Here is a 57,671-nt window from a genome sequence, read left to right as displayed (position 1 = left end):
TATCATTGTTAATGTTTTACTTTCTGTATCGGTAAATAGGTTATAATTATTCGTATTTATACAATTTCTCTTTGAATGCATATAGGTAAAAAGTGATATTCTATTTATTCTAATCAATTATTATCTTTGATTGAAACTACACTTTGATTGAATTTAAATAAGAAATTTACAGATATTGATAAGTCTATAGTCGTTTTACCATTCAGAAATATGAGTGGTGATAATAGCTATGATTACTTTTCTGATGGAATTACCGAAGAAATTATCAATGCACTTTCAAAAGTTGAAGGACTTAAAGTAACCGCAAGAACATCTTCATTTGCATTCAAAGATAAGCCTGCTGATATTCGAATTATCGGTAATGAGCTGGGCGTTACAAATGCGGTTGAAGGGAGTATTCGAATTGCAAAAGATAGGATTCGTATATCAACACAATTAACACGTACCGATAACGGATTTCTTTTATGGTCCGAAAAGTTCGACAGGCAATTGGACGATGTATTTGCACTACAAGATGAAATAAGTCTGTTAATTGCGGATAAGATACGAGAGAACTTTGGACATATTGAAATAGATGAATCTCTATCAACCATTCATACTCAAAACTTAAAAGCTTATCAATGGTATCTCAAAGGCAGACACTATCAATTAACCTGGAATTTGGTTAATATGGAGAAAGCTATTGACTATTATAAAAAAAGTGCTAGTATTGATACCAATTATGCAGATCCTTTAGTGGCTATTGGTTGGTGCTATGCCATAATTGCCAGTTGGAGGCATATAGACAGAGTTGATGGTCTTAAAAAAGCTAATGAATATCTCGAAAAAGGCTACCAACTAAATTCAGGTTCATATATGGGACATTTCGCAAAGGCAACCATAAGTTTTTGGGGTAACTGGCAATTCAAAAAAGGGTATCAAGAACTTATACAATGTTTAAAAGTCAATCCGTATTTTGGAGAAGCTAATGAAGCCTTGGCAGAATTATATACAGCAAATGGCCTTTTCGATGAAGCTTTAAAAGAGACAGACCATATACTTAAAATAAATCCTCTATCACCAAATCACTACTATACAAGAGGAAATATTTTCTACCTAAAGGGTGATTTTGATGCAGCAATTAAATGTTTCGAAAGTTCCTTAAAGATTGACAAAACATTTGATTTAAGCAGACATTTAAAATTAGCGTGTCTAATATTTAAAAAGAATAAGAAAGAAGCCATAGCATTCGCAAAGACGTTTTTAAGCGATAAGTTCTTGGTTATGGTTGAAGAGTTATATAATGCTATTAATAATAAACAAAATATTGAGTATAACGAGTTACTCTCGACCGATGCAGAAAACTTGATGGTCTTTTGGGATTTATACTACTTAATACATTGTAATAAAATAGAAGAAGCTTTAAACCGTTTAGAAGTATTGGTAGACGAAAGAATCGGACAAGTAATCAACTTTCAGTTCGACCCATTTATAGAACCGTTAAGGCAAACGAGTAGATATAAAAAATTAGTAGAGAGTGTTTCTGCAAACGAAGAAATTAAGACCCTAATAGTTCCACAATTAACTAATGCATCAGTACTAACATTCTCCGATGCTGAATCCTCAAAGTTAAAAACACAATTAGAGGAGCTTTTAAGTAAGTCCAAACTATATTTAAATCCTGAAATATCGTTACGAGTATTAGCAAAAGAGTTAGACATCAACCCTAACAAACTATCAAAGTTCATTAACGATAACCTAAAAACCAATTTTAACGAGCTTATCAATACACATCGTTTAGTCCACTTTAAGGAAATAGCATTAAAACCAGAAAACAAGCATCTTACCTTATTAGGGTTAGCCTACGATAGTGGTTTCAACTCAAAGACAGTTTTTAATACTTACTTCAAAAAGGTAGAAGCACTAACACCAAAGCAGTGGTTAAATTCCCAACTGTAATTAGTTAGAGTATATCAATCAAATTTTATTTCTCTTCTATTTAGAATGTAATAAGTTCTAAATCTCACTTCTTACGTTCTGAATTTCATTTCAGAACGACTGACTTTGTATTTCGCGACACCTTTGTATCATTAAAATTTATGAACCAGCTCATTAGAGCAAAAAAACGAACAGTTATGTTACACAAAGCAAAAAACACAATCAAAACAGCTTTATTCATTCTATTAACAACATTTACAATGGCTTGCTCAAATGATGATGATGTAGTTTCAGAAATCCCTTCACCAACAGAAATTCTTACGCAAGCAGACTTGACAGCATATTTGCAAGACGTATTAGATATAAAGGAGGTAGCTGGTTTTGCAATTAATATTGTACAAAACGACAATGTTACTTTTAATAAAGCCTTTGGATTTCAAAGTATTGAACAAAGCCAGTTCTTTAGCAATCAAACAGTAATAAATGTCGCTTCAATGAGTAAAACCTTTGTTGCAGCGGCTACGGCAAAGACCATTGAACAAGGTTACTTTACTTTAGATACACCTATCAATGAATTGCTTCCTGTAGATATTATTAATCTTAGAAAACCTGAAGCAGTAATAACTGTAAGACACTTAGTAACACATACATCAGGAATAGTTGATGATCCAAATACGTATCTAACGACGAATTATTTTGTTCTACCAGGACAAGATATGTCCACTACTGGAGCAGACATTTTGGTTAATCAATTGGGTATTTCTGTTAGTAACCCAGTCTCATTAGAAGATTATTTAACTGAGTACTTTGTAGAAGATGGAGCACTGTATGGAGAAAACAATTTTATCGATGCTGAGCCAGGAAGTACGTGGTCATACTCAAATGTTGCGACATCATTAATGGGCTATGTAATTGAATCTGCCACCGATATAAACTTTGCATTCTATGTAGACACTTACATTTTACAGCCCTTGCAAATGAATACGTCAACTTTTGATATGACGCAATTAGACTGGCAAAAATGGGCAATTCCTTATTTGGATAAGAACACACCATTACCTTTTTATGGAAATCACGGTTATCCTGAGGGTGGCATTCATACCACAAATGATGATTTGCTCAATTATCTTTTAGATATGATCAAAGGTATTAAAGGGCAATCCAATACACTTTTTGCAACTACTTTCTATGAATTGATGTTTACTCCACAATTGGATTTGGGTATTGTACCCAATGGTTTTGCAGAAAACCACGGATTGTATTGGTATAAAACAGACGATAGTTGGTCGCATGGTGGCAACAGTTTAGGAGTATCAAGTTATATGGAAATAGAAGAAAATGGTAGCTACGGATTCTCAATTATTGCAAATATGGATGCCACCTTTTCTGATAACTCACCAAAATGGGAAGACGTGTTGGCACTTGTTAAAGAAGGTATTCAACAATACATTCAAAATAATTAATCAAGACATCTTGAAAATGTTACCAAAACAAAAAAACGGAATAGTTCTTCTGGCAGGAGCAACGGGCTACTTAGGTCGCTATATCGTAGAAGAAATGGAAAAGAGAAAGCTCTTCGGAAGGTTGATTGTGCGTAGCCCAGAGAGACTTCAATATATTGAGTCATCGAGATTGCAAATAGTAAAAGTGCAAGTAACAGATCAACAGTCATTAAAGGGTATCTGCAAAAATGTTGACACAGTAATCTCAACCGTAGGTATTACACGCCAAAAAGATGGATTAACCTACATGGATGTAGACTATCAAGCAAATCTAAATTTATTGCGTGAAGCTCAAAAAGGAGGCGTTAGAAAATTTATTTATGTATCTGTTATTAATGGTGATAAACATCGAGACTTGAAAATTACAGAGGCTAAGGAAGCTTTCGTCGATGAATTGAGAAAGTCCGGTTTAGAATACACTGTTGTGCGTCCAAACGGATTCTTTTCAGATATGAAAGATTTCTTAGACATGTCTCAAAAAGGAAAAGTCTTCTTATTTGGAAATGGTGAACAATTGATGAACCCAATTCATGGTGCAGATCTGGCTGAATTATGCATCAATCTAATTGACGATCCAGTAAAGGAAATTTCGATAGGTGGACCAGATGTACTTACTCATAATGAAATTGCCGAAATGGCATTTGAGGCACATCATAGAAAAGTACAAATCCTCCATTTACCAAATTGGCTACGTACACTGACTATTTGGGTATTGAAAAAGTTTACCTCTGTAAATACATATGGACCTATTGAATTCTTTTTAACACTTATGAAAGAAGATTCAGTAGCACAACGATATGGTAATCGTAGACTTCGGGATTTTTATATCGCTGAAGTTACAAATGCAAAATAAACTATGAAAACGATAAAAAGAATATTGACAAACAAATGTCCAAATTGTCATGAAGGGCATATTTATACGGATAAGAATATTTATTTCAATTTTTTTAGAAATAAGATGCATAAAACTTGTAATAAGTGCGGCTATAAGTTCGAAAAAGAGCCAGGATTTTTTTTCGGTGCTATGTATATAAGTTATACCATTGGTGTTGCCCAAGCTTTATTTACAGCAGGAATTGGTTCATACTTCTACGATACACCCTTAAACCTAAAAGTATTTCTATGGATAATGTTGGTATTAGCACTTATGTCATCATTTAATATGCGGATTTCAAGAATTATATGGATTTATCTGTTTAAGAATAATCAGTAAAGTCAACTATTAAAACAATTAAAAATGAAAAAAATACTCATAATAAATGGGCATCCCGATAAGGAAAGCTTTAACTGGGCATTGGCTAAAGGATATGAAAAAGGCGCAATTATGGTTGAAGCTAATGTGGAAAAAATCAATCTCATTGATTTGGATTTTGATCCTATCCTAAAATATGGTTATCGTATACCTCACATATTAGAGCCTGATTTAGAAGATGCTGTTGAAAAACTAAAAGATGCGGATCATATTGTTTGGTTTTTTCCAATGTGGTGGTATGGTACTCCAGCGCTATTAAAAGGTTTTATCGATAGAACTTTTTTGCCAGGGATCACTTTTAAGTATCAAAAAGGTAAAGTGTTTCCAAAGAAGCTGTTGAAAGGTAAAACATCAAGAATGGTGATTACATCGGATACAGTAAGTTGGTATCATAGCTTATTTATGAAGAAGCCAATCATTAATCAAATGAAAAAAGGAGTGCTTGAGTTTTGTGGCATAAAACCTGTAAAAATCACATATTTAGCTCCAGTAAAGGATTCATCTATAGAACAACGTCAAAAATGGCTTCACAATGTCAGCAAACTTGGTGAAGCTTTAAAATAATATCAAACAAATAAAACATAATAATCATGAAGAATATATTAGCTTTTTTTGGAAGTAACAATCCAGATTCAATAAATGAAAAATTAGTTCAATCTGTAATTCAGAAGTACTCTGATTATGACATTCGATTTATAGATTTAAAGAATTTTGATATTCCTATTTATTCACAACGAATTCATTCCGAATGCATACCGCAATCCATACAAGACTTATATGAGATGTTTAGAGAGAGTGAAGGGTTTATAATTGCCTCACCAGAACATAATGGGTTACCTACAGCATTTTTAAAAAATATTATAGATTGGTTATCGGTAATAACTCAAAAATTCTTTGACAATAAACCAGTTTTATTATTGAGTACTTCACCTGGTTTCACTGGTGCCAGAACACATTTGGGCTTGTTGGCGAATTTAGTTCCACTCTGGGGAGGAAAATTAAAAGCAACTTATTCTTTAGGTAGTTTCGAAAGCAATTTTGATGTCAATACTAAAAGAATTAAAAACGATTTAGAGATAGAAAAGCTTGATAAAGCATTTAATACTTTTATTAACAAAGACACGAAAGCCGTTAAAAATAATAGAGAAGTTGTAAAATCTTATTTCAAAGCATTTACTAATGGCAATTTAGACGAAGTACTTAATATTTTTCATCCAAACACCTATATCGTTAGTGTTAAAGAAGAAGAGCGTCCTATCGAGCAATTACACGGTATATATCGCACACGTCAAGAAGCAAAGCAATTCTTGAAAAATATAGTAGCGCTTTTTGAAACTAAAGAATTTACAGTAGATACTGTAGTTGAGGCTGAAGGTAATTTGGTTATTGCTAAAGGCAAGTTTTCACACCTTGTAAAAAGTTCAGGAAAGTTATTTAATAGTGATTGGGTTCAGCTCTGCATAGTGGAAGATGAGATGATTAAGGAATATCGTTTTTATGAGGATTCTGCAGCGTTGATTGAAGCTTCATCTATTGAATTTGCATGATTATGAAATCAAGATCAATAGAACATCAATTTGAGTTTTGGACAAATTTAGGTAAGGTAGGTGGCTATATTCATCAATATAATGGATATACCACACTCTTACCGTGCCAAGGTACTTGGCCTTCAAAAACATTTAATATTCAGAACAACAGTATTATAAAACTGAAAACAGAAATTTTGAAAAATAATATACCCAATACTGTTGCTTTAGACGCAGATGATGTTATCAATCAAATACTAATTGAAAATCACTTCAATATGACATCTGTAGTAGAAGGCATGTCAGTTAATGTATCTTCTAAAATGGTATTTGAAGATAGTCCTAACATAATCAAGATAGAAGATGAAACTGGAATTGATATATTTTCAAGTATTGCATCAAACGCTTTTGGTTATAATATTCATCCAACAGTTTTAGTTCATTTATTACAAGACACAAATACTCAATTATTTATAGGGCAGTACAAATCACAATTTGTAAGTTGCGGTATACTATACTTAGATAAAAAGGGTGATTCTGGATTACATATGATTGGAGCTAAAAAGCAAACGAGAGGTTTAGGCCTTGGTAAGGAAATGACGCAACATTTGTTAGCAAATGCACTCAAAAATCATAGTAATGAAATCCATTTAGTAGCTTCTAAATTTGGTGCACCAATTTACCGAAAATATGGTTTTACAAACAGAGGCTATTTAAATTCTTATTCCTTATAAAATAATGAACGGTAAGATATTTTTTATGTATTTAATTTGATCATTTTTGATGTACCAAATTTGTCCCTTTTACTGAGAAAGTCTATGAATACTGATAAGTTACTTTCTGTATTGAAAAGTAACTAGCGCAAACCACATCAAACTATATCAATAGAAATACTTGAATAGGCAGCTTCTAAATATTTACTATCATTAATTATGTTAGATAAAACTATAATATGTTGTATATAATTGGTGGAACATCTAGGTCTGGAAAAACCATATTGGCTGAGAGATTATCTGTTGAAATGAAAACCCCTTACTTATCCCTAGATTGGATTATGATCGGATTTAGAAATGGCATTCCGGAATATGGCATACATGATAAGTTGTTTCCTGATGAAATAGCCGAAAGATTATGGAGTTTTTTAAAGGCTATTCTCTAAATGCTCATAAACAGGTTAAAGGTATTTTATGTATCCAAATTATTTTAGACATTATTTTTAGAATACCTGAATGTACTGAGTGTAATAGTAAACATTTTGCTAATAGTGTTGAAAATATAAGAAGTACTTTAGTTATTACTCATATCCTATTTTGATTATCCAAGTTATTTCATTAATTTTATTTACTTCATACGGTTATATACGTGTTCTCCCTTAAAAGAAATAATGAAGCATTTTTAGTTTAATTAAAGCTTGTTGACCCATAACTTTAATTCGATTGACCTTTTTTGCTATTAAGGGATCTCATCAATTTATGCGTAATAAGACTATTTTAGTAGGCTGTGATGAAACAGATGTTTTATTAACATTAGTAGATAGTCTAAGTACTATTTCAAATTATAGTTGTGTCACATCAGTCAGGACTTCAGATTTAATACGAATTATAAAATCGATTGAACCAGCTATTATTATTATAAGCTTCAGAAATAACCAATTAGCTATCAATAATGTTTCTTCATTTATAAATAATCTTAGCATACCAATTCTATGTTTAACAAGACGGAACGAGCGTAATTTCTTGAAATGGAATCCTAAGAATATTGTACTAACACATCCTATTGAGAATGCTATAAAGCCAAATTATTTGGTTTCTAGAGTGAATTCTATTCTATTATTACTAAAACAGAATTCTTATAATACAGAACAATCTTTTGCAGAACAATCTATAGGCAAACATTTTGGGCGTCAAAACAAAAGTTTAAGTCGGTATGTAATGGAGTTAGACCAAAAAACTGGAGCTCTTAATAGGATAAAGAAGCGAATAAAAGAATTATATTCAGATGTAAATGAGCCTATTAGGCATAAGTTAATCTCTATTGTTAATTCTATTCAGGTAAATACAAAGGACGAAAAACATTGGGAAGATTTCAAAATGTATTTTGAAAGAATAAGCCCAAACTTTTTGAAACATTTAAATCAAAAACACCCAGAGCTCACTCCAAAGGATATTAAGTATTGCTGTTATCTAAAAATGAACATGTCCAACAATGACATTGGACATGTCCTAGGGATTAATCTAGAAAGTGTTAGAACTCATAAGTACCGATTAAAAAGGAAATTACAGATTGCTAAGTCTCAAAATCTTCAAACATATATAAAGTCAATTGTTTCTTAACACTTTAGGACTTAGCTTTTAATATAAATATTGTTCTGTATACTATTTGTCTACGGTTTTATATCTTTTTTTAAACCTGTATATGATTTGTATACTGTATAAATTCTAAGTGATTCAAATTCTAGATAGCTTTACAGAAGATAAATTGTAACTATATTATTTGATAGTCCTAAAATGATTGATAAAGCATTAAAATTTTCAAAAGACATCTTAGATCAGTTTCTTAAAAATGAAATGGGCTTAGAAGAAAGTAAGGTCTTAATTAATAATATTATTGATGGAGATGGTACAATACCCCAGATAAACCAAAATAAGGTTGTTATCTCATTGATTAATCTAGAAAAAGAAACCTTAAGACCATTTTATACAAGAAACAATAAGTTGCCAGATGGAAATTATTCATTGTCAGCTCCAGTCGAAAGATATAATTTAGATGTATTAATCACTTCTAATTTTGATGATTATAATGAAACTCTAAAATTTTTGAATGCATCTATCCTGTTTTTTCAAACAAATCCATGCATAAGTGCTTCTTCTAATTCAAATATTCCTGATGGGTTAGGAAAGTTAGAATTTGAACTTGAAAATGTAAGTTATCATCAAATGCACAGCCTATGGAGTGCTATGGGTGCTAAATACCAGCCATCGGTTATTTACAAAACAAGATTAGTAACATTAGATGCCAATGAAATTGATGCATTTGATCCGTCTATTTCTCAAAACTCAAATTCTGCAAGTGCATGACCTTAAGTAATTTTAAAATAATATTCGGCATTCAGTTTTTACACTCTTATTTCAATAAAAGTATTTGCGATTGCTTAGCCTATAGTCCAAGTGAAGAGACAAAGAAATTAATGGAGCGTTATAGAATGGGGATTGACAAGAATATTAATGGATTTAAGTTATTTGTTAACACCCAATTTTCACTAATAGATATTCTGACTTATATAAAAGATAAAGCAAATACAACTTATCTAGACTTTGACATAAGAACTAATAATTCTAAGTTTTATTTTTTCACAGATTTTCCAATTGATTGGACAGGTTACGTATTATATAATAGCCAAATAATATCTAACCAAGATCAAGATGGAACTATAAAATTACAAGGTGAGCTATCAGAAAATACTGATACTTCAATTCTAGCCAAATTAAGGATTTATATTGATGATATCATTACGCTCAAAAAATCTAGAGATATTATTGAGTATGATATTATTTTTCAATCTAGAGCAACACAATGGCAATATTATATAATCAATAAAAGTAAGATTGTCTTTAATGATCCAAGCATCTTTGGAAAATCAGATATACAATTTGAAGTAGCAAAAAATGTCACCATTCAAAATGGGCAAGATGCTTTATTGTTTTCATCTGGTAAAAACCTTCTCCCTTTAAGCCAAAAACCTAAATATAAATTTGATTTGGTAAACTCTAAGAGCATGCCAAATAATAGCAAAAAAAAATCAACTTATAAACCAATTTTTTCAGGATTACCAAATCCAGATCCAGCAAGAATTGGAACTGAAAGAGTGAATGATAAAAATTTGGTGATATCACCAATGTATGTCTATGTATAATAAAATAATAATGTAAATCTTATGAATTTATCAACTATCAAATCTCCAGGTGTTTATATCAACGAGATAAATGCTTTCCCCAATTCGGTTGTCGCTGTAGAAACAGCCATTCCAGCATTTATTGGATATACACCACAAGCTTCGTACGAAGGGAAATCGTATACTAATGTCGCAACGAAAATTAGCTCATTTGCAGAATTTAAAGCCATTTATTGCTTTCCGGATCCAGATCCACCAAGCCCTCCAGCAAAGCAATATAAACCAGAGTATTATCTCATTGAGCAAAAAGAACAGCCAGAAAAAGGCAATTATGTAATGGTAAACAATAAATACTATTCTCTAGTTCCAGACCCTAGTACAATTTACTATTTATATAATAGCGTTAAACTATTCTATGATAATGGAGGAGGTACTGCTTATATTGTTTCTGTAGGAAGCTATGGAACCCCGGGAAAGAAAGCAATGGATGACCCAGGAGAACAGATTATTAACCCAAATGTCTCCTTAGGAGATCTGCAAGGAGGGTTAGAATTATTAAAGAATGAGATAGAGCCAACTATGTATATCTGTCCAGAAGCTACACTGCTTTCAGTTGACAATAATGGAACATTGATGAAGGCAATGTTACAACAAGCCTCTGAAATGCAAACAGCTATTAGCATCTTTGATGTTATAGGAGGAAATGATCCAGATCCTTTATTTTATGAGAAGGATATAGAAACTTTCAGAAGCAATACAGGAACAGAAGGTTTAGATTTTGGTACTGCTTACTACCCATTTATAGGGACAACAATAATGCAGTCAACAGATATGGATTATACCAATTTATTTGGCGGAGACATAAAATCTTTAGAGCCTATTCTAAACCCTCCAACGAATCCAGATGAAACTGTTGCAACGATTATAGCAGATATAGAAAACAACACAAGCGGACTCACCACTACACAGTATAATAATGCATTAATTACTGCAAGTACAACCTATTCATCGATTATGAATAATGTCCTTATGGGAGCCAACATTTTGCCTCCAAGTGGAGCTATGGCTGGCGTAATTACTAGAACAGATAATAATGAAGGACCTTGGTTTGCACCTGCCAACACATCAATTACTGGAGCAGTTTCTTTACCAATAAAATTATCAGAAACTCAGCAAGGCTATCTTAACGTTGATGCTGTCTCTGGAAAATCAGTTAATGCCATTAGGTTTTTTAATGGAGGACTGGGGATTCTAGTTTGGGGAGCAAGAACATTAGATGGAAACAGTCTGGACTGGAAATATATTTCCGTGAGAAGAACCGTAACCATGATAGAGCAATCTTGTAAGCTTGCTGCCCAATCCTATGTTTTTGCACCAAATGTTAAAAATACATGGGAATCAGTAAAATCTATGATTAGCAGTTTTTTAACCACTATTTGGAAGCAAGGAGGACTAATGGGTGCAACAGAATCTGATGCGTTTTTAGTAGAATGTGGCCTAGGAACAACAATGACCCAGCAAGATATTTTGGAGGGTTATATGAGGGTAACTGTTCAAGTAGCACTAGTGAGACCTGCTGAGTTTATTGTATTAACGTTCCAGCAGCTTATGCCTCAATCAAGCTAATTCAAGTAAAGTAAAACAAATTATTAATTAATATTTAAAAAAATAATATTATGGCTGTAGAAGACGGAAGTACAGAAGGGGCTGTCTGGCCCATGCCAAAGTTTAGGTTCGAAGTAGATCTAGGAACAGATATGACTGGAGTGGCATTTCAAGAAGTTTCAGGAATGGACGTAGAAAATCAGATTATAGAATATCGCAAAAGCAATAGCCCAGAATTTTCTACCGAAAAAATGCCAGGAATTGTAAAGTACGGAAACATAACTATGAAAAGAGGCGTGTTTGTAAATGACAATATTTTTTGGGATTGGCATGCACAAATTACTATGAATACTATAGAAAGACGTACTGTACTAATTAAGCTTTTAGATGAAGGAGGAGATGTTACGATGCAATGGAAATTAGATAATGCTTGGCCAACAAAAATCTCTAGTACAGATTTGAAATCAGACGGAAACGAGGTTGCAATAGATACTATAGAAATTGCACACGAAAAGTTAACTATAACAAATGGCGGCTAGTAATTATCCTGTTAGTTTCTATTTTCAACTTTCTTTTAAAGGTGAAGATGCTGCATTTCAAGAGGTATCAGGGATTACTAAAGAGCAAAGTATTGAAGAGGTCGTGTGTGGTGGGGAGAATCGATTTAAATACCGCCTCCCTACACTTTCCTCAAGTCAAAATTTAGTATTGAAAAGAGCTTTAGTACTCAAAAATTCAAAATTAGCGAGTTGGTGTAAACATACTCTAGAAGATGGATTAGCATTTAAAATTAACACGCAAGATGTAACAGTTAGCTTAATGAAATCTGAAGAGGAACCACTTGCATCATGGACATTTCATAAAGCTTACCCGATTAAATATTCTGTTTCAGATTTTAGATCTGATGAAAACAAGTTGGTGATAGAAACTATGGAATTAGCCTATACATATTTCGAGATTCCTAAAACAAAATGATTCAAAACCTATTAAAAAAATGCCAATAGAAATTAGAGAATTAATAATTAAGACGGAAGTTAACACAAATGACAAGTATAATCAAAATGGTATAAGTAAGGACGATATAACCAATTTAAAAAGACAACTCCTAGAGGAGTGTAAACGGATAATCACAAAAAGTAAAAGGCGAAATAATTATAAAAGATAAAGATTATGGATGCGAGCTTAGAACTAATGAAAATAACAGGATATACTGATGAAGAGTTTCAATCAGCTCTTCCAGGTAAGCCATATACTGTTATGATTAATCCTGAGTCAATAAAATGGCAACGTAATATTGAGTATAATGAACAGCAAGCACTAGATACTTGTTCAACTTCGCAAAAGTATAAAAGTACACCAAGTGACAAACTTAGTTTTGATATTGTTATTGATTGCACAGGAATAGTAGATTCTAAGAGAACTAATATGGCTAAAGAAATAGCTGCTCTCGAAAAAATAATATTTACATATAACGGAAAAATTCACCGCCCAAATTATGTTAAGATTCAATGGGGTAAGAATATTACTTTTAAAAGTGTACTTAAAAGTTTTGATACATCATACACTTTATTTAAACCAGATGGAAGTCCTTTAAGGGCAAAGATTTCATTAAGTTTTGGTCAATATATATCTCCTAAATCAGCAAAGAAAAAAGCTAAACAACAATCTCCAGATTTATCTCATATAGTAACAGTCATAGAAGGTGATAATTTACCTCAGTTATGTAGAAAAGTATGGGGCAATGAATCTTTTTATGTACAAGTAGCTAAGTTTAATAACCTAAATAAGTTTAGACATCTATCATCTGGTGAAAAGTTGATTTTTCCACCAATAATACAACCAGCTTCATGAGTGCTTCATCGAACATAAATTGTGGAGGCTTAGTTAGTTTTCAGGTAAAAGTTGCTGGAAAAGTTATTCCTGATGAAAAAAGGGTGTATTCTATTCATATAGAGAAATTTGTTAATAAAATTCCACTAGCAAAGGTTACCATTTTAGATGGAAATGCTGCTGATGGGACATTCTTAGGAAGTTCTTCAAAAACATTTGTACCTGGTCAAGAAATAACAATTGAGGCTGGTTACGATACTGAGAATAAAACAATATTTAAAGGGATTATTACAGGGCAAAACATTAAAGTAAATGATACTGTTGGATCAGCTTTAGAGGTAGAGTGTAGAGATGATGCTATAAAAATGATTGTAGGCCGAAAATGTAAAACTTATACCAAAAAGAAGGATAGTGATATAATGTCTTCTATTATTAAATCATATTCTGGCTTAAAAGCCAATGTTAGTGCTACTTCAGGTACTTGGCCAGAACAAATACAATACTATGTTACAGACTGGGATTTCATTCTTACAAGATCCGAAGCAAACGGTCTTATTGTAACAACCCTAGATGGAAAAATATCTATTAAAAAACCAGATGCGGATAAATCACCTGTATTGAAGGTATTATATGGAAACAATCTGCTAGAGTTTAATGCTGATCTTAATTCAATAACTCAATTAACAGCAGTAAAAGCAAATGCTTGGGATTATAAAACACAAAAACTTATTTCTAGTGAAACCAAGAACAATTACTCTGGGCCTGGAAACTTAGCCTCTAAAAAATTGGCAGATGTTGTTAAACTACCAGACTATGAACTTCAAACTACGGCTCCTTTAGAAAAGAATGATTTGACTAATTGGACAAAAGCTCAATTAGTTAAAAGTGATTATTCAAAAATTCAGGGAGAGGTTAAATTTCAAGGAAAACAAATAAATCCTGGTAGTTATTTAACGTTAGAAGGGCTAGGAGATCGTTTCAATGGAGATCATTTAATTTCTGGTATTGTTCATGATATTTCCGAAGGTAATTGGATTACCGAAGCAACTATTGGTTTATCACCAGTATGGTTTACAGAAGAGCCTGATGTTATGGCTCCGCCTACCTCAGGCCTTATTCCTGGAGCAAGTGGATTATTTAATGGAACTGTAAAAAAGATGAATGAAGATCCAGATAATCAATTTAGGGTTTTAGTCGATATCCCTGTGTTTGATGAAAAAGGACAAGGTATTTGGGCAAGATTATCCAATTTCTATTCCACTAATGGTGCAGGAGCTTTTTTTCTACCTGAGATAGGAGATGAGGTCGTCGTAGGTTTTTTAAATGAAGACCCTAGATTTCCAATAATTCTAGGAAGTATTTATAGCTCATCAAAGAACAAACCTTATAAGACATTAAAACCAGAAAAAGATAATCCATTAAAAGCTATAGTTTCTAAATCTGGAATGTTTATAGAATTTAATGATAAGGACAAAATACTTACTCTAGAAACACCAAAGAAAAACACAATCATATTTAGCGATAAAGATGGAAAGATCACCTTAAAAGATAATAATAGTAATAGTATAGAAATGTCTAGTAATGGTATAAAGATGAAAAGTTCAAAGAACATAGATGTAGACGCTGGACAAAAGTTAACATTAAAAGGGAAAATGGGAGTGAAGGTAGAATCGGCCTCAGGAGATGTTTCTATTGATGGGGTAAATATTAAAGAAAATGCAAAGATGCAGTATACCGCTAAAGGAGGAATGACTGCAAAAATAAATAGTGGAGCTCAACTAGCATTAAAGAGTGCAATGATAATGATAAACTAAAAAATATGCCACCAGCAGCCAGATTAACAGATTTACATACATGCCCAATGCAAACACCAGCTTTAGTGCCTATACCTCATGTTGGAGGACCAGTAATTGGGCCAGGTATGCCAAATGTTTTAATAGGAATGTTACCAGCAGCAAGAGTTGGTGATATGCTTATATGTGTAGGACCACCAGATGCTATTGTTAAAGGTTCGGCCACAGTTATGATCGGAGGAATGCCAGCGGCTAGAATGGGAGATACTACTGCACATGGAGGACAGATAGTTTTAGGAGCAATGAACGTAATTATAGGAGGTTGAAAAGATGAATTATAAGGAAAAAGAATTTTTGGGTTCTGGTTGGTCTTTTCCAGTTACATTTTCTGCAGGAAACTATAGCTTAAACCTTACAAAATACGAAGAGAACATTAACGAATCTATAGACATTATACTTCTTACAGCTATGGGTGAACGTTATATGCAACCTGAATTTGGTTCTGGTCTGCATCAATTTTTTTTTAAGAAAATGGATGAAACCTTAAAAGGAGAAATTAAAGATACTGTGATGGAGTCATTATTAAATAACGAACCACGAATTGAGGTCTTGGAGGTTGAGGTTAGCTTTTCAGATTTACTAAATGGTTTAATAGAAATCCTCATCACTTATGTATTTAACCAGACCAATACAAGACATAATTACGTATTCCCATTTTATATAAATGAGGGTACAAATTTAAAAGTATCGTAAGTGAACAAGATTAATCAAGATAATGCTTTAAAATCTCAGCGTAATTACCTGACTCCTAAATCTACTCTTATAGATGGAAGGACAGAACAAGATATGCTTGGTTTTATGGCCAATTTTGCTTCTCTCATTAATTTTTACGATCGCGACAACAATAAATATGGAGATTGGACACCATTTTTGCTTAAAGACCCAATTTTCTTACTAGCGTTAATTTCAGCGACCAATTTTAAAAACATACACAGCCTATATCTAAGTACATGTTCTAAATTAAAGCAAAATTTATATAAAAAAACCAAGAAGAATAAAGAGAGATGTAATAATAAAATTAATGATTATAGTGCAACAAATTCTGTAAATCAGCTTTTTGGTCAATTAACGGGTATTTATTTAAGTATCCAAAAATGGGCATATTACATGGAACGCTCTAGTAATTACTATGAGTTAAAAACATATTTATTTGACGAAATAAAAGATAATTATGGCACTTATTTGTGGGCTTTATTAACATTTCAGAAACAGCTCAGTATAGTACCTATAATAAAAAATGTAGAGCCAGTAGATAGTAATGTAAGAGATGTCTTTAAAGGTAAATTATGGGAGCAAGGCAAAAACAAAGGACCTTATTGGGAAATCTTAGGATTAAATAAAAATATGGCTAAGGATAAGCCCTTTGATTTGTCTAAAATTTCGGCTTGTAATGTATTTGAAGGCATACAGGTGGTTGGTGATCAATTATTTCCTTTCCTCAGAAAAATTATTGATTATGCCCTTGTTGAATTTGATAGTCAAAAGGTAAGAAAGAGTAAGTATCCAGATACAATATTGTTAAGGACATTTATTAATCTCTTAAAAATTCAGCAAAACCAACTAAATAAAATCTCGCAAAAGCATTTAGAGTTTTACTATAATAATATCTTAAAACAAACACAAGAGAAGGCAATACCAGACCAAGTATATGCTTGTGCTGAATTATCAGGTACAGAAGCAATATATAAATTGCCAAAAAAAATATTGTTTGATGCTGGTACTGATACAAGTCAAAACCCAATAGTATTTAAATCTAATACAGATGTAACACTAAATCCTGCAAAAATAACTACAACATTAAACCTCTTTAAAGCAGAAAATAAAACTGAAAATACTGAATCTCTTTATTTAAAAGAAATTCAATCACCAACAGAAGTACATCGTAAAGAAAATGGCGAAATCGAAACATGGAGCACCTTTGGAGAAAAAGAGCCAAAAAAGGAGAAACCAGTTACCTTAGGATTTGCATTTGCATCGCCAATTTTGTTTTTAAGAGAAGGACAACGATCTATTAATATAACTTTTACTTTCAGTAGTTATGTTGATTTAAGTACATTTTGTAAGGCAAATATCTACTTAAGTACAAAGGATGTTTGGTTAAAAATAGATAATTCGTTTATATCATATGTGTATACAAAAGCAATGATGAATGAAGAATCTAATGAGTCTAAAATAAAATTGACAATAGAATTAGATGCAAACTTGCCTGCTATAGAATCTTTTGAAGAAAATCCAGATGGACTTTCTAGCGAATGGCCATTATTTAAAGTTGAATTTAACGAGTTTAAAGATTTAGACTCTCCTCCAATAATGACATCCTTGGAAATTGATGTAAATGTTAAAGAATTAAGGACCTTTCAATTATACAATGACTTTGGTGCTTTAAGTACTGAAGCACCTTTTCAACTTTTTGGACCAACTCCAAATCTTAACAGCAACTTTATTATTGGTAATTCTGAAATCTTTAGCAAACCTTTAAAATATTTAGAAATAAAATTAGACTGGGATAATTTGCCACAAGATTTTAAGGAGTATTATGATGCTTATAATAAGTACATTGCTAAAATTTCTAATGTTGAAAATGAGGAAACTACTACCGACTCATTATTTACAAGAATTGCTAGGTTTATCATTAATCTTTTCACGCCTAATACAACTTCAAAATGTACAATTCCTGATAGTCCAGATTGTGATTATTATAATAATAAATCCTTTCAGGTAGAATTTAAATGGTTGAAAAATAGAGTTTGGGCGCAATTTTCCATGCCTAAATTTGGTTGTAATGAAGAAGTTGAAACTGAAAATTCTGAGCTAAACTCAGATACAAATACTGAAGGTGACGAAATTACACCACAAGAGCTATTTTGTGTTGTTGATGAAGTGATTGAGTCAGATAGTAATAGTAAGTTTCGATATGAATATAATTCCTCGAAGTCATCAAATATAAAACCATACCCTAACCTTCAAAAAACAGAGTTAGAGTATACCGAGGCAAGTACTTCTGGTTTTATGAAGATACAACTAGTAGAACCTGAATATGGATTTGGAAACGATATATATGCTCAAGTAGTTTCTTTTATAGCTATTAAGAATGCTGCTTACATTGCCGATGAATGTTACGAAAAGCTATTACTAGCACCTAACCCACCATTTATCCCTGAAGTTACAATTTTTACAGCAAATTATAGTGCTACTCATACCTATAAATTCAATGAGCAAGATGAAGAAATGTATCCTTATCAATGCTATTACTATACACCGTTTAAAAACTTTTTAGTGTGCAATCAATCTATGTCTATTCCAGATTATACGTATCAGCTTGCCACACCTATAATAACTAAGGATATTCCAAAAAACAGGGGCATATCCTTGTATCCAGCTTATAAAGGAGAAGGAACGTTGCTTTTAGGATTAGAAGGTTTGATTACTCCAGAAGAGTTGAATATGTATTTTGAACTTGTACGAAACTATACCAAATCCATGACTTTAGAGGATGCAGAAGTTGGTTATGCCTATATGGAAGAAAAAAATTGGAACAACTTACCAGTACTCTATGATGGAACTAAGAATTTTAGTTGCTCAGGTATTATTCAGCTAAATGTGCCAGAAAATATTTCTACTGCTAGTTATTACATGCCAGAAGATAAATATTGGTTGTCTATTACTGTTAGTGGAGATCTAGATTTATATTCACAAACCGCATACTTAAATACCAACGGTTTTAGATTAACACGAAGTGGTGACGATTATTTAGAAAATACTGAGATACCAAAATTAGAAAGTGATTCGATTTTGGGGCCACTAGAAGGAATTCCAGAAATAGCATCTATTATTCAACCCTTTCCTTCTTTTGGTGGTAAGCCAGCAGAGAACGAAACAGTAGCCAATCAAAGAATAAGTGCAAGGCTCAAAACAAAAAACCGAGTAGTAAGTACATCAGATTTTTTCAATGTAATCAAGGAGAATTTCAATGACATTTACTATTCCAAAACCTCATACTCAAAAACAACCAATACAACTAATGTATATCTGGTAAAGAAGGTAGATAATTATAAATCATCTAATGCGTTTATGCCACTAGTTGATGTATGTAGAGAAACTTCAATAAAAAACTTTTTGGTAGAGCGAGCCTCAGGACTATCTAATATAGAAGTCTCCAACTTTCTATTAGAATTTGTTACTGTAATTGCAATGATTTCGGTAAAACAAGGATTTGAATTTGAAGGTGTTATGAAAGCAGTTAATCAAGGCTTGATGCTTTATTTATCACCTTGGATTTCAACAGACAGTGCACAGGTTCAAATAGATCAAGGTTTAAGTACTTCAGAAATTGCTAAAATTATTAATGAATTTGATGGTGTAGATAGTGTAGATAATATTCAATTAGAAACGGTTTTTAATGGTAATAATACCATGCATAATGCAAGCTTTATAGTTCCAGTAGGTTCAACAACATTGTTTGTGCCATCTGCACAACATAATATTAAGGAAACTTCAAATATTCTAAAACTTATAACAGATGATCGAAGTGACTACTAGCTATATTGTAAATAAAGAGCTCCCAATCACTCAAAACTTTAAGTTGTTGAGAGAAGAAGGGTTAGCACTGATTCAAGATGTAAGTGATTACGAATGGACTAATTTAAATCCAAGTGATCCAGGTGTTACTATACTAGACCAGATATGCTATGCACTAACCGAATTAGGATACTGTAATGATTTTCCTGTAAAAGATATTCTAACAACAGTAAATGGTGATCTCGTTATAGAGAATCAATATTATTTACCAGAAAATATCCTTACTACCTCACCAATTTCTATTGAAGATTATATTAAGTACCTTATTGATAGAGTTGATTATGTTACAAATGCAGTTATAGTTCCTATAAAATCTAGTATATCTAGTTATATGGTTTATCTGCATATTGATAAATCTATAACCAATATAGAAATTATTAAGTCTATATGTAAAACTGCATATTATACTTTAAATAATTCTCGAAACCTTTGTGAAACATTTGTTGTTAATCCTCTAGAAAAGATAGAGGTTTTGTTAAGTGGACAAATTGATATAGGTAAGGACATAGATGTAAAGAGCCTCCTATCTGAGATACAGGTAAAACTAGATAACTATATCTTTTCAAATGTTCAGCAAAAAGGATATGATAAATTAAAAGAAGAGGGTATACCTACTAATACTATTTTTAATGGGCCAATACTTCAAAATGGATGGATACTTTCACAAGATATTAAGCCTAAAAAAAACAAAGTTTTTCTTACTGAAGTAAATGCATTGATGACTTCGGTAAATGGTGTTGAGGTTATATCTCAACTAAAGTTTTATAACACAAAGGATTCTACAGTAATTAATAGCCTAGATAACCAAGTCGTTAATATTGATATTATAGAATCAGTAAATGCCAATAGACTAAAGATTTCTAGAAATGGAAAAGATATAAAAGACCAGGTCACAGAAGAACTGATAGAGACAGCTAAAAAAACATATCAGTTAGAAACTAATGTAGAGCTTAAATCTGTAAGCGCAATTTGTTTAGGACCAGACTTACCTAAAGGAACTTATAGAGATATTAATAATTATTATTCTATACAAAACACGTTGCCAGAAATCTATAGAGTAGGTGTTAATGCAATAGATTCTGGTGCTTCTAATTATCAAATTGCACAATCAAGGCAATTAATGGGTTATTTAACCTTGGTAGATCAGGTTTTAGCCAATCAATTTTCTCAATTAGCAAATATTAGTAAGCTCTTTTCATTTAAAAATACAATGACTGGAGACCCTTCAGATAGTAATACCTTTTATAATACAAATAATGATCCTCAAAAGATGAAAGGCTCTTATCCCGTACCATTTGAGTCATTTTCTCCTACGTATTTTTATCAATCTTTATATGATATTCCACAAATAAAACCATTACTTAAGAGCAATGATATTTTTAATTTTTCTGTAAAATATATTTCAAAGAAAGACCTAGATAAGAGAAGTTGGAAAGATTACATCAAGGATCCGTATAATTCATATATATGGGGAATCAAAAATTATATAGAAGATGATGAAATAAGTTTTTCGAGACGAAATGAAATACTAAATCATCTTTTGGCAAGACATGGAGAATCTCCTTTGGTTATCGACGCAATTATAGATGGGTCAAAATACACAGGAGATAAGACACAAGATCAAGTAATATTTAAAAGTCTATTATTACAAAATTTAGGACTGCTATCGTATTACAGACAAAAAGCATATAATTTTAAAGGAGCCGATAAGATTACCTTACCTGAAAAAGAAGAATTTGAAGAAATAGAACTTACAAATGATTTTATTTTCAACTCAGAACAAGTAGACAACCTTGAAAAGTTATCCTCTAATGACTTTCTTAATTACTCTGCTATTGAATTAAAGTTAAGCCTATTGTTTGGTTTAAAAAGTTTGTATAGTGATTTTATAACAAATCCAAAATATGGTATTTCTAATAAGACAAAAAATAGCATAGAAGCTTCAGATTTAGAGATAGAGCAAGCAAAATGGCTTATACAAAAACGTAAAGGATGCATTCTTATCGAAACTAATTTATTGTTTCAGGTTGCTAAATTTCGTGCCACAATTATTCAAAACGTTGAAGATAGAAAATGTTATTGGACAACAGCAAAAGATCTAAAGTATGAAGATGCCATGCGAATTCATAATTGGCTCAATACGAGTAATACCAAAACAATTAAAAATCAATTAAATGATTCAGTTCTAAAAATTGATGGAAAGCTTTATCAATTAAAGCAGATAGAAGCATATCCTTGGGATGAAAATTGGATTCAGCAGCCATTAAATACATCTGAGTATTTGCATGCAATAAAAGCAGATTGGGGAAAGGATATATGCACGTATTTAGAAAACCCTCATTTTAATAATGTAGTAGATATATATTTTCCCGATTATATAGAAACTATTAATAATGACAATTTTAAAGACCGTCTTGGACTTTTTCTTGAAAGCTCTGGTCCTGTACAAATTGAATTTAGACGTCATTATTTGCCAGCAATTGAGTTATGGGTTGTGATTTTGCTCTTTAATGCATGGCATAATAGATTAATCTACCAAGACCCTGCATCTACTAAAGAAAAGGCTAAAAAAATAAAACAAAAGATATTGGTTAAGAACGCACGAAAATTAGTCAAGCAAATTATTAAAAACAACTCTAAAAGCAAATGACCCAAAGCTATACACATATAATTTCTAGGCTAAAATGGGATACCTCTTTTGATAAGAAGGAAACTGCCTATGAGTTTCAGGGTCAATTGAGTTCATGGAGCAAAAACTATATGCCAAGGGAAATTAATAGCATTTTTGATAAGGCTTGTACACAAGAACAAACGTGGGAAATAGATTCTTTGGAATTGGACTTGGGTGTTGTAAATTATAAAAACCTTAACTACAGTTTATCAAAAAAACTCAAAGAAGCTTTACAAGAAAAGTTAGGGAATCTATTGTTAGAATCTAATAGAGGTTCTAGAAAGCTCAAAATACTTTATGCAAACACTTCTAAAATTGAGCTAATTAAAACCTTTTTGATACAAGGTTATATGCCATGGAATTATGAGTCTAAAAATGGATCTGTGAACCAAATTCTTTCTTCATTGTTAAAGAATGATAAGAAAGAAATTGATAGAATGATAAAAGAAATAGGAGTAAATGAAAATGTAAGAAAGCGAATCGCATGGCAGATTAAGGAGGAAAACTTATTAATGATTATTGAAGGTCTAGAGCCAAGTAATTATGTACAGATTTTTGACTTTGCAAATGAGCTCACAAAAATTCAACAAAAAAAACCAATAGTTCAGGCGAGTTCGGATGGATTTAGAAAAAACTTATGGCTTTGGGTTCTAGATTATCTCCTAGTTGAGAGAGGTACATTATTTAATAAAAAGACTTTTATAAAGAGCAGTATAGTTAAGGTAGCAAACCATTATAACATTGATTACAAAACGCTCATAAAATCTATAGATAGTGCTGTTAAAAGTATAAAGGACATGTCTTTTATAAAGCCAGATTTTGTTATTGTATTAAAAGAATTGGTAAAAGAGAATGCGCTATTAAGGCAAAAGCAAGGTAAAAGTACTGATGTTACTAACTATTGGGAGATTCTTACACGAATGCTCAGAAGCAACAAGAAAAAAACAAAACCCGAAAAAGAAAAATTTAATGAACTAATAATTGCATTATCTAAAGAAAACAAAGTAAAATTAGCTGATTCACTAAGATTAGTATACAATTCTAAGAGTTCTTGGCAACGTATAGTAAATGATTTGAGCCCCTCAGCTTTAGAGGAAGTATTAAAATCCATTACTCATAACGAATCTAATATTATAATAGAAAGCATCAATTTTATTAATGAAGTTGGGCAAGAAGGAAAAATTAAAATTAACCAAAAAAAACTCTTGCAGATTGGTCTAGAATATTCTTTAAAGCATAAGTCAACTTCATTTAATGTAAAAGAGTTTTTAAAATATTTTCTAACAGAATTTAGAAAAAGAGATAAAAGCTCCGAAAAGCAATTTTATAAAGCCTTTAATGCAGTTAATGTGTCTTCATCATTATTAAAGAGCGATTCTACAGTAAGCATTTATTGCACTATGAAAGCTTTTCTTGATGATAGACCTCACAAAAGAGGGTTTAAATCTTCTGACTTACAATTAAAAAGCTTACTAGAACATTTTGGTAAAGCAAAACAAAAAGTAGTAGATAATACCTTTGTAATGTCTATACAGCAAGCTTTTATTGATTGGGTAGTAGCTAATCCTACAAAGGCATATAAGGCGTTGTTACAATGGTCAGATAAAACACAATTACACCAATTTCTATCATTAGTTCTAGATTCTTATACAACAGATATACTATTAAATTCTTCTGAAGGGTCGATAAGAGATTTAATATTTAACCTAAAAAATGCCATAAAAGAGACTGGTAATGATACTTTGATTTTTGTGGTAACTCAGAGTATAAAGGCATTTATACTTAATCCAGAATTAGATGCGACAAGGCTACTGAATCTACTTTATAAGGAACACATTTTTGATATGGAAAAAATTCATCAAGATGAATTTTTAAATCTATTCCAAGAGGCATCAGAAAATGCAAAAAGACCAGAATTAGAAATTAGTAAAACTGTTTTCTCTCAATTAAGAAGTAGAATAGATAGCAATAAACTACCAGTTTTCGAAGCCATTTTAAAATTAATGAACAATGTTGGTAATAGAAAGGTGGAAGTATCAGAAAAGCTTTTGACTAATATAAGAAATGGGAGACTTACTTATGCAGAATTAATAGATACTAATAGGAATAAAGAGGTATTAAACTATTTGGTTAAGGATGGAGAATTGGTAATGAATAATCAAGTAGAAAGATATTTTGAATATTTAAAAGATGATTATAAATACTTAGCAAAAGAAGAAATAAAACAAAAGCTTATAGAGCTATTTTGGGTTTGTGTTATAGATTATAGTAGCTATTTAGGAAACACTACTCAATTGATACATCTGTTTAATAAAGCAATTATGTATGCATTTCCAAAAAGCCTTTCAATTGAGGATTTGCATCAAGAAGCTTTAATAAAAGGAAGGTCCTATAAACTTAGTAATGGTAATACATTAACTCAATCACAATTAACTTCAGAAATAAATGCATTTTTTCATTCTTCTAGTAAAAAGTCGAAGGACTATTCTGAAAAAGAACTATTAAGTCTTGCATTTGAGGTAACCCCAAATGAGGTGGTAAAAATTATAGAAGCTAATAAAACTACCGATAAGCAATTAAATAACCTAATGCAATCAATTTCATTTCAGCAATTTGTTAAAGCAATTATATATGGAGCTCAATCAAAATCAAAATCAAAAGAAGTAATAAAAAGCATAGCAATACTAGAAAATCTTAGTAATCAATTAGTTGATGGAGAGTTAAGAGAAGTTGAACAATTTAATTATTGGAAAGCCTGTGTAAAGGCTTTAAAGTCAGATGTTAATGCCAAAGTATACCTAGAAGAAATTGTGGACAAAACCTTAGTTAATATTAATAAAGAGGCAGAAATAGTTTATGCCGAAATGGAGACATTACTTATTAAAATACCGCATGTTTTAAAGAATATTTTGGTTGCAAAGAATAGTGTTTTTAGACAAGCACAGACAAAAAATGCTAAGAATGAGTTAGAAAACTTTCTAGGATGTAATAGCTACTATAATTTAGAAGAATTATGCTACTCATTGATTGTTAATGAAAAAATTCCTTCATGGTATATTTCCATTAATAAATATGGAATAAATGATTTGCTAAAGAAGCTTGTTAAAACTTATCCTTTAGTACTATTTTCTGTATTAAAACATAGGTCAGTTTCTGATTCCAAATTTTTCAGGTTAATAGATATAATTGAAACTCAAAATCTATTCAGTCTTATAATAAAACTAAACCCAACTCAAAAGCACAGTATAAAACAATTTGAACACTTTTATAAAGCTATAAGTTTAGTGTCTATAAGTGGAATAACTTCTAACCAAATACAGAATATAATCTTTAAGATATTTATTGAAGCATGGCTTTCTGGGCATTGGGGCAAAGTTATGCCCAATGCAGTTTGGACTAGGTTGATATTGGAGTTAAATGTAAAAAGAAGAATTTCAATGGTAGATTTTGAGAAAAGTATTGTTTCAACCATTGTAAGTTTCCCAATGGCTTATCAAGCAGAATTTTATTTAATTACCAAAGCAGAGCAAACAAAATTATATGAGAAAGAAGACTATAAGTTAAGCCAAGATAAGATAATACCATTAACACATGTTAAAAAGTTTGAAGAACCGAAAAATGCTATTCCGATTACCAATGCTGGGTTGGTTTTAATAAACACATACTTTCCATTGCTTTTTGAACGACTAGGGCTTATAGAAGCCGGAAAATTTTTAAGTACAGCTTCTCAATTAGAAGCCGTACACTACTTACAATACGTAGCAACAGGAATTAGCAAAACAGAAGAACAGTACTTAATACTCAATAAAGTCCTTAGTGGGCTAAGTGTTGAAACACCAGTATTAGACAAAATAGATATACCTAATGATAAAAGAAAATTGATCGATGGATTAGTAATTGCTGTCACAAAACATTGGTCAGCAATTGGAAACTCATCTATAGAAGGTTTTAGGGGGAATTGGATAATTAGAACAGGATTGTTGTTAGAAAGAGAAGATGCTTGGGAACTAACAGTAGAAAAGAGAGCATATGATATTCTTATAAATAAATCCCCTTTTTCATTTTCAATAATAAAATTCCCATGGATGGATAAACCATTACATGTTGTATGGCCATATTAAAATATAAAACCAATGAGAAATTAATATCAAGAATTAAAAATGATAGAAGTTAACGATTAACTACAAACCAGAAAAACAAAAATCTATTAATAATTTAAAAAAACAGTTTTATGAGTTCTTATAACGAAAATTTACATTCCACAGTTGTTGCCTCGTTGGGCGATCAGGAATCAGAAGTACAGAGCATAGAAGCCAAAAAAGATGCTTCAATGTTCACTCTATATTATGCTCAAGGAGCAAGAATAACAGCTTCCGAACAGCTTAATTTAGCTTTAGAGAAATACGACAAAAAAGAGAGGGTAAAGCATGCTAATATTGTAGACAGCAATATATCTACCAATGTTGTAGCTTCAGCAGAAGTAGAAAATACACTTGTTACACAATCAGTTACAAATTCAGCTGTTTCTGCTGCAAATATCGAAGTAGCTGCTAATGCCATAACTAAACTAGCAAGTGATACTGGTAGTATTTTTAGCATTGTTAATGCTGCCGATTATAATTCGCAAATATTTGATGAAGCACAGTATGCAAAATGCTTAATGGACGATACAGCATATTTAGCTGAGAAAGTTTCACAACATGCTATGGAAGCTTCTGCACTCTCTGCTGAGATATCTGCATCATCTATAGAAGAAAAAGCTGTAAGCACAGATACATCAATTAAGACATTGCTAGACGTTGTTACAAGTGAGTTTAATGAAATTTCCGAAGCTGTAGATAAGGATAATGAAGTTTTAGCAGAAGCCCATGTAATAGAAAAGAAAGCAGAAGGAGAGTTAGAAGATGTTACTGGAGAAGCTATTGCTACTACTGAAGCTTATCAACTAAATAACGAAGAACTCAATCTAGACTTACAAGTGTCTAACTTAACCAATATAAGTTATAATGTGTTGTTTAATAGATACAAATCTGCGTTCACCCAGTTTGATTGTGTAGATGTTAAAAAATCTTCAGATACTGATGAGGATACAGATGTGGTTTTAAACCCATACCCAGTTAAAAATTATTACATAATGCTGGTTAAGGATAATAAGAAATCTACATTTACTGTTAATACTGCACAGGCAAATTATAAAAAGGATAATCGTAGTGTACCAGCAGGGTTGCCTATTATTCCTCCACCTAATCCTCAAACCACAACTTTTGATATCCCTATATCTATAACTGAGCTATATGATTCTGATGGGGAAGAATTAAAGCTAGGAGAGGAGTATGTAGTATTCGTCTATGCAATTCTTGACGATGACTATAAAAAAACAATAAATAATTTTGATGATTATATAACTGCACCTTCGGCTACTTTTAAGCTTACAACAGTATTAGAGAAGGCATTTGATATAGATGTACCAAAAGATTCTACTCCTCAAGAGTTAAAATTCAATGTAAAGCAAGAATCTTTTGTTAACGTAGAAGATATAGAGTATCGCTGTATGTTTTTGCCAAGTGACGAGAAGCTTACTAAAGGGCTTCTTACTCAGGCATGGCTCAATAACTTGGAAGGATATGCTGAATATTTAGAGAAAATGGCAAGTGACCATGACAAGCAATATGCTAAAAAACAATCTCAAATGACATTATTGAAAGTTCAGATGAAAGCAAGAAAGCAATATCTAGCTAATAACCCAATTGAAGTTGGAGAGGATGCACCTAGTGGCTCTAAGGGTGAGGATAAATATTTATTAAGTATAAGAGAAAAAATAACCAATTGTCAAGCAGAAATAGATAGTCTTAATCAAATTAAAGGGGGATTCGGAACAGAAGTTTTTCCACCTATAATTGATTCTACAGATAGATTTTTATTTAATCTCTGTGTGGCAGAACAAGTCCCAGCCGGAAGCTATAAAGCAGCGGATATAGAGTATGATGTTATAAATGAAGAAAACGAATTTATTACAGGTAGTGCCACAGTTAAAATACTACCAGATATTACTGATAATTTTGGTAACCGATTAATGGATGGGCATAAGTATATCCCAGTAATACTTTCAATTAATGTTGGAGATAATAAAAAAGAGTACACCAATGCTTTAACAGATTACGGAGAACAGCCCTTTTTTGTTTATAAAAACGATACTTCTGACGGAACAATTTTAAGTCAATTAAATCATGCTTTAGAAGATATTGAAGAAGTAAAGGAAGAGCTGGAAGCGAAGAAAAAAAACAAAAAAGACAAAAAAGATAAAAAGTAAATTAAAAACAATAATATTATGGGAACTACAATAAGAATATATGATAAATACGGTGTAACTGAAGAAAAGAAAGCAGAATTAGATGCTTTGAAAATAGCAGTTACAAATCAAAAAGATTACGTAGAACAACTAAAAGCAATTACAACTTCTTTAAATACTAAATTAACTAAGTTTCAAGCTTTTTTATCTACGGCAGAAAATGATAGAACTAAGGCACTCAAAAATAAAGAAGCACTAGATGACATCATTCAAAAAGCATTTGATCTTATGGATAATTCAGAAATAGCTTTTGAAGAGATTGTAGATGCAGATGCTAAATTAAAGACAGTAGCTTGCGAGATAAAAACTGTAATTGAAAAATTGATTTACTCGGCAGAAGTAGTAAATAAATTATCAAATTTAGTAGTTCGTCAAAAAGCCTTAAACCCTTTAATTTCGGATGAGTTGATTACTATGATTACAACAGCTGGCGAAGATGCTAATAATGCTGTTGCTTTAACTTTAATAGCCCTAAAATCAGCATTTGCATCTCAAGCAACCAGTTTTGAATGTGAGTCTGTTTCTGCAACAGAGTTCATTCAATCACAGAGGTTATACTATACCATTATCGGAAAAAAACTTGATGGTTCTAAAGCGGACGATACAGTAGATACTTGTCTTAAAGATTTAATTTATCAAGCATATGAAGATGCTAAAGATGATTATGAACAAGCTTTAACTGCTAGTGTTGACACCACACTTCAACTAAATGAGACGACGGCTAAATTAGAAAGAGGTCAGATAAAACTAGCATCTTTAGAAGCTGGTTTAGCTGCAGCTAAGGCAGCAGCATTAGCGTCTTGATATTAATTGGTATTTACCATTACTATAAACAAATAGCAATGGGTAATACGTAAGTAGAATGCTTATGGATACAGTTTATAGAAAATTTTATAGAGGCATGTATTTAAATACAGGAGGCTTTATACCCTCTAAGCCAATTAATCAGAGTATTTACCCAGGTGATTTTTTTCAAATTAAGAATGGAGAAATAATTGTACTTGGCAATATTTTTAGGAAGTGTATAGTAGATCCAGAAGCTGTAGAAATAGAATATGATGTAAAACTAAACCCAGCTAATTGGCGTTTTGGTGAAGGCGTTACAAAACCCTATTCTGGTAGAGGTACTGGAAATAATCCAATAGAAGGAGATTTTGAGTTTAGCAAACAAATATTGGCATTTAAAAAGCAAGGAAGCTACTTCTTTAAAGGAACTGAACCAAGAGCCGTTAAAATTTTAAATTGGACAGACATTTGGCAACAGCTTATTATTAAGCTTACACAAACTTTTTATTCGTTTCGAGATATATATGTTGTAACAGAATGTGCAACTATGGATAGCTGGACATTAGCGATTTCTAGTTCTAAAAAAGCAGAGCTAGAAATTGCAACCGATTCTGAGAACTTTGGACTAGTAGATATATTTGGGCATGCGTCAGCAAGAACAGTACAATCAAAAGATATAGAATACTATCATAGACAAAGTACCAGAAAGCCAACATTTTTTAAGGCAAAAAAGCTAGCGGTTCAGAATGAAAAATTGGATGTTTTTATAAGCGAGCTAATCAACGAAAGGCTATGTCAAAGTGAATGGGCTAATGATTTCTTTCAATGTGATTTTGATAACGAACCTTATAGTTTCGCACCTCGTATGTCCAGAAATGCACAAGTTGGCGTATTAGATATGTTACAAGCCAATGAGTTAAATCCAAACACAGCATTGCTTTACTTTAGATGGGAGGATACCAATTTAGATGATGTAGAAAAACTTTTCCTTTCCTATGGAAGTTAAATCAGCCATAAAAACCTTATATGATGAAATAGATTGGCTTCAAAAAGTTATTAATCAGGTAATATGTAGTTATTTATTGCAAGAAGGTCATGAGAAGCGTTGGCAAGATATACCTGTTCCAGATTTATCAAATTCAGACAGTCCATATGCTAGCATTGTAGATTTATGGGAGCTAGATATCTATCATAGATTGGCTATTATCTTAGCTATTGCTCCAAGTTTAAGACCAGAAGTGTTAGATGTGTTTTTTGGAAGAAATCAAATTTACGACAGAGGTTTTACAGAGTTTGGAGGTGTAATAGATAAAAGTCATAGTGGGTTTTTACCAACAGGCCAGACGTTATGTTTTTTAATAAGTGCTACTGAAATTGAGCTTAAGGGAGTTGTTCACGATATTTTAGATAAGAATGATATACTCATTAAGGAACAAGTAATAAATCTAGGGCAAACTGACGAATATATTCCAAACTTTAATGGTGTTCTAAGTTTAAGTAATCAATGGCTTCATTTTTTCTTAACAGGTAAGAAGCTAAAAATTGAACAAAGTGCTGAGTTTCCTGCAAGAAAGATTACTACAAATATGGAATGGGAGGATGCAGTTTTAGATGATTTAATCTTGGAGCAAGTAATGGAAATAAATACATGGTTAAATCATAGAAAAACATTAATGAAAGATTGGAATCTAGAGAAGATGATTAAACCGGGCTATAGAACATTATTTTACGGTCCACCGGGTACAGGTAAAACACTTACAGCTACCTTATTAGGGAAAGCTTCTGGAAAAGATGTTTATAAGGTAGACCTATCTATGATTGTATCTAAATATATAGGTGAGACTGAAAAAAACCTCGCAAAAATATTTGATATAGCTCAGCATAAGGATTGGATATTATTCTTTGATGAAGCCGATGCTTTATTTGGAAAACGTACTATTGCCAACTCCTCAAATGATAGACATGCTAATCAGCAAACAGCTTATTTATTGCAGCGCATAGAGGATTTTCCTGGTACAGTAATTCTGGCATCAAACCTTAAGGCAAATATGGATGATGCCTTCACAAGAAGATTTCAATCGATGATACATTTTACAATGCCTAGTCCAGAAGAGCGCTATCAAATTTGGAAAAACGCGTTTTCAGGTAAGTGCAAATTACATCCAGATATTGATCTGTGGAAAATTGCTGAAGATTATGAATTGGCTGGTGGTGCAATAATTAATGTTCTTAGGTTTTGCGCTTTAGCCGCAATAAAAAGAGATGATACTATTGTAACTAAGCAAGAACTTTTAACAGGCCTTAGAAGGGAATTTAAAAAAGAAAATAAGACACTTAGTGTAAATATTTAAATACTTTAAAATGGCAGACCATAAAGAAAAATATAAGCATCATAAAGTGACACATGGACATTATTCGCCAACGTATAATCTATTATTTCATATAGGTAAATGGAGAAAATTAATTCCAGACGAGAGGCGTAAAATTATCATTGCTCAAGCTCTTAACAAGTGTGTTTGTAGGAAAAGATTTAAAATAGTAGGATACCTAATTACAGAGAGAAGGGTTTGTCTAATATTAGATAAAAAGAAAACTAAGCTTAAGAAAGGACTTAAATCATTTGATAAATATGTAGAAAAAGAGGTGAAGCACTATCTTAATAGACATGGATATATACATCATGAAACTCATAGAAAGCATAAAGGGCAACGGTTTATACTCGGAGATTTATTTAAGTGTTGTACACTATATAATCAAAATTTAATAAAGCTAATTACAGGAAGAAAAGCTAAACTACCTTATTACAGTTCGCATTTAAAGAGGTTAAAAGACTTGATTCATGACTATAATTTTTGTTCAGCTATAAATTATGATGGCGGCATAAGTCCAGTAGATGTAAAAGTAAAACCAAAATCTTATTGGAAGAAACATCACAAACATAAGCACAAGCACAACCACCATCACGATCATCACCATCATGATCATCACCATCATGATAAGCATCATCATGATAAAAACCATGAAGATAAAAAGGATAAAAAGTAAGTAAATAAATCGTTATGGAGAATTGTATTTCAGTTACTGTTAAAAATCAATCAGGATTAACAATGTATCTAGCGGTACAGTATGGAGACAAAGACCTTTGGTTGTCCATAGCAGATATTAATGCATTAGCTTGGCAGCCTTTTAATAAAGATACTTGTGTTAAAAAAATTGATAAAGGCACTTTCGATACTCCAACTACATTCGATTGGAATTTAATTCAATACTGCAATCAACAAGAAGAAAAAGTTCGTATGTATGTTGCAAATATGCCATTAACAGGAGAGTCATTTGACCCAATGGCTACTACTTTTCTTTATGATATAGTTGAAATGGGATGGAATACTACCTGGAATATTACTAATGTCGATTTTTTCTGTTTTCCTATGCAATTAGAGGGAAATAACGAAAAAGTAGGATATAAAGATAAGCTTACAAGAGCAGATATTTTTAATGATTTGGCTCAAATGCCAGAGCCTTTTAGGAACCTATTTGTAATTGAAATGTTAGATGATGAAGAATTAGCTATCATTCTTCGTTATTTAAGCCCCTCACTTTATATCAATGCTCCTTTTAGTGATGAATTAAACAGTTGCTTTCAAGAAGCAATTACTACTGGAATGCCTTTGTTAGCTAATTATGATGGCAATTTTACTTATGGTGATTACACCTTGAGCAATTTTAGAATTACTGCTGAGAATGACATTATTGTAGATATAAAAACAAAATCGACAAATGTAGAGGCAACTTATACGCTAAGTAACATTAATACGATTGGTGTAGCAGGTAACATTATTATTTCTAGCCCAGATGATTCTGCAGGAAAAACAGCTGCGGTACTAATTGCTGCTGCTGTTGAGAGAGGTGTATTATACAATCCAGAACTATGGGGGCAAAGTGGTGGCTCTAACCAAGGTCTTCCTAAAGACTATTATCAAAACAATCTAAGTAACTGTAATCAGTATAATTATTATGCAAAGGTACTACATGATAATTCGTTTTGTGGTCTAAGTTATACATTTCCGTATGACGATATCTTTCTACAAGCACCAAAAATACAGTTTAATGAAGGCGACCATGCAATAATAACTATTATGCCATTTTAACTAAAAAAGGAATTTTATGGGAACTAAATATTCTAAAGATTATAGAAAAAATCCTAAAGCCTCTAATAAAGGAGATAATAATACGCGTAATAAAAAATCGAGTTCAGCTTTTTTAGATAATCGTCCAGAGGCACTTATACAAAGAAAACAGATTAATGTCATGACCCAGTTTAAGGGCAATATTAAAATCAATGATGACAAAACTTTGGAAAAAGAAGCGGATATCATGGGTAAGAGAGCAATGAAACCAAAAAACAAATACTTTGAAGTAAATAAAACTAAATCGAATATAAGTAATTCAACAACACAGCTTGTTAGTAAGTATGTTACTTTAAGTGGTCATTTTAAAGGAGCTATAAAAAAGGATTCTAGTTTATTGGGATTGTCTTATGAGCGTCTTAAAAATCTACCAGATGATGAATTGTCAAAAATTGGACCAGAAGATGATTTAATACTAGATGGGGCACATGGTGATGAAAGTTCTTTCCGTTATTATAGTCCAGAAAAATTGGCAAGTAAACTCGTTGCAAAGGGGCTGAAAGAGGTAAAGTTTATTGAGTTGAGAGGCTGTGAAACAGGTAAGGGTTTTAGTCAAAAATTAAAAGATAGCCTCATACTAAAAAGAGTGAAAATAACCGGCGGAATAGATGCACCAATTACAAGTGGTACAAATGCAGCCAAAGATGGAGCTCAGACAGCCTACAGACCTGAAGCGCAAAAAAAGATTGATGAGTATGAGATGTTAGAAGAGAATAAAGAAAAGCTAAAAAAATATCAAAAAAAGAAAGACAAGATGCCTGAAAATGAGAGGAAAAAGCTCAAGTATAAAGAAAGATTGGATAAAAATACTGATTCAGATAAGTACAAAAACAAAATAAAAAAATATGAGGGGAAACTGGCAAAATCAGATAAATACGATAAAAAAATTAAAAAGTACACAAGATCTGTTCAAAGGCTAGGCACTAATTTTGAAGATTCTTTTAATATTAGCAATTTTAAAGATGATCCAAAGAATGAAGAATTATCCCCTGCGCATCAAAGGTTACAAATCACAAAGCAATTAGAAGAGATTGAGACTAAATTATTATCTAAAAAAGAAGAAGAAAAAGTATCTGGAAGCCAAGAAGCTGCAACAGAGGAAATTCGCCTTTTGGAAGAACAAAAAGTGTTGCTTAAATCTCAATTGGATAATATGAAACCAGATAGTAACTCGCCTTGGAAGAGAGTATAGATTTAGTGTACAATATTTTAGAGTATTACTAATTTAATGTTGTGCGTAGCTATAACTAAAAAAAAGAGGATCATGCTAACATATATAGATAGAAGGGAGAGTAATTCTAGTCGGTCAACTGCAAATGCTATACCTAAAGAAGGCAGCACTAATTATCCCACTTTTCAGTTAGTAGACAATCGTCCTGAAGCTTCCGTCCAGAGAAAACAAGTCGAAGCTATGGCTGACCATACTACTGAGTTTACCGTTCAAAAAAAGCCTAATAATACAGGCTTACCAGATAACCTAAAATCCGGTATTGAGAATTTGTCAGGCTTAGATATGAGTGACACAAAAGTGCATTATAATTCTAATAAACCAGCGCAACTTAATGCGCATGCCTATGCACAAGGGACAAATATTCATTTAGCATCCGGACAAGAAAAGCATTTACCACATGAAGCTTGGCATGTAGTACAGCAAAAGCAAGGTCGGGTAAAACCAACTCTTCAGATGAAGGGTAAAGCTTATATTAATGACGATGCAGGTTTAGAAAGAGAAGCTGATGTAATGGGTGCTAAATCATTGCAAATGAGTTCCGATAGTAGTAATACCGATTTAAAATATAATACAATTAGTAGTAGCCAAACGAGTTTACCAGTACAGCGAGCAATTGGTTTTGAATTTCAAGCTTATAATAGTGTTACCTATAGAAATGCTCCAGCAATTACACCTATTCCTCTTGGAGCAGGTCATGATGTTGGTAATGGTGCAGGTTTTACAGTTGAAGAAGACTCAGGAGCTACAAATAATGAAGTAGAAATTGTAACTGACCCAGTACCAGAAACTCCAGCTGGAAGATTAGCATTAATAGGAGTGATGGCAGACATAACTGCTTTAGCTGGTGCTATTGCTAATGGAGTAGTTGTTAATGGAGTAGCAGCTGGAGGTGTCGCTTGGTTACCAAGAATAGCTGGGTTTCATTTTCACGTACCAGGTGCGGTTCACTTTCATCCGCAAGCTACGGTTGGTGTCAAATTTGAGAAGATAGGAGAGTTAATAGATTATTTAACTGCTGCTCCCAATTTAACAGGAGGAGCGGTTTTACCAGGAGCTCCAGCTTTGGGAGCTCCAGCAGATGCTAAAGCTGGATTTGCTCAGCAAATAGGATGGAGTGGACAGGCTGACCAAATTCCTTTCCAAGCTTCTTATACACAGGGATTAGCAGATGCAAGGAATAATTTGGCTGGAGCTTCTGATGAGGCAATAGGCTTTGCTGCGATGTTGTATGGTTTGGCAGATTATACAAATTCAGGTAACCACCCTGCTGATGCTGGTTTTATGAAATACTTTATGCCTTTTATGCCTAGACTAGGTTTATTACAAATGTACAATAATCTGCAACCTGCAGATATTCTTGCTTTAGCAAATATTCCTGCAGCTGTAAGAGGAACTATGATTATACCAGATGATGCAGAGATGATGATGTTTGGAAACAATCCTACTATAGATGATCTTTTAAATGCCTTTGCAGGAGGTCAAGATATTCAGCATATAGTAAATTGGGCTCCTCAAAGTTATGCACAAGGTAATGTTGTAGGCATGGCCGGACCAAACGATATAGGTCCTGCGGCTGGTGAGCCAGCAAGAAATGGAGCAATTCTAGAATTAAGAAAACTTGGAAATGATGTTACTCCAGCTCAATTAGGTCCATTTGCTCTTGCGGTTTTTGATCTTGTTAGAGCGATTAACGCACCACCAGTTGCTCCCGTTGGTGGAGGAGTTGCTGCTGGGGGACCACCACCTGGCGGGCCTCCTCCTGGTGGTGGCGGTGGAGCACCTGCTGGAGGAGGTGGAAATAATAATAGATGCTGTTTTCTTACTACAGCATGTTGCGAGTATATGGGACTAGCTGATGACTGCGAAGAACTAACTACTTTAAGATGGTTTAGAGATAACTATTTGTTAAAGAAAGCTGATGGAAAAGAGCTGGTATCTACGTATTATAAAGTAGCACCAGTTATTGTGGATGGTATGAATAAGCATCCCTTTAAGGATAAAATCTTAAAATCATTATATACAATTATCAAAAAATGTGTGGATGATATTAAGAAAGGAGATTTTGAAGAAGCGCAATTATGCTATACTACAGTAACATTATTATTGTCTAAAAGTTTCTTTGAGGAACACTAATATTTATGACTATAGTCATTTGAAATATAGTAATTTGAAAGATTGACATGCAATATGTACCAAAAAATAAAGAACTAAATAATAGTGAAGCAGTTTCATTTAAAGGGAGAACGAAGAATCGTTCTATTATTCTAGAAGACAATCGTCCTAATAATAAAGCGATATTTCAGCGTAAAAAGAATGACACTAACTTACCAGACAATTTAAAATCTGGTATTGAAAACTTATCAGGTATTGATATGAGTGATACCAAAGTACATTACAATTCTAATAAACCAGCTCAACTTAATGCACATGCTTATGCACAAGGTACAGATATTCATCTAGCATCTGGGCAAGAAAAACATTTACCACATGAAGCTTGGCACGTAGTGCAACAAAAACAGGGAAGGGTAAAACCAACCAACCAACTAAAAGAAAAAGTAAATATTAATGATGACGAAAGCTTAGAAAAAGAGGCTGATGTAATGGGTGAAAAATTAATGGAAGCTGAAGTGAATCAACCTAAAAGATCAATCTTGAAAATGACCGGATTACAATCTGATGTACCAATACAGGGTAATTTTTATGTGAGGGACTCTAAAGGTTTAGGCTCGAGTAGGAGTCCTGATCTACGGCATATGCAAGTTAACCAGACATCACATGCTCACGTTATTCAAAGGGTTAGTATTGGTGACGCCATTCCCCTCCCAGATGGTGCACATTATGTAAGTGAGAACGGTAGTATTTTTTATGTCTACATCCTCAACGGAACGGTTACGGGTGTATTTGTACCTGAAGGTGGACAAGCACCAGAAAATGCCATCGTCAATGCTTTACCTATCGCTCAAGGGCTTCCCGTGGCTCCTATCAATGCTGGTCCTCAGATGCAAGATGTAATGCCTCAACAACAGGTGAATTATGATAATCTGCAAATTAATCAACGGCAAGGAGCTTATTATATAAATCTTCCAAATGGTGCTGAGGCCTGTTTAACCTATACTGTGAATGGCTCAATTACACTTAGTTCGAATAAAACTATCTATGGAACTGAGTTGGATATGGTCAGTGTTCCTGAAGAGCACCGAAGACACAAACTAGGCCAAAGATTGTTAGATCACTTTATACAGTCGGAAGAAGAGCCACTAATTCTAGAATGTGACCAGGATGGACCAGTTTCTGAAATTGAACTAAGAAATTGGTATCGAGAAAATGGCTTTGAGGTTGTAGGTATATCTAGAAGTGGTCTAATAGCTATGATTAAAGGTGAGGCTGAAGAGGAAGAGGAGGAAAGTGATCCTATAAAGAGATTGATTCTTGAATTTGACAAAGAAAAAAAGAATAAAAAATATAAAGATAACAGTTCTTCAGGTGAAGATATGGACGAGTATAATTATTAAATAAAAGTAATTCTTGAAAATATTTGACAGTTAATGAGTGTCTTATTTTGATCGATAAGTTGATTTTATCCCTATCAATTTGAGACAATCCATATCAAAACCTAAAAGCCATTAAAAGGTTTTTTAGCCTAATTGTTATAGGCAATTGACCAATGCCAAAAAAGTGAAAATATGAACACATACACTGACAAAAAAAATGAGAATAAAAGCCGTAAGGGCGCTAATATTATTTCTCAAAATAAGAACAGTGGTGTGTCTACATTTCAATTTGTAGACAATCGACCTGAAGCTATTGTACAACAAAAGCAAATAGATGCGATTCAAAATACTTCAAAATCGCAGACCATTCAAAAAAAAGAAAATAAAACAGGTTTGCCAGATAACTTAAAATCTGGTATTGAGAATTTATCAGGTATTGATATGAGCGACACAAAAGTGCATTACAATTCTAATAAACCAGCTCAGCTCAATGCCCATGCTTATGCCCAAGGTACAGATATTCATTTAGCATCTGGGCAAGAAAAACATTTACCACATGAAGCTTGGCATGTAGTACAGCAAAAGCAAGGTCGTGTAAAACCTACTCTTCAGATGAAAGGTAAAGCTAATATTAATGATGATACTGGTTTAGAGCAAGAGGCAGATAAGATGGGAGAAATTGCTAATAATTTAAGTAACAAAAATGCACAACAAAATACTTTATTAGAGCTTTTTAATAGTAAAGATACTCATGCTAGACCAGTTCTACAAGGGTATTTTGTCAAAGGATATAATCCAATTGCGCATCTCGAGTTAATAAAAGTTTTCAATGAACTTTTGAGCATAGAAGGAAGTAACCTTAAAGAACATGAGGGGACATTTTACAATATGCTTTTCGATAAAAATGACAAAGGAGGTTTTGATGCCTGGCTCAAAACTGTGGTAGAACCTGGAGATTTGCTGGAAAGAATGTTGGTAATTGTAAAAGAAGCTGGAGTCGATGAAGGTAATTTCAGAGGAGCAATGCGTGAAGTTGGAGCTTTAAATATTCGTCCACCGGAAGAAGCTATTGGAATGCTAGGTGAAACAGAAGCCTTAAAAGATGAAGAAGAAAGAGCTGAATTATTGCAACCACCGCCAAGCCCAAGATTACAAAGTAGGATAATACAGATACCTACATTAATTGGTTTAATACAACGTTGTTTTAATGCAAATGAATTATTGCAAGAGTTCGAGTATATTCTAGGAGGAGGTTCCGCAATGTCACTCAAACGGCCAAGAGGAGGTAGGTTAGGAAGAGCTTCTGAAAACATGCGTGATATTGATATGGATTTTCAATTTAAAGTAGGTCGGGCACCTATTGTTAAAGCTATTTTAGACAGGGATGAGGTAACAACTAAGAAGGGTATGATGGAGTTAATAATGAATCAAATGGACACAGCATTGGATACATTACCAGGCGGAGCATTACGCGGCTTATTAAAAACTGAAGATATGCGTATTTCAGGTCGTAATACAATTATGTTTAATGCTGGCGATTTGGAATATTCATTTCACTTTGTCGATGAGGGAGAGGAAAACGAACGTCGTCTCAACTTTAATGAAGAGACCGTGTCTGGAGATCTAGGAAATATTCGTATCATTCGCGATGATAGTCATTGGCTACTTACAAAATATGCTTTGCGAGCACGTTTAAAACGTCCAGACAAAATCCATAAAACATTAATCGATGCCTGTATTTTTATTGGAACCCCAGAACAGCAGTCTCATGCTCGTCGTTTACAAGAGACCGCGGCCATTTTATTTGGAGGTTTTCGAAACATAAATACATCAAGAAACACATTACGTAGATTAGCTGGACCAGATGTTATGAAAAAAGATAGACCTGATGAAGTTGAGCATAAAGGTCAGCCTATCTCTGGATTAAAACCGCAACTTGCACTAGAATGGCGACAATTCCTTCTAGGAAAAACTCCTAGACTTTATGATAAAACTGTAAAAGAGAGATTAGAAGCAGATGAAATGATAGAAGTGAGAAATGATTATTTCGTTCTTTTTCAACAGATTTTATCAAGCATCATTCAAAAGGCAGGAAGCGAAAGACCAGTAGTTAGAGACAATGCAACTAAATTACTGGTAGAATTCCAAGCACGTTATAAGAATTATTCACATGTACTTCATAGACCTACAATCTGGCCATCGCAGAATTATAATGATGATAATGTACTTTCTAATCCTTTATCATCATCAGCTCGTCCTCCAGAAGATGAACGAAATGTTATTGATTTACCACCAGAAGAATAACAACCGATATGTTTAAAAATGCTAAATAAAAGCTTATACAAATATAAAGAAGCAAATACTACTGCAGTTGCAAATAGCTTAGCGAAAAGTAATACTGGCAATACATTTCAGTTGGTTGATAATAGGCCAATACCAAATGGGCAAAATTTAATTTATAATACTAGGCTTGAGAAACCTGAAGTGATACAACGAGTACTTCGAGATGGCGATAAGGCATTATTGGTTAGACTTTTAAATGAAAATCAGGAAGAAAATGCAAAAAATTATGCTTTAGCGAAATCTCTTCTAGAGAAAAATCCCAGTTCAGTTCAGAGACAACAGTTGTATGGCTTATTGTCAATATTTGCAGGAGGCAATCGAGACTTAGCTTTTCCTGCTGAAACACGCGACTTTCAACAGCCAGTAACATCTATAACAGAAGATAAAAGCAGTATATCTAGGCGTGCTCCAAAAAACATTTCAGGACCTTCCAGAGCTACTGATTCTAGGGGAGAAGCACGTACAGTTCCTAAAGACCTTACAGTAGTTCCTGAAACAATGCACATGACATTTAAAGGAGGGGAAAGGGCTCAAGTTACATCTACTTATATTGAGCAAATGGCATTAGTAGGTATAGAAGAAGGATTTAGTGTTACAGTTCTTTTGAGAGGAAGTGACATGGATGAGTTTCGCCATTATGTATCTAAAGAGGCACTGACAAATATTAAATTAATCCCTTCTGAGTCTGTTCAAGATGAATGGGCAGAGGACTCAGGTGATTTTGATGTTCAAGGCAACATTCATATGCCTTTCCCTAATGAAGTTATAGATCCAGGACCAGCCATTAAAGATGCTAGGGATCAACGTGATTTTTATTTTGACCCTAGAGACAAATCAGACGGGGAAATAAGTTTGCCAGGTAAAGTAGTAACGGATAAGCGTGCACAGCAAGATAAGTATGCAATAGCGTTTTCTGAAAAAAGAGATAGTTTTAAAAATATAAGCCATATTGAGGGCGGAAATATTCTTCACGGTACTACAGAAGATGGCCAGCCTTATGCTTTAGTGGGTCGTGATGGAGTCGCTTTAACACAGCAATTACTAGCTCACAAAGAAGGTGTAAGTCCAGATAAAATTTCCCAGGAACAAGTGAGGGAAGTAATTGCAAGAGACTATGGAGTTCACAACCCAAGAAATATACATTTTATAGAGCAGCCTGGAGAGTTTCATCTAGACATGTCTATGGTTTTAATGCGTCAAGGTCAGGTAATTCTAAATGACGCCCTAATGGCATTTAACCTACAGAAAGCTTGGTTGATTGAAGATTATCAAAACCGAAAACCTAGTGAAACTAATGGAGAAGCTATGGTAGTTTGGAAAGAGATGGGATTAGAGTTAAACGAAGAGCTTCTTGACTTGGAAGAGAGAGCAAGAAAATTTGCACAATATGAAAACAGGAGTTATGAAGATTTACGACGCGCAGGACTTGAAGTTGTCAGGGTTGCTGGTGCATTTCCGCCAACTAGAACTCTACCAAAGATGAATTTCTTAAATGGAGAGGGTGGTCTTAGCAGTAAAGATGGGATGCCATTTTTTATTACTAACGGATCTATAGATCCCAGAGCCGAAAGTTATATTGCTGATCAATATTTGAATCGATTACATACAGGTATTGAAAGATTGTATTTCTTAGATCCAGCGATGTCTGAAGCTTCTTTAACAGACATGGGAGGAGCTGGATGTCGAACCAAAGCTAGTGGGCAAGTTGGTGAACTACCCGAACTAGATGTTACTGATTCTATGTGCCCTATTACCTGGGGCAAGCTCGGGTTTCAAATTGATGAAATGAGTCAGTATAAATCTATTGCTGCGGAAGGGTTGTCTTTAGGCGGCATTGATTCTGGTATCGCTTTTGATTCAACAAGTGTACCTGATACAATAATTATATCGAAGAATGGATCAGATTCAAAGATACTACTTCAAATTTTGCTTGATGGAGTTAAAATCATTGCTAATTATAAGAACGAGAAAGATAAATATGTTCCAAAAGATTCAGAAATAGACAGTGGTGATAAACTGATAAGTCAATTAAAAATTAGGATAGAAAATTTCATACCAGGAAGTTGGTATGATGAGTAGATTATTTACTTATGAATAGGAGAAAAAGACATGATGTTATTTTCTATAAATCATTTTCTTACCTGGCAATTATCATGTTTCTTCTTTAAGAGTTACGGTAATTTACAATAAGAAATCAAAAATGTGCTTATAATGATTTATATATGAGCAACGCTAGTTTACGATTGGTCAATGGTAGTGGTTATTAATTGAGTCTTTGCCCTAATTTGTATTGTCTTAGTAGGTGTCCTTGTTAATTTATGGTAAGGGGTAAAAAGAATATGACCTACAAGAAATAGTTACTTTTATTATAAATATATTTTTTGTCTCAAATTTGTATTTCATATAAAAGAGGGGTTGAGAATACTAGTAAATCAATTTCTGTATTCGGAAATAGTTCATAAATTTTCTCTATCTTAGGGGTAATATTTCTATTTAAAGAAATATAACTGATCATTCTCCCCTTGTTTTTGTATTAAGCTTCAAAAAGTTATTAGCCTGCTTTATATAAGTCGTTATAGTTGAAAACCATAAAAGCGATAATATGCCAAAGTTTAAAATATCATGGAAAACCACTGATGATGTTCAATTATCATCAAATGTGTTTCGTACTAATGGTTGGAGTATTAAAGGAGCATTAGATGATGATTTTGCAGACAGTTCACTAAATTCACAAAGATGGTCTATTGAAAACGCTCCGTCTTCAGGGCTCATTACAGGCACCAGAAATATTGGGGATAAATGGTATGGCTATCTCTCTCTTGGACTTGATGATCACAAGCAATTTAATAATAATCAAAGAGATGCTGTTTATATTCATCAAGCTGCGCCTTCCTCTAATTTTTCTGTTCAAGTTAATATTAAGAAGGGATACGAAGGTATCCTGGTTGGCACTGGAGTCATGGCGATGCTGCCAATTCCAGATGATAGACGTACCGGAGCATTAGTAATTAATTTTGGGCAGGGTCAGTATTTAGTTCATGAGTTCCTTATTCGTCGTAATTTTGACGCACCTTCTAAGGTTATAACTCGTATTCTCGAAGCGAACCGTGAAAGGACTATTAATGAAGCTGATGTTTTTTCAGAAACGATAAGTTTAAAAATAGATTTTGATGGTAATCGCTATCGCTGTTTTTACAGCGTAGATGGAGTCAATTTTAAACGCTTAGCATCTCCGTCTTTTGGGTTAACGGCAAAAGAAGTAGGACTTACAGGGTATTCTGGAGGAACAACTTCAGGTTATAGTAGTATAGATTTCTCAGAATTTCGGATTATTCCAACTCAAGCTGCTGTGGGAGATTCTGAAGTTGATTTTAAAGCTTATAGTACTAACGATCCATCGACAAAATGGTACATGAATTCTTTTCAACCAGACACTTCGGGTCAGGGTGCTATACGTTATCAATATCAAGTAGATGGAATGACAACGTTTAATGGTCAGTGGCTCACTGCAAACCAAATCAGACTGTTAGGAAGTATCCAAAGTCAAAGCATAAAATTTAAAGTTCGATTTTTGCAAACCCCAAATAATAATGTTGTTCTTCATAGTATTTCTTTAGAAGGACTTTTAAATAATAATATACGACCACCAGATCCGATAAGCTATTTATCTGCAATAGCTCAACCTGGTCGATTACATATTTTCTTTGGTAATACAATAACTAATCCTCATATAATCTCTTATGAGGTTTTAAGAAGGCGAAAAGGAGCAAGTGTATTCAGGAAAATTGCAGATGTTGATAAAAATTGGAACTCATTTTTAGATCAAACTGTCGAACCAGGTGGTTACTATCAATATATTGTTAGATCAATTAATATTGAAAAATCGGCAAGCAGTGATTCAGCATTTTTAACGGTTCCATCACCAGCAGGAGGAAAAATTATTAACGATCAAAAATGGCAAACTAAATACAGTCCGTATTTTGTCATGAACCCAATCAGGATAGAAGGATCAATTTCAACACCTGCAAAGCTTACTATTGAACCAAATACAGTTGTTCGTTTTGTAGAAAGATCTGGAATAATAGTTGGTAATGAGCTAGAAGGGAAGAAAGGAAATATACAAATTTTAGGAACTCGAGCCAGACCTGTTTTTCTTACTGGTGCTGCCGATGATTCACTTACTACTGACACTCCTTACAGTATTCCTCCTCCACAAGATATTAGCGGCAATAGATTAACAGTTACCAAAGGAGAATGGCCTGGTATCTATTTTTCGCCCGAAACAGGAGCGAACTCAGAATTAAGACACTCTGTAATTCGTTTTGCAGGAAGCTATGATGAAACTAAAGAACAAAATGGCGCCATTATGATTTCTGATGCTTCAGTTAAATTCCTGCAATGTCGATTTACAGAAAGTGCTGGAGCTGGAATTGATATTTTACTAAACGCTCCGAAAACTATAAGCCTTGATAAATGTGTTATTGAAAGCTGTAATGATGTTGGTTTACGAGGAGAAGGAGGACCACAAGGGCAAATTAACATAAGCAATTCTATTATTGTTAACAACGATGCAGATGGTATTACAATAAAGGATGTTAAATGCTCTATCGAGGGAACTTTATTTAGAACAAACCGAGGAATGGGAATAACTACTACCTCTAAATTTACTCAAGTTGAAGATTCTGACTTCGATAGCAATGAAGATGGAGCCATAAATATTGGTGCTAATATATCTCAATTAAATCTTGCAAGTAATTGGTGGGGAGATCAAAGTGGACCAAAAAATACTGCTCATCCCAGTGGAACAGGTCAGATAGTTTTAGGGAATGCTGTAATACAGCCGTTCAGAATGGCTCCAAAATTCTCACATGTTAAACAACCACCATCGGTGACCAATTTTTACCCAGGAGCACGTGTTGTGACTGGTAGGGCATTACCAGGGCATAATATTTTTGCCAATATTAATGGTCTTGGTTATGCAAAAACAACGGCAGATATTAATGGTGATTTCAGGCTATTTTTTGATGAAAAACCACCGCCAGCTTTTAACGATTGGACTTATATTGCTGAAACTCCTAAAGGAGAGTCTTCAGGGGCTTTTGAAATACGAACAGATGACAGACCCGAAACTCAACCTGGAGTAAAAATTACGTCTCCAGTAGATGGAGAACGTTTTAATCTCAATTCTGATGTTTCTGTATCGGTTTCAGGTGTTCAAGTTAATGTTACTATCGATGTATTTAATGGAGCAGAACTAAATAGAACACATTTAATTGTAAATAGGAATACTTCAAATGAAACAGAATATACATTTTCAACATCTAATACCATTCCCATTTCATTAAAAGCTGGAATTAATACAATTGATGTATTGAGTCATTCCAACGATGGAAGATTAACAGGTAGCGAAAAAATTTCTGTAGTTTTAAATCAAAATATTCCCGATGCACCACAAATTTTGGTACCTATGGGAACAGATCATAGGTCTAGTAATGCAACAGTTCCTATTATCGGACAAGGTACACCAAATAGTACAATTGTAATTCGTGATGGACACAATATTGTAGGTCGAAGTTTAGCAGATAATTTTGGAAATTTTTTCGAACAAATCCAACTTACCGATGGTCCTCATATTATAGTTGCCGAAGTAATAGGGACTACAGGACTTATGTCTGCAAGTTCCAGACCTGTTCAAATAACTATAGATACTACACCTCCAAGAATACAAATTACAAAACCTTATAATAATATAGCAACAAGCGTTGATCAAATTACGGTTTATGGTACTTGGGAATCAGAAAATATTCAGCGTATTATTGTGAATGGAAATGTTGCCGAACTTTACGATGTTTCTAAAAAAACAGTAAAAGTTAACAATATAGATGTAATTGTAGAACGGGGTTATTTTAGAGCGAAAGGTGTTAGAATTTCACAAGGCCAAAATACCATAAAAGCTGAAGCTTATGATACGGTTCAGAATAGTAGCGATTATAGTGTGATAATTACCAAAGATATAATGCCTGCACTTGTCTCGGTTCTTTTCCCTCCCTTAATGGCAGGCCGTTTTGTATCGAATGGACCTTTACTAGATATTGGTGCACAAATCACAAAACCAGATGCAGATGTTTTTATTAATGGTAAACCTGTTCAAAATACAAATGGAACTGTATTAGCGTTTGGAAATCCTTTAGCTTTGGGCGAAAATCAGTTTGTAATTGAAACAGTAGATAGACTTGGAAATAAAGGAGATGCAACATTTACCGCTATTTATGATCCTGAGCAGCTACATATAAATGCCATTGGTCCAGACAATGTTATTCCAGGAGCTATTGTTACATTAACTGGTACAGGGTTTTCTAGAAATAATATAGATAATCGAATTACATTTAACGGAGTGTCAACAATTGCCCTTAGCGTTAATCCAGATAGAAGGTTAATAACAGTAATTGTACCAGATCAAGCAACTACAGGTTCGGTTACTGTAACTGTAGGAGGAAACACTAGTAACTCACTTTATCTTAATATTGCAACACTGAACTATGTTAGGATTTGGCCAAATCAATCTGAGTTACGCACAATTCAAGGCACTACTAAATTAACAGTAATAGGAACCTATAGTAATAATGAGACAAGAGATGAATCGCATTTAGGAACTTGGACTACTAGTAATTCGTCTGTGGCTACACTATTTCAACCCATTGCAGGAGGTGGAATTATTTTTGCAAGAGGTGAAGGGCTAACAAATATTGGTTATATACACCCTCAGAACCAGCAGGATACGGCTCATGTAAGAGTTAGAATACCTAAGGTATCTATAGCATTAGTTATAGATAAAAGCGGTAGCATGGATACAGTATATAGTGGTAAGACTGCACTACAACATGCTAAGGAGGCCGCTGAAGCATTATTGTCGTCGTCATCGTTGTTTCCTGAAGATCGAGTTGCTATGGTCGAATTTAGTAACACTGTTGTTGCACATGCTTTTAATCAAGACAAAAGTACTATTATTGATCATGTTCGAAATTTAACAACAGGAGGAGGCACGCAATTGTTCGACGGCATATTAGGTGGGATAAGCCTAACTGACACTGAACTTCAAAGTAATCCAGGATCTACTGGAGCTGTTCTTGTTCTTGCTGATGGTCAAGACGATAATACTGGGCAAACGTTATCTCAAAAACTGGATAATACTCGAAATATCATTCTTCATCATTTTCCAAATATCCGTGTTTATTTTGTGTTTATCGGACCTCAGGGTATAGGAAATCATTTACAAACTTTAGCATCTCAAACCAATAGTAGATATCAAAATGTTATTGACCCAACTGGACTTAATGATGTATTTCAGGAGATTTTGAATCTTGCTAGAAACGACCCAGCTCGCTTAGAAATACAACCGCAGGGTCATTCCTTAGAACATGCATCTTTGGGTAGTGGTGGTGTGAAAAAGTTTAATGCTTATGGAACCTTTCGGGATGGTAGAGTGATTGATGTTTCAGATACGGCCGACTTATGGGAAACAACAAACCCTAATGTGGCTATAGTTAATACTTCCGGTCAGGTAGCATCAAGAGGTTCGGGTAATACAACAATTATTTGTGTGTCAGGTGGACTTGCCGATAGAGCTCGAGTATTTGTAGATTCCCCTCCAAAAATTGATAGTATAAACCCTCCGCAAGCAATTAAAGGAGCAGAGGTAACTATTGTGGGTGCTGGGTTTACAAATATTCTGTCGGATATTTTGGTTACATTTAATGGTGTTCCTGCTATTGTTATTTCAGCTGATGCTTCTACTATAATTACGCATGTACCAGAAGGAGCAACTAGTGGGCCAGTTATTGTAAGAGTAAAAGGGCAAAGTACTAATGCGTTTTCTTTTGGGGTTCCTTTTGCAATAAGTATTAACAAAAAACTTTTGGTTTTCCCTGGGAATAAAAGTGCGTTAGCCTATTGGGAATCACATCCAGGCCCTTTAACTCAATCGGGATATCATATTTTTTACCGATCAACGAGTCCGTCTTATCGACGTTCTAATATTAGTCCTGTAAGTGGTAATTTATATGAGATTGGTGGCTTGCAAAATAATCAGCCTCATACTGTTCGCATACATGCTGTTGATGCTAATTTTGTAGAATCGATTATACATGCAGATTCAGTATTGGTAACTCCTAGTGAGTATTATTTAGATTTTGAAATAGATAGGGTGCCAACTTGGGGTACTGCAAGCGGACCTCATTTAAGTGGTTTGCCAGAATTTAAAGTAACTTTAGAAGATGGTCAGGGAAATCCTATTTCTGGACAGAAAATTCATTGCGTATCAGAAAATAACGAATTAGTGTTTAATCCAGCTTTTGGAACAACAGACACTAACGGTCAAGTGAGTGGATTTGTTTTTGTGCGGCAAAATTCATCTATTAATGCCGATCAACTTCTCGAAGTAAATGTATTTTATGGCCCAATGGCAGAAGCGCTTGACTCTGGAGATCTCCCTGCAGCATTTATTCCGCAACTAAGTACTTTAGAAACGCGTTCGCACTCTTTCGACGGAAATAGAATGTTCTTTACTAACCGTAGACAGAACCTTTCCGCTCATAATCCATATGCATCCAAACCCTTAAAGTTTAAATTACTAGTTCTTGATGCTCGAAAAGAACTAGCAATGCAAAATTTCTTTACGCGAAGAGCAGGAGGTATGGATATTCCTGGTTATGAAGTGGCGCCTCCAATAGATATTCCGAGTTTTAATGATCTGTTAAGGCAAGGAACACGTTATGATCAGAACGGCGTACCTATGCCTGCGAACTCGTTTGGAATTGACCCAACAAACGTTGCTAAAATTGTTGCTGATATAGCAGCTTCTATATTTATTCCGGGTTGGGATGCCAAAGATCTAATTGTAGCCGGGTGGAATCTTTTTGTTCATGATGAAGAACCAGAGTCATGGATGATAATTCTTTCTACGCTTGGTCTTGCCGCCGACCTTGCTCAATTTGGAGGTCCGTTAGGTATACTTGGAAATGTAGGTGTTGCAATTGTTAAAGGAGTATGTAAAGTGCTTCATATTATTGATCCGGTACTTCCGCGATGGTTATTGAAAAATTCGGATGATTTAATGGATTATATCCGTTTTGTAATGAACAGACAACCTAACGGTTATGGAAACACTTTAGGACAGGTAATTGCCATATCGGATTATGTAAAGATTATTGAGGACCTAGCTAGTACAACAAATAGATTACACAAAATTGATCCAATCGTTGGTGATAAAATTATCAAAATGGTTGGCTATATTAGTACAGTAAAATTTACCGATGAAGCCATTATTGGTGTTGCTCAAGTGGTTAAAAGGTCTGGAGGTAATATAAATGCAGTTCGTGGTTTATTAACGTCTTTCCCAGAAAAATCAATAAATGACGTATTTGGTATGCTAGGGAAACTTAATAAAACTATACCTGATGACTCAGCCAAAGCATTACTAAGAATGCATAAAGTATTAGATGAAGTTAGAGGAAAAGGGGATTCATTACATAGATTACAGCGTATTATACATTCTGCGGAATCTTTAAGTGCTTATAGTAGACGTTATCCTCAATATTTTCAAGGTCCTATTAATTCAACTACTTTTTTAAATGATACTTTGGCCACATTTAATAGAGTTTATGAGCGTTTCCCTCATTTAGCAGGAACTGGTAAAGGCATGGATCAGGCTATTGTTGATTTAGGATCTGGTTATCGCAAACTAAGAGGTAGTCGTGCTCAGCTAGAATTTGCTTCTTCAATAATCGCTCCAGCAACAGTCGTGCAATTTGAAAGGGCTATACGAGTAGGAAAACATCGACGTCGAATACCTGACCTTGTTATTAAAGACCTCGCTAATACACCTTCAGGCCCTCAGCTTGTTGAGAGGTTGGTAGAAGCAAAACACTATTCTTTTGGAAATATTCCTAGAAATTTTCATGAATGGTCAGATGCTTCACGTTTGGCTTGGTTAAGAAACAGTTTCCCTTATAAACACATGTTTGCTCAGGCAAAAGACACCTATGAATTTGCCAAAAGAAATAACCAACATTATGGTATCATTTTTTCAGGTAGAATTCCTGGTCGAGGAGCAGCTGGTCAGTCTCATAAACCTCCGTTTAGTGATATTATAAAAATATTTCAAGATGATGTTGGGATACCAAGCGGTTGGCATTTAAATCAATGGCTTAAAGATGCAATGATTACCTAATGCAAAAAAATCCTGATTTCAATAAAATGTGGGGTTTATCTAACACAGGGCAATCTGTAGCTGGTAGTGTTGGTACTAATGGTATTGATATAAATATCTTACCAGCCTGGGAAATAACTCGAGGGAATAAGAATGTAGTTGTTGCTATTATTGATAGTGGTGTGGATTATAACCATCCAGATTTGATTTCTAATATCATGGTTTCTAAAGATAAGGCTCGAGATTTTTTAGGAGAAGATTCTATATCTGAAGATCGGGGAGCACATGGAACTCATATAGCTGGAATTATTGCAGCAGCAGGAAACAAAAAAGGAATGATAGGTGTTGCACCACAAATACTTTTACTTCCTGTTAGAGTAGATTTGTGGAAAGAAGATTCATTACTCAGAGCCGAGGCTATAAACTATATTACCCATTGCGCTATTAATGACCCAGAAAGGAATTATATTATTAATTGCAGTTGGAAAATGAGCGCGCATTGTAAGCATGTTCATGATGCTATTTGTAATGCAATAGATAAAAACTTATTAGTTATAAGTGGAGCTGGAAATGAGAATAGCAATATTGATGAGAGTCTATTTTATCCTGCTGCTTACCCAGAAGTTATTAGCGTTGCGGCAATTGATCAAAATGGTAAAAAAGGACAGTTTTCAAACTATGGAAAAACTGTTGATGTTGTAGCTCCTGGTGTTCATATTTTTTCCACACATATTAATAATGGATATAAATTTAATGATGGCACCTCTATGGCAGCGGCTTATGTGTCAGGTGTTTCTGCTCTAATATGGTCAAAGAATACCTGTCTCTCTAATATTGAAGTTAGAGCTTTACTTGAAAATAATTGTAAATCTATTGATAAATACAATCAAGAATATATTGGGCTCTTAGGTCATGGTTTAGTTGATGCATATATGTCTCTTACCCATATACACCAATTTAAAACAGTTTAAGATTCTTAGTTTTTTTAATAATAGTATTGACTACCCTCATAAGCCATAGATTAATATAGAGCAGATAGTAAGTGTTTTTTGATATAAGTGCTAGTTATTTTCTTTCAAATGATAAACTGCTCTTAAGCCCCGTCAAATAGGAGAAAAGAGTAGTTGTATTTAGGTAGAAATTTGTAAGGGATCTATAACACTATTTACTATGCAGATTATAATCTGTATTTTTACTTTCTGTATCGGTAAATAGTTTAAAATAGTTGTTCCGAACCAGTACCATTTTTCTTGAAATGCCTATGAATAGGGAATTAGTACTTTATATATCTGAATTTAAAGTCATAGGATTAACTAGTTGTTGTTGTTCTAAAGTCGCAATGATTAATTTTACATAATCATTTACAGTTTTATCAATGTTTTGTGGATCTACAATATCTATATAGCCTTTCCATAAAAGTTCCTTATCTTTTGTTGGGCAGATACAATACATAGAGGTTTCAGCATGATAGATAGTATATTCCTCATAATAATCAGGATTATAAAATATATCTTGATACCTTAAGTAATCTTCTTTAAACCTCACAAAGGTTTCATCATAGACATCAAAGTTTTTCGTATAAGCTATCTTGTCTTCTACACCTATCACTTTAGAAAAAATGATGGTATCGTAACCATCAGCGATAAGATTGCTCTCTAAGGTATTTAGCTCTTCTTCAGTTAATCTGTAGGTTCTAAAAGAAGATTCTAATACCGCTATGCTTGTATAAACTTCAGCACCTCGCATTTGAAGTTCTTGCTTAAGCTTATTTTCAAATTTTTGTCGCGCAACAATGTTTTTAGTTAAGCCAACTACAAAAACTTTAGTTGGCGCATAGGTATCTATATCTGGATTTTTCCAAGTATCTACCAATTGTGTTGTCGTACAACCATAACAAAGAAAAACTAAAAATAAAAGGGCTGTATATTTCATTATATATTACATTATTTCTTATCAATAAGATGTTTTTGTTTACGCTCTTTCATTACCTTTTTTATAAGGTTAAAAAGCTTTGTTTTTATATTCTGATAACGCTTTTTAAACTCACCTATGAGTTCAATTAAATTACGATGTTCTTTTCTATAAGCATTTTCTTCTTCAATTTGATCTATGCCATCAACCATAATTGATAACTCTTTTTCATGAGACTTTACGGCATTGATTAGAGTCTGTGTTTGCTTCACTATTATGGTAAGCTTGTCAATGAGTCTTTTACTTTCTTCAAAATGATTATTATTTAAAATCTGAAGTGTATAAGACCGTATTAAGTCTTCAAAAAACAGCTGCTCTTTTTTACAGAATTCTAATTCTGATAGCCATTTTTTAGAGGAATCGTGCATATCATCTGCACTTAACCATTCGGTATGCTTTGCATTAGTGTGTATTGTTTTCATGATAAAGTAGATTAAAAAGCAGAGCGTAAAATGATACGCTCTGCTTTAGTTACGGGGATTTTTAGACAACCTCAATAACCTTTTTAGGTTGTTCTTTTGCTTCTTCCTTTTTATGAAGATTTACTTTAAGAATGCCATCTTTGTACGTCGCCTTAACATCTTGATCTGTATTTACAGATTTAGGTAAGGTTAATGATCTTTTAAATGAATTATAGCTAAACTCTCTACGCGTATAATCTTCTTCTTTTTCTTCTGCTTCATGCTTTTTCTCACCACATACGTTAAGAATATTATCGTCTAAGGTAATTTCAAAATCCTTTTTTGAAAACCCTAGAGCTGCAAATTCTATTTCAAAATCATTATCGTGTTCTTTAACGTTCATAGCTGGCATTAAGCTATCTTCTTCAAAAAAGTCATTGTTAAAGAAATCGTCGCTGCTTAAAAAGCTTTTTAAGCTTTCATTTGTCCACGAAGAAAACAAACGTCTTCTGTTATTAAATTTAATTAGTGACATAGCTCTAAATTTTATTGTTAAACTTAAATTTTAATGTTGTTAATTTAATGAGCCTATGTAATTTTTGAAATGATATTGGTCAGTTACCATGAAGATTTTTTAGTCTTAAACAATTAATTTTTCAACGTCTGCCAGTTTAGGAATCTTAACATTCCAACCGTAAACATCTTCAATCTTTACCCTAAAAGTATCTAATGTTGTAGGTTCTCCATGAATTAAATACACACATTCGGGTATGTTTTTAATAGTACTCATCCAGTTGATTAAATCCTCCTGATCGGCATGTGCTGATAGACTTTCAATATTTTTTACAGTAGCTTTAACAGGATAATATTTCCCGAAGAATCGAATTTCATGTACACCATCTTGTAATTGTCTACCTCTTGTACCTTCTGCCTGATACCCAACTAATAATACAGTTGTAGAAGGCTCATCAATAAGCTGTTGAAGGTATGTTAATACACGACCACCTGTTACCATTCCGCTACCAGCTATGACAATTTTAGACCGTCTGTCGTCTATCGTTTTCCAAGTCTCACTGTAGGATTGTACAATGTTAACGTGATTGCACATGGCATAATAATCTTCGATTGATAATTTATGCCATTTAGAAAAGTGTTTAAAGACCTCTAAAACATTGTTTCCCATTGGACTATCTATAAAAATGGGGATGTTTGGGATTTTTCGCTTTTTATACAATTGCCATAAAATATACATCAAGGTTTGTAGCCGTTCAACCGCAAAACTTGGAATAATTAAATTGCCTTTTTTATGAATTGTTTCATTGATGATTGCTGTTAAAACCTCTTCTATATCTTCCTTTGGATGCAACTTATTTCCATAGGTACTTTCTATAAACAAAAAATCTGCCCACTCAGGGCGTTTAGGGTCATTAAGCAGATAATCATTTATTCTACCAATATCTCCCGAAAAAACAAAGCGCTTCCCATTAATATCTAGCTCTATAAAAGTAGCTCCGATAATGTGGCCGTTATATTGAAACCGATAGGATATATGTTCTGACAAATGTATCCACTTATTATCGATATCTACATGGAATAACTTTATAGTTTCTTCAGCTTCTTTAATTGTGAAAAAAGGTAAAGCAGGTCTGTGTTTGGTATACTTTTCTTTATTGGCTTTTTCCGCTTCTTCTTCGTGTATTTTAGCACTATCCCTTAAGATGATTTCTGCTATGGCTAGAGTAGGGGCAGTCCCTATAATTCTGCCTTTAAAACCTTGTTTAAAAAGTCTCGGTAAGTAACCGACATGGTCTAAATGACCATGCGTTAGTAGTACAACATCTATAGTATTCACTTTAATAGGAAGATCGTTCCAATTGAGTTCTCTTAGTTCTTTAAGCCCTTGAAACATTCCGCAGTCTATCATTATGTTTTGTTCTGAGGTTTCTATAAGAAACTTTGAGCCTGTAACAACACCAGAAGCACCTAAGAAATTAACTCTTACAAAATTTTCCATAGTCAGTTTGCTTATAGATTGCATAATTGTGCTATTTCATCTAAAATCTTATCCTTTCTGGTTTCCGAAACACCAAGGTGATCTAAATAAAATTTATCATGAAGCAGTTCTCTGCATAACACTACATTGCGACTTAGTAAAAACTGCTTCTCTCTCGCTGATAATAAGGTGGAAACCGTAATCGGATATAGACCAAGACGATCTATTCTATCTTTTAATGCATTATCTTCGGGATAATCCCAACTTAATAAATTGAGGCCACAACATTTACTGTATTGCATAGCATCTTCGGTAAATCTTGTATTTGTAACGACCCATCCGTTTGTAAGCTTCGTGTCGTTTTTGAGGTTGGTATTCCAATATGCCTTTACGTCCTCATATCGAGAATTAATATATAGTGGGACCTTTACATTGCATTTAATGCCTTGTTCACCATGAAACTTACACTCAATTATAGCTGTTTCATTGCCTTTATGTGCAACGACATCTATTTCGTGTGTTACACATTTACCTTGTAAGATTTTACCAATTTCTATATCGTAACCCGAATATTTTAAAACAGCTCCAATAAAACGTTCAAAAGGAAAACCTGTAGGGCCAAGCTCGTAAATGGCTTTTTTTAATTTATATTTTGAAGCATAATAACGTTGCTTTTTTTTTAGTAAAGCGAAAGCTCTATTGTAAATCTCCTTAGTAGATATTCCTTGGTATAATTCATCCCTTACCTTATCTATAATTTGACTTACAGTTGTTTCTCCAGCACCAGTTCGTTTTAAAGATGCACGTAATTTATCTAGTGAAAACTTAACACGTTCACCAGAAGATTTAGTAATATCTATGTTTTTACTTTCCATTACAGTTAATTTAAAAGCTGCTAAAACAAGCTTTGCTCTCAACTAAGCTAAAGGTCCATATATGATAGCTTCATCATCGATATCAATAAGCTCACAACTTTTAGAAAAACTACTATCATCTAGTTTAATTTGAAACCTTAAATTGTTACCCTCACCATTAGAGTTTATCAAAAGCCAGCGATAAGGTAAATCTAGCTCTGTTAATTTTGGGTTTATAAGTTCAAGAATGGCATGCTCACCGTTTTGGCGTTCAAAATCAACTGGTTTTGAAAAGGATAATTCGAGAGTATTATCATCTATTGTTTTACGTTCTTTGAGCTGAACAATCCTATTGTCAATATACTTTTGATTATCACATTCTGACCAAATTTTATCTTTATTCATTTGCAAAGCTGCAAGGAACCCTCCTTGAATTGAACCTTCAAAACCACCACCTGGAAAAGCCCAGGCAGATGCAAAATACAGGTTAGGAATTAAGAAATTGTTTCTAAATCGCTTACTTGCTATTTGGGTTTTAATTTGGGCGTAACCATAAACAGACCCACTAGGATTTGAGGTATAGCGTTTAATGGTTTTAGATGTCGATACTTCGTAGTACTCTATGCTATTTCTTATTCCTGGATACTGTTTTTCTAATCGCTGCAATAAGACTTGTGCTACTTCTTCTTTTTTTGCCTTATAGTCTTCTTGTTTTAAGTTCTTCCAATCTTCGATATAATCTACAGCGCAAATTACACCTTCAGATTTGTTAGTTGGTGCTAGTCCCGAATCTACCTTGTTATAGTCTACAAAAATGAATCTGCGTTTAGACCAATCTCCATGATGGTTATTTTTAATATCCTTTATGGTAGATATGTCTCCCTGAAAAACATTTGAGTAGTATTTTACACCAAACTTTTCTACATCTGTATTAAAACCGATGTACATACATAGCAGTGAGCATGAATTGGTTTTTGAGTTAATTTTTTGATGAAGCTCAGATGCATAGGGTTCTTCAAGCATTTCTGGCACCAAAGGAATGGCACAATTGGCTATAACATTATCACATAAAATGGTAGTAGGTTTAGAATTCTCATTAAAACTATCACGGAATGTAACTCCTGTTGCTTTACCATTATTGGTAATGATTTTTTCTGCTTTTTTACCTAAAAGCACACTACCTCCTTTTTTTTGTATGTAGGAAGCAAGATAATTTGAAAGTAGTTGTGATC

Annotated in this window: 41 protein-coding genes (1 of these 41 cut by a window edge); 35 read left to right on the top strand and 6 right to left on the bottom strand. The window is 33.4% G+C overall.

Features of this window, described 5'->3' with window-relative positions; translation table 11 throughout:
- Positions 1-147: 147 nt before the first annotated feature.
- From Q0912_RS08510 to Q0912_RS08345, 35 genes are all read left to right on the top strand, one after another.
- Positions 148-1,938 carry a helix-turn-helix domain-containing protein gene (locus Q0912_RS08510; RefSeq protein ID WP_299114052.1) on the top strand — a complete coding sequence of 597 codons (1,791 nt, stop codon included), beginning with the start codon at positions 148-150 and terminating at the stop codon, positions 1,936-1,938.
- Positions 1,939-2,114: 176 nt separating this feature from the next.
- Positions 2,115-3,380 (top strand): serine hydrolase domain-containing protein, encoded by a 1,266-nt coding sequence (locus Q0912_RS08505; protein WP_299114049.1) that lies wholly within the window; start codon positions 2,115-2,117, stop codon positions 3,378-3,380.
- A 16-nt stretch (positions 3,381-3,396) separates the two neighbouring features.
- Positions 3,397-4,272, top strand: coding sequence for an SDR family oxidoreductase (locus Q0912_RS08500; protein ID WP_299114047.1), 876 nt, complete (start codon positions 3,397-3,399; stop codon positions 4,270-4,272).
- A gap of 3 nt (positions 4,273-4,275) precedes the next feature.
- On the top strand, positions 4,276-4,632 hold the full coding sequence (locus Q0912_RS08495) for a DUF983 domain-containing protein (protein ID WP_299114045.1): 357 nt from the start codon (positions 4,276-4,278) through the stop codon (positions 4,630-4,632).
- Between the two features lie 24 nt (positions 4,633-4,656).
- Positions 4,657-5,235 carry an NAD(P)H-dependent oxidoreductase gene (locus Q0912_RS08490; RefSeq protein ID WP_299114043.1) on the top strand — a complete coding sequence of 193 codons (579 nt, stop codon included), beginning with the start codon at positions 4,657-4,659 and terminating at the stop codon, positions 5,233-5,235.
- Between the two features lie 26 nt (positions 5,236-5,261).
- The gene (locus tag Q0912_RS08485) at positions 5,262-6,218 is read left to right on the top strand and encodes an NAD(P)H-dependent oxidoreductase (protein ID WP_299114041.1); all 957 of its coding nucleotides are present in this window, start codon (positions 5,262-5,264) and stop codon (positions 6,216-6,218) included.
- 2 nt (positions 6,219-6,220) lie between these two features.
- Positions 6,221-6,931, top strand: coding sequence for a GNAT family N-acetyltransferase (locus Q0912_RS08480; protein WP_299114039.1), 711 nt, complete (start codon positions 6,221-6,223; stop codon positions 6,929-6,931).
- Positions 6,932-7,149: 218 nt separating this feature from the next.
- Positions 7,150-7,356: a hypothetical protein gene (locus Q0912_RS08475; protein ID WP_299114037.1), complete on the top strand. Its 207-nt coding sequence runs from the start codon at positions 7,150-7,152 to the stop codon at positions 7,354-7,356.
- A gap of 313 nt (positions 7,357-7,669) precedes the next feature.
- A complete protein-coding gene (locus Q0912_RS08470) occupies positions 7,670-8,530 on the top strand; it encodes a hypothetical protein (protein WP_299114035.1) in 861 nt (286 codons plus the stop codon).
- Positions 8,531-8,704: 174 nt separating this feature from the next.
- On the top strand, positions 8,705-9,274 hold the full coding sequence (locus Q0912_RS08465) for a DUF4255 domain-containing protein (protein ID WP_299114033.1): 570 nt from the start codon (positions 8,705-8,707) through the stop codon (positions 9,272-9,274).
- Positions 9,271-10,110: a hypothetical protein gene (locus Q0912_RS08460; RefSeq protein ID WP_299114031.1), complete on the top strand. Its 840-nt coding sequence runs from the start codon at positions 9,271-9,273 to the stop codon at positions 10,108-10,110. Before Q0912_RS08465 ends, Q0912_RS08460 begins: the two co-directional genes overlap by 4 nt.
- Before the next feature lie 21 nt (positions 10,111-10,131).
- Positions 10,132-11,715, top strand: a complete 1,584-nt coding sequence (locus tag Q0912_RS08455) for a phage tail sheath C-terminal domain-containing protein (RefSeq protein ID WP_299114029.1) — start codon at positions 10,132-10,134, stop codon at positions 11,713-11,715.
- 50 nt (positions 11,716-11,765) lie between these two features.
- On the top strand, positions 11,766-12,233 hold the full coding sequence (locus tag Q0912_RS08450) for a phage tail protein (protein ID WP_299114027.1): 468 nt from the start codon (positions 11,766-11,768) through the stop codon (positions 12,231-12,233).
- A complete protein-coding gene (locus tag Q0912_RS08445) occupies positions 12,223-12,669 on the top strand; it encodes a phage tail protein (RefSeq protein WP_299114025.1) in 447 nt (148 codons plus the stop codon). Before Q0912_RS08450 ends, Q0912_RS08445 begins: the two co-directional genes overlap by 11 nt.
- 19 nt (positions 12,670-12,688) lie before the next feature.
- Positions 12,689-12,859, top strand: coding sequence for a DUF5908 family protein (locus Q0912_RS17490; RefSeq protein WP_366125125.1), 171 nt, complete (start codon positions 12,689-12,691; stop codon positions 12,857-12,859).
- A 5-nt stretch (positions 12,860-12,864) separates the two neighbouring features.
- Entirely contained in the window at positions 12,865-13,545 is a 681-nt protein-coding gene (locus Q0912_RS08440) for a hypothetical protein (protein WP_299114023.1), read from the top strand.
- Positions 13,542-15,338: a type VI secretion system tip protein VgrG gene (vgrG, locus tag Q0912_RS08435; RefSeq protein ID WP_299114021.1), complete on the top strand. Its 1,797-nt coding sequence runs from the start codon at positions 13,542-13,544 to the stop codon at positions 15,336-15,338. Before Q0912_RS08440 ends, vgrG begins: the two co-directional genes overlap by 4 nt.
- Before the next feature lie 5 nt (positions 15,339-15,343).
- A complete protein-coding gene (locus Q0912_RS08430; protein ID WP_299114019.1) occupies positions 15,344-15,643 on the top strand; it encodes a PAAR domain-containing protein in 300 nt (99 codons plus the stop codon).
- A gap of 4 nt (positions 15,644-15,647) precedes the next feature.
- Positions 15,648-16,070 (top strand): GPW/gp25 family protein, encoded by a 423-nt coding sequence (locus Q0912_RS08425; protein ID WP_299114017.1) that lies wholly within the window; start codon positions 15,648-15,650, stop codon positions 16,068-16,070.
- The gene (locus tag Q0912_RS08420) at positions 16,071-19,916 is read left to right on the top strand and encodes a hypothetical protein (protein ID WP_299114015.1); all 3,846 of its coding nucleotides are present in this window, start codon (positions 16,071-16,073) and stop codon (positions 19,914-19,916) included. It abuts the gene before it with no gap.
- Entirely contained in the window at positions 19,897-22,605 is a 2,709-nt protein-coding gene (locus Q0912_RS08415) for a hypothetical protein (protein ID WP_299114013.1), read from the top strand. Before Q0912_RS08420 ends, Q0912_RS08415 begins: the two co-directional genes overlap by 20 nt.
- The gene (locus tag Q0912_RS08410) at positions 22,602-26,747 is read left to right on the top strand and encodes a contractile injection system tape measure protein (RefSeq protein ID WP_299114011.1); all 4,146 of its coding nucleotides are present in this window, start codon (positions 22,602-22,604) and stop codon (positions 26,745-26,747) included. Before Q0912_RS08415 ends, Q0912_RS08410 begins: the two co-directional genes overlap by 4 nt.
- 110 nt (positions 26,748-26,857) lie before the next feature.
- Entirely contained in the window at positions 26,858-28,936 is a 2,079-nt protein-coding gene (locus Q0912_RS08405; RefSeq protein WP_299114009.1) for a hypothetical protein, read from the top strand.
- A gap of 18 nt (positions 28,937-28,954) precedes the next feature.
- A complete protein-coding gene (locus tag Q0912_RS08400) occupies positions 28,955-29,779 on the top strand; it encodes a hypothetical protein (RefSeq protein WP_299113995.1) in 825 nt (274 codons plus the stop codon).
- 64 nt (positions 29,780-29,843) lie between these two features.
- Positions 29,844-30,767, top strand: a complete 924-nt coding sequence (locus Q0912_RS08395; protein ID WP_299113993.1) for a hypothetical protein — start codon at positions 29,844-29,846, stop codon at positions 30,765-30,767.
- Positions 30,757-32,112: an ATP-binding protein gene (locus Q0912_RS08390; protein ID WP_299113991.1), complete on the top strand. Its 1,356-nt coding sequence runs from the start codon at positions 30,757-30,759 to the stop codon at positions 32,110-32,112. Before Q0912_RS08395 ends, Q0912_RS08390 begins: the two co-directional genes overlap by 11 nt.
- A 10-nt stretch (positions 32,113-32,122) precedes the next feature.
- Positions 32,123-32,806 (top strand): hypothetical protein, encoded by a 684-nt coding sequence (locus tag Q0912_RS08385; RefSeq protein ID WP_299113989.1) that lies wholly within the window; start codon positions 32,123-32,125, stop codon positions 32,804-32,806.
- Positions 32,807-32,820: 14 nt separating this feature from the next.
- Positions 32,821-33,909, top strand: a complete 1,089-nt coding sequence (locus Q0912_RS08380) for a beta-1,3-glucanase family protein (RefSeq protein ID WP_299113987.1) — start codon at positions 32,821-32,823, stop codon at positions 33,907-33,909.
- Between the two features lie 16 nt (positions 33,910-33,925).
- Complete coding sequence (locus Q0912_RS08375) at positions 33,926-35,140, top strand: hypothetical protein (RefSeq protein WP_299113985.1); 1,215 nt, start codon at positions 33,926-33,928, stop codon at positions 35,138-35,140.
- 72 nt (positions 35,141-35,212) lie between these two features.
- Positions 35,213-37,312: a DUF4157 domain-containing protein gene (locus Q0912_RS08370; RefSeq protein ID WP_299113983.1), complete on the top strand. Its 2,100-nt coding sequence runs from the start codon at positions 35,213-35,215 to the stop codon at positions 37,310-37,312.
- A 47-nt stretch (positions 37,313-37,359) separates the two neighbouring features.
- Positions 37,360-38,691 carry a DUF4157 domain-containing protein gene (locus Q0912_RS08365; protein ID WP_299113981.1) on the top strand — a complete coding sequence of 444 codons (1,332 nt, stop codon included), beginning with the start codon at positions 37,360-37,362 and terminating at the stop codon, positions 38,689-38,691.
- Between the two features lie 171 nt (positions 38,692-38,862).
- Positions 38,863-40,974 carry a DUF4157 domain-containing protein gene (locus tag Q0912_RS08360; RefSeq protein WP_299113979.1) on the top strand — a complete coding sequence of 704 codons (2,112 nt, stop codon included), beginning with the start codon at positions 38,863-38,865 and terminating at the stop codon, positions 40,972-40,974.
- A gap of 18 nt (positions 40,975-40,992) precedes the next feature.
- Entirely contained in the window at positions 40,993-43,092 is a 2,100-nt protein-coding gene (locus Q0912_RS08355; RefSeq protein WP_299113976.1) for a hypothetical protein, read from the top strand.
- A 523-nt stretch (positions 43,093-43,615) separates the two neighbouring features.
- Complete coding sequence (locus Q0912_RS08350; protein ID WP_299113974.1) at positions 43,616-51,241, top strand: VWA domain-containing protein; 7,626 nt, start codon at positions 43,616-43,618, stop codon at positions 51,239-51,241.
- A complete protein-coding gene (locus tag Q0912_RS08345) occupies positions 51,241-52,191 on the top strand; it encodes a S8 family serine peptidase (RefSeq protein ID WP_299113972.1) in 951 nt (316 codons plus the stop codon). The genes Q0912_RS08350 and Q0912_RS08345 overlap by 1 nt, the downstream gene beginning before the upstream one ends.
- 310 nt (positions 52,192-52,501) lie before the next feature.
- Here Q0912_RS08345 and Q0912_RS08340 read toward each other — a convergent pair whose 3' ends face one another.
- The 6 genes from Q0912_RS08340 to Q0912_RS08315 all read right to left on the bottom strand — a co-directional run.
- Complete coding sequence (locus Q0912_RS08340) at positions 52,502-53,152, bottom strand: hypothetical protein (protein WP_299113970.1); 651 nt, start codon at positions 53,150-53,152, stop codon at positions 52,502-52,504.
- A gap of 11 nt (positions 53,153-53,163) precedes the next feature.
- Entirely contained in the window at positions 53,164-53,613 is a 450-nt protein-coding gene (locus Q0912_RS08335; protein WP_299113968.1) for a hypothetical protein, read from the bottom strand.
- A 61-nt stretch (positions 53,614-53,674) separates the two neighbouring features.
- Positions 53,675-54,127: an Hsp20/alpha crystallin family protein gene (locus tag Q0912_RS08330; RefSeq protein ID WP_299113966.1), complete on the bottom strand. Its 453-nt coding sequence runs from the start codon at positions 54,125-54,127 to the stop codon at positions 53,675-53,677.
- Positions 54,128-54,232: 105 nt separating this feature from the next.
- Positions 54,233-55,606: an MBL fold metallo-hydrolase gene (locus Q0912_RS08325; RefSeq protein ID WP_299113964.1), complete on the bottom strand. Its 1,374-nt coding sequence runs from the start codon at positions 55,604-55,606 to the stop codon at positions 54,233-54,235.
- A gap of 11 nt (positions 55,607-55,617) precedes the next feature.
- Positions 55,618-56,460 carry an ATP cone domain-containing protein gene (locus Q0912_RS08320; RefSeq protein ID WP_299113962.1) on the bottom strand — a complete coding sequence of 281 codons (843 nt, stop codon included), beginning with the start codon at positions 56,458-56,460 and terminating at the stop codon, positions 55,618-55,620.
- A gap of 42 nt (positions 56,461-56,502) precedes the next feature.
- A protein-coding gene (locus tag Q0912_RS08315; RefSeq protein WP_299113960.1) for an NAD(P)/FAD-dependent oxidoreductase crosses the window boundary here: on the bottom strand, positions 56,503-57,671 show its 3' portion. Its footprint extends 664 nt past the window's final position; the window shows 1,169 of its 1,833 coding nt (coding positions 665-1,833); the start codon falls outside the window, past its right edge; the stop codon is at positions 56,503-56,505.

Source organism: uncultured Winogradskyella sp. (assembly GCF_947498345.1).
Taxonomy (GTDB): Bacteria; Bacteroidota; Bacteroidia; order Flavobacteriales; family Flavobacteriaceae; genus Winogradskyella.
This window is presented reverse-complemented; position numbering and strand designations above follow the sequence as displayed.

Bases quoted from the DNA above. Each gene is read 5' to 3' on its own strand.
- Q0912_RS08370 (WP_299113983.1), top strand. From the start codon at position 35,213: ATGCTAACATATATAGATAGAAGGGAGAGTAATTCTAGTCGGTCAACT.
- Q0912_RS08375 (WP_299113985.1), top strand. From the start codon at position 33,926: ATGGGAACTAAATATTCTAAAGATTATAGAAAAAATCCTAAAGCCTCT.
- Q0912_RS08480 (WP_299114039.1), top strand. From the start codon at position 6,221: ATGAAATCAAGATCAATAGAACATCAATTTGAGTTTTGGACAAATTTA.
- Q0912_RS08365 (WP_299113981.1), top strand. From the start codon at position 37,360: ATGCAATATGTACCAAAAAATAAAGAACTAAATAATAGTGAAGCAGTT.
- Q0912_RS08400 (WP_299113995.1), top strand. From the start codon at position 28,955: ATGGGAACTACAATAAGAATATATGATAAATACGGTGTAACTGAAGAA.
- Q0912_RS08475 (WP_299114037.1), top strand. From the start codon at position 7,150: ATGTTGTATATAATTGGTGGAACATCTAGGTCTGGAAAAACCATATTG.
- Q0912_RS08505 (WP_299114049.1), top strand. From the start codon at position 2,115: ATGTTACACAAAGCAAAAAACACAATCAAAACAGCTTTATTCATTCTA.
- Q0912_RS08500 (WP_299114047.1), top strand. From the start codon at position 3,397: ATGTTACCAAAACAAAAAAACGGAATAGTTCTTCTGGCAGGAGCAACG.
- Q0912_RS08345 (WP_299113972.1), top strand. From the start codon at position 51,241: ATGCAAAAAAATCCTGATTTCAATAAAATGTGGGGTTTATCTAACACA.
- Q0912_RS08325 (WP_299113964.1), bottom strand. From the start codon at position 55,606: ATGGAAAATTTTGTAAGAGTTAATTTCTTAGGTGCTTCTGGTGTTGTT.
- Q0912_RS08355 (WP_299113976.1), top strand. From the start codon at position 40,993: ATGCTAAATAAAAGCTTATACAAATATAAAGAAGCAAATACTACTGCA.
- Q0912_RS08455 (WP_299114029.1), top strand. From the start codon at position 10,132: ATGAATTTATCAACTATCAAATCTCCAGGTGTTTATATCAACGAGATA.
- Q0912_RS08490 (WP_299114043.1), top strand. From the start codon at position 4,657: ATGAAAAAAATACTCATAATAAATGGGCATCCCGATAAGGAAAGCTTT.
- Q0912_RS08330 (WP_299113966.1), bottom strand. From the start codon at position 54,127: ATGTCACTAATTAAATTTAATAACAGAAGACGTTTGTTTTCTTCGTGG.
- Q0912_RS08460 (WP_299114031.1), top strand. From the start codon at position 9,271: ATGACCTTAAGTAATTTTAAAATAATATTCGGCATTCAGTTTTTACAC.
- Q0912_RS08445 (WP_299114025.1), top strand. From the start codon at position 12,223: ATGGCGGCTAGTAATTATCCTGTTAGTTTCTATTTTCAACTTTCTTTT.
- Q0912_RS08465 (WP_299114033.1), top strand. From the start codon at position 8,705: ATGATTGATAAAGCATTAAAATTTTCAAAAGACATCTTAGATCAGTTT.
- Q0912_RS08430 (WP_299114019.1), top strand. From the start codon at position 15,344: ATGCCACCAGCAGCCAGATTAACAGATTTACATACATGCCCAATGCAA.
- Q0912_RS17490 (WP_366125125.1), top strand. From the start codon at position 12,689: ATGCCAATAGAAATTAGAGAATTAATAATTAAGACGGAAGTTAACACA.
- Q0912_RS08350 (WP_299113974.1), top strand. From the start codon at position 43,616: ATGCCAAAGTTTAAAATATCATGGAAAACCACTGATGATGTTCAATTA.
- Q0912_RS08380 (WP_299113987.1), top strand. From the start codon at position 32,821: ATGGAGAATTGTATTTCAGTTACTGTTAAAAATCAATCAGGATTAACA.
- Q0912_RS08340 (WP_299113970.1), bottom strand. From the start codon at position 53,152: ATGAAATATACAGCCCTTTTATTTTTAGTTTTTCTTTGTTATGGTTGT.
- Q0912_RS08405 (WP_299114009.1), top strand. From the start codon at position 26,858: ATGAGTTCTTATAACGAAAATTTACATTCCACAGTTGTTGCCTCGTTG.
- Q0912_RS08335 (WP_299113968.1), bottom strand. From the start codon at position 53,613: ATGAAAACAATACACACTAATGCAAAGCATACCGAATGGTTAAGTGCA.
- Q0912_RS08320 (WP_299113962.1), bottom strand. From the start codon at position 56,460: ATGGAAAGTAAAAACATAGATATTACTAAATCTTCTGGTGAACGTGTT.
- Q0912_RS08395 (WP_299113993.1), top strand. From the start codon at position 29,844: ATGGATACAGTTTATAGAAAATTTTATAGAGGCATGTATTTAAATACA.
- vgrG (WP_299114021.1), top strand. From the start codon at position 13,542: ATGAGTGCTTCATCGAACATAAATTGTGGAGGCTTAGTTAGTTTTCAG.
- Q0912_RS08390 (WP_299113991.1), top strand. From the start codon at position 30,757: ATGGAAGTTAAATCAGCCATAAAAACCTTATATGATGAAATAGATTGG.
- Q0912_RS08470 (WP_299114035.1), top strand. From the start codon at position 7,670: ATGCGTAATAAGACTATTTTAGTAGGCTGTGATGAAACAGATGTTTTA.
- Q0912_RS08450 (WP_299114027.1), top strand. From the start codon at position 11,766: ATGGCTGTAGAAGACGGAAGTACAGAAGGGGCTGTCTGGCCCATGCCA.
- Q0912_RS08425 (WP_299114017.1), top strand. From the start codon at position 15,648: ATGAATTATAAGGAAAAAGAATTTTTGGGTTCTGGTTGGTCTTTTCCA.
- Q0912_RS08495 (WP_299114045.1), top strand. From the start codon at position 4,276: ATGAAAACGATAAAAAGAATATTGACAAACAAATGTCCAAATTGTCAT.
- Q0912_RS08485 (WP_299114041.1), top strand. From the start codon at position 5,262: ATGAAGAATATATTAGCTTTTTTTGGAAGTAACAATCCAGATTCAATA.
- Q0912_RS08360 (WP_299113979.1), top strand. From the start codon at position 38,863: ATGAACACATACACTGACAAAAAAAATGAGAATAAAAGCCGTAAGGGC.
- Q0912_RS08440 (WP_299114023.1), top strand. From the start codon at position 12,865: ATGGATGCGAGCTTAGAACTAATGAAAATAACAGGATATACTGATGAA.
- Q0912_RS08415 (WP_299114013.1), top strand. From the start codon at position 19,897: ATGATCGAAGTGACTACTAGCTATATTGTAAATAAAGAGCTCCCAATC.
- Q0912_RS08385 (WP_299113989.1), top strand. From the start codon at position 32,123: ATGGCAGACCATAAAGAAAAATATAAGCATCATAAAGTGACACATGGA.
- Q0912_RS08410 (WP_299114011.1), top strand. From the start codon at position 22,602: ATGACCCAAAGCTATACACATATAATTTCTAGGCTAAAATGGGATACC.